A 53,035-nucleotide genomic window follows, 5' to 3' on the forward strand; every position below is an offset into this window, starting at 1 on the left:
GCCACCACCGACGGTCGCCAGATCGAACGGCAATGGCTGGTCGATGCCGCCGAGACCTACAGCCAGAACACTTACGGTGCACGGGTGTGGATCGAGCATATGCGCAGCCTGCTGCCCGATAGCCCTTTCCGTGCTTACGGCGATGTGGTCGCGCTGAAGACCGAAGAAGTCGAAATTGCCGGAGCCAAAAAGCTCGCCCTGTTTGCCCGGATTGAACCGACCGCCGACCTGATCACGATGAACAAGGCACGGCAAAAAATGTACACCAGCATCGAGATTCGTCCGAAGTTCGCCGACACCGGACGGGCCTACCTGGACGGCATCGCGGTTACCGACACCCCGGCCAGCCTGGGCACCGAGATGCTGACGTTCAGCGCTCAACACCCGGACATGAACCCACTGGCAGCCCGTAAGCGCGATCCTGGCAACCTGTTTTCCGAGGCTGTCGAGATCGAACTTGAATTCGAAGAAGTTGAGGACGAAAGCGTAAAGGTCGTAGGCCTGTTCACCCGCGTTCTCGAACTCCTCGGCAAGAGCAAGGACAAGGAAGGCAAGGACGCCGCTCTATTCACTGAACTCGGCGAGGCCGTCGAGGCCATGGCCGAGCATGTCGCCAGCCAGGGCGAAACCTTCACCGCCGAAAAGTCCGCCCGCGAAAAGTTGCAGGTCGCCCACGACAAGCTGTCCGCCGACTTCACGGCGCTGGTCGCCCAGCTCGAAAAAACCCCGGACACCACGGGACAAAAAACGCAGCACTCCGTTCGCCCGCCAGCTACGGGCGGTGACGGCGCGCTCGTCACCGACTGCTGATCCACCACACGGACAACACCCAGCCAAGGAACATCGGAGAACACCATGCGTAACGATACCCGCGTCATGTACAACGCCTACCTGCAACAACTCGCGCAACTGCATGGCGTGAGCGACGTCACCACCAAATTTACCGCCGCACCGAGCGTGGCCCAGACCCTGGAAACCCGTATCCAGGAGTCCAGCGCCTTCCTCAGTGCCATCAACGTGTTTGGCGTGTCCGAGCAGTCGGGTGAAAAAATCGGCATCGGTATCGACGGCACCATCGCCAGCACCACCGACACAACCGTCAAGGACCGCGAGCCGCGCGACCCGAGCGGACTGGACAACCGTGGGTACGTCTGCACCCAGACCAACTTCGACACCGGCATCCGTTACCAGAAGCTGGATCAGTGGGCCAAGTTCAAGGACTTCCAGGCGCGTATTCGCGACGCCATCATCAAGGCCCAAGCACTCAACCGGATCATGATCGGCTGGAACGGCACCAGTCGTGCCGCCACCTCCAACCCGACGCTCAACCAACTGTTGCAGGACGTCAACGTTGGCTGGCTGGAGAAAATGCGCCTGGAAAACCCTGCTCGTGTGATGAAGGAAGTCGTCGACGGCAGCGGAAAGATCCAGATCGGCGCCGGCAAGGACTTCGAAAACATCGACGCCCTGGTCGTGAGCATGGTCAACGAGTTCATCGAGCCCTGGTATCAGGAAGACACCGATCTGGTGGTGATCTGCGGTCGCCAGCTGTTGGCCGACAAGTACTTCCCGATCATCAACAAAACCCAGGCACCGACCGAGATTCTCGCCGCCGATATCGTCACCAGTCAAAAACGCATCGGCAACCTGCCGGCGGTGCGTGTCCCGCACTTCCCAGCCAACGGCCTGCTGGTGACCCGCCTCGACAACCTGTCGATCTACTGGCAGGAAAACACCCGCCGACGCACCGTCGTCGACAACGCCAAACGCGACCGCATCGAAAACTTCGAATCGGTAAACGAAAGCTATGTGATTGAAGACCTGGGCTGCGCTGCCATGGCCGAAAACATCACCCTGAGCTGAGGCCGTCGATCATGACCAACCCTTGCCGCCGTCACTTCCAGCGCGTCACAGCAGCCGTTGCAGCGGCTGCCGTGGCCGGTCCAGCCATGACCATGGAAGGCGCATCCGTTTATGAGCTGCACCTCGCGAAGCTCCAGCAGGACTATCTGCGCTTGAAACAGGTGCAGTCGACCGAAGGCAAGGCGGAACTGAAACGGCAATTACTGCCGGAGTATGTCCCCTATGTGGAAGGTGTTCTCGCCGAAGGCAAAGGCGCCCAGGACCAGGTGCTTACCACGTTGATGGTCTGGCGCATGGACGCCGCGGACTTTGCCGGGGCCCTGGACATTGCCGAATACGTCATCAACTACGCGCTGCTGATGCCTGACCGCTTCGAACGCACCACCGGCACCATCGTCGCGGAAGAAATCGCCGAAGTGGCCCTGAAGGCGCAAAAGGCTGGTGGCACCTTTGATCTGGGTCTGCTGCTGCGCACCGAGCAGATCGCGGGTGAAGAAGACATGCCCGACCAGGCTAAAGCCAAGCTGCATCTGGCGTTGGGTAAGGCATTCGCCGAAAAGGTTGCTGACGATGATACCTCCGAAAATCAGGTAATCGTCTTCGGCTACCTGGACTCCGCGAAGAAACATTTGGCCCGCGCTATTGAGCTGAACACCAACTGCGGCGGCAAGAAGGATCTGGAGCGCGTTGAGCGCCTCCTCAAAAAATTCGCTGCTCCCAGCAGCTAACCGAGCGTCCCCACGCACCCCGCCGGCTCGGGGCGGATCGGCCAGGCCGCTCCTCCTGAACGTGAAGCCCCGACCACCGGCGACCCATTTTTGAGTGCTGTTCCATGAGCGCATTTGTAGCCAGAGGCCCAGTCACAGGCGGCCATATCAACACTGACCCGTTCTGGCCCTCAATCGATCTTGAGCAGCTTCGCGCCACTCTGCGCATCGACAACAGCGTCACTCCTGCCCGCCTGGAAACTGCCGTAATCGCCGCAGCCATCAACCTCAACCGTGAACTGAAGTCCTGGAAGGCCACACAACAGGCTGCCGGCCACGCGACTTTGGCCGATGTGCCCGACGACAAGATCAACGAAGTATCGGTCCAGGTCCACCTGTACCGCCGTGCGATCGAGGCCGGTACCGGCGCCGAAGTCTGCGAGCGGTACCGCGACTACAGCGCGACCAATACCGGCAGTGACAAAGCCGAAGAAACCGCCCCAACCATCGAAGACTATCGCCGCGACCTGCGCTGGGCCGTCCGTGACTTCCTTGGGATCAGCCGCACCACCGTGGAGCTGATCTGATGCCCGTCGCCGTCCGTACCAATCAAAACGACACCGTCGACGCCCTCTGCTGGCGATTCTACGGTCGCACTGCCGGCGTCACCGAGGCCGTGCTGGAAGCCAACCCCGGCCTGGCCGACCACGGCCCAATCCTGCCGCAAGGCCTTGTCGTCAACATGCCCGAAGCCCAAACCACCGCGCCCCAGCGGCAGATGGTGCAGCTATGGAACTGACCCCATGCATCCAAGGAAAACCACACCATGGCTGATCCGACTTCCAGCGTTGTGACTGGCCTGCTCATTGGTTTGGGCCTGTCCACCGTAACGCCCGTTATCGACGACGGGGCGCTGTTCGGCGCCATCCTCGGCGCCTGGCTGGTTACCAGTACCAAGCACGACCTCAAAGTCTGGCAGCGGCTGGGCTCACTGTTTCTGTCGGCCGGCGTGGGTTATCTGTTCGCGCCTATGGCTTTACAGGCAATTCCGTTTATCACCAGCGGTGGCAGCGCTTTTCTCTGTGCCCTGGTGGTCATCCCGATCAGCATCAAGCTGATGGTGTGGGTGGAAAAAGCGGACATCTGGGACATATGGCGTCGCATCAGAGGGGGCACCTGACATGCCGAACATCGAATTGGCCGTGCAGTTGATCGCGGCGATCGCTTACCTGCTGAGTGCCCTGCGCCTGGCCTGCTACACCCGAGGCGATGCGCGGTACCGGCGCAGCATCTCGCTTCTGGCAAGTCTGTTTGGCGCCACGTTGTGCATCTGCGGTCTGGAGATTCTGCTGGAGCGCCAGCCCACCAGCCTCGGGCAGGCCGCTGCCATCGTGCTGCTCTGCATCCTGATTTTCCGTTCGCGCGGCAACGTCGCCGCCCTGTTGAGGCCCAGCGCATGACCACCACCCTTCGCCATGGCGACCGCTCGCAAGCGGTGCTGATGCTGCAAAAGAACCTCAACAAGCAGGGCGCCAACCTGGTGCCGGATGGACACTACGGCGACGCCACCGAAGCTGCCGTCCGCGCCTACCAGGTCAAAGTCGGACTGGTCGCCGACGGCATCGCGGGTACCAAGACCCAAACCAGCCTAGCGGGTGGCGACTGCGCCCAGCTGCTGCGCAACAACGACCTGGTGACCGCTGCCGAACGCCTCGACGTGCCGTTGGCGAGCATCTATGCGGTCAATGAGGTGGAGTCCAAGGGCAAGGGCTTTCTCGACAACAGCAAGCCGGTGATCCTGTTCGAACGGCACATCATGTACCGACAGCTCGCTATGGTTCGCCACCCAGGCGATGACCCGGCCGAACTCAAGCGTCACGCAGACCAGCTCGCCACCTCCAACCCGGCGCTGGTCAACCCGAAGGCCGGCGGATACATCGGCGGCACCTCTGAGCACCAGCGCCTGGCCCTGGCCCGCCTGATCGACGACACCGCCGCCCTGGAGTCGGCTTCCTGGGGCGCCTTCCAGATCATGGGGTTCCACTGGAAGCGCCTCGGCTACGCCAGCGTGCAGGACTTTGTGGCGGCGATGAGTGCCGGCGAATCGCAGCAGTTCGACGCCTTCACCCGCTTCATTGAAACCGACCCGGTGCTACACAAGGCGCTGAAGGCCCGCAAATGGGCCGAGTTCGCCAAGCTCTACAACGGCCCGGACTACCTGCGGAATCTCTACGACACCAAGCTTCAGCGCGCCTATGAGCGGCACGCCGGCTGCGAGTGCGGGCAAGGGGTGGCGGCATGATTGACTTCGAAGCGCTGAAAAAGCTGCGGGTGCAGGACGGCGATCTGCTGGTAGTGCCAGAGTCGACCGAACAAAGCGACATGGAGTTGTTGGCCGAAGCCATCCAGATCATGAGCGGCGCACGGACCGTAATCGTGCGCGGCCCGATCAAGCAGCTTGATACTGCCGACATGAACAAGCTCGGCTGGTACCGCGCGTGAGCACCTTGCGCCAGGCCCTGTATGGCCTCGCCCTGCTCGGCGCCCTCGCGCTGCTGATCTGGGTCCAAGAAACCCGCATCGACGTCGCTGAAGGCAAAACCGAGCAGGCACAAGATGCCGCAAAGACCGCCCGCGACGATGCCGACCGCAACCTGAAAACCGCCAACACCCTCACCGACACCCTGAAACAGGAACGCGACGCGCAGAGCAACCTGCGTGCCCAGCAGGATCAATTGCGCCAAAGTCTGGCGAAACGCGAGCGAACCATAGAGGAGCTGAAACGTGAAAACGACGAACTACGCAACTGGGCTGGCCAGCCTTTGCCTGACGCTGCTCGCCGGCTGCGCGAGCGCCCCGCCCTCACCGGCGCCAGCGCTTATCGTGACTGGCTGTCCGGCCGTGGTGCCGTGCCACCTGCCAGCGACCAGCCCCCTCAAAAACGGTGACCTACTGACAGACGAGGACCGCGCCGAAGCCGCCTGGGCGGACTGCGCGGCCCAGGTCGACATAGTCTACAAACACCAGCAGACCAACCCATGAACAAGCCCGAGAGCCTGCGTGCTCACCTTCTGGCCACCGTCGCCGATTTTAAGCACGACCCCGACCGTCTGTTGATATTCATCGACAACGGCAAGGTCCGTTGCACCGCCGCACACACCCTGTCGTTTGAATACAGCTTTGACCTGCAGATCATCCTCACCGAGTTCGCCGGTCACCCCGATAGCGTGATCCTGCCCATCCTGGGTTGGTTGAGCGTCAACCAGTCCGAGCTGCTGGAAAACTTGGATAAGGTCAAAGACGGTATCCAGTTCGAAGCCGACATCCTCGACAAGACCAAAGTGGACCTGAGTATCACCCTGCCGCTGACAGAGCGTGTGGTCGTCGGCAAAGATGATCAGGGCAACACCACCGTGAAGCACCCGAACGAACCGCAGTACGTGGCGGGCTACCTCGATCCGAACTGGAAGCCTGGGGCCCAGGGCAACACCAGTGAGTGGAGAGTGCCTGATGGCGAGTAATCTGGAAGCGCTGGAGACCTGGGCGGCGGTGCTGTTGGATCGGCTGGAGCCAGGTGAGCGCAGCAAGCTCGCCCGGAGCATTGGGCAGGAACTGCGCCGCAGTCAGCAGAAACGGGTCATGGCTCAGGAAAACCCCGACGGGAGCAAGTTTGCGCCGCGCAAACAGCGGGACCTGCGTGGGAAGCAAGGCCGTATTCAGCGAAAGCTGGCGATGTTCAAGAAGCTGCGGACCGCGTCTTTTTTGAAAGTCCGTGGCGACAGTAACGCCATTACCGTTGGCTTCACCGGGCGTATAGCCCGGATTGCTAGGGTTCACCAGTACGGCTTGAAGGACCGGGCGGAACGCGGCGCCCCCGATATACGTTACGAACAGCGGGAAGTGCTGGGGTTTACTGATACGGACTTAGATATTGTTCGAGACCAGCTTTTAAAACATCTGGTTCAAAGCTGATCAGCAAGTATCTCTTCAATCTCGATTTGGTCAGGTGATTTATATAGAGCTGAGCGTTGAACGTTACCTTCGAATCCAAGATGTTCTTGAAAAAAGAATTTGAATGCGCGAACCAATTCATCCGGGGCTCTTGGATCAAGAAGAATTCTATCGATAAAGTTGTGCGGGTCAATTGGCACGGTGAACCCTTTATGCTCCTGCAGAAGATCCACAGACTTAGCATACAGCGTTCCACGCCATTCCTTTTCGTGATCGAATGCCTGACGTTTCATATAAAGCGCATCTATGGCTCGTGAAATCTGAAAGGCCTCATTTAAATCTTGAGCTATTTTTTTTGCCTTCCAGTCCAACTCCCCCTGAGGATAATAGCTAACCTCCGCGACTCTAAACTGATAGTTTTTTAACTTAGCGGACGCCTTCAAAGCAGCTTTCAACTTTGAGTCGGTGGTGGAGACTCTGACTCCCATACCGTTATGAGAATAGATACGCCACATAGCATCGGATATTGGAGCACTGCTCCAGCACTGAGCGAAAACCGCATTAACCTTTGAATGCTTTATACGTTTCTCATATGGATCATCCCAAGAGTTTGGACTGGCGAAAAACAGTTCCTTCTTTTCAAAAATCTGAACAACCCTTGTGAAGTCCAAAATTCGATACAACCGTTGAGGCTTTTCCGTCTTTGCCATAACACTGCTCCTACTTATTTCCCGCACTGTAGCAATTCAAGGATCACCTTGTAACGTGCAGTCTTACAAAGACTGAGCGCTGCACTAGCGCGCGCGAGCAATCACCATCGGCGCCATGAACGACTTCGCCGCCCTCTCACGCATGCTGGAAAACCTCATCCGCTTCGGCGTCATCGCCGCTGTGCAGATGGAGCCCCCGCGCGTGAAGGTAAAAACCGGAACCCTCACCACCGCCTGGCTGCCATGGCTAGCCCTGCGCGCCGGTGCTGATCAGGAATGGGACCCGCCCACCGTCGCCGAACAGGTAATCCTGTTCAGCCCCTCCGGCCAGCTCGCCAACGGCGTCGTCCTGACCGGCCTATTCAGCGACCACATCCCAGCCAACGGCAACCGCGCCGGGCTGCACCGTCGCACCTACGCCGACGGTGCGGTGATCGAGTACGACAGCGTCCAACATCACCTGAGTGCCATCCTGCCCGACAGCGGCACCACTAGCCTGGTCAGCAAGGGCGGCATCAACATCATCGGCCCGATCAATCACCAGGGCGACTACAACCAAACCGGCAACCAGAACGTGGTCGGCCTGGTGACCGTCTCCGAAGACGTGGTCGCCGCCAATATCAGCCTGGTCAAGCACCTGCACGGTGGGGTGCTGGTGGGCAGTGCGAAAACGGGGAAACCAGAATGAACCGACAAACCGGCGGCGCCATCGGCACTCTGGACCACATCACCCAGTCCATGACCGACATCCTCACCACCCGCATCGGTACCCGGGTGATGCGCCGAGAGTACGGCAGCTTGCTGCCCGAGCTGGTGGACCACCCATTCAACGACGTCACCCGCTTGCGGGTGTACTCGGGCGCAGTCATGGCGCTGATGCGCTGGGAACCGCGGATCAGCCTCAGCCGCATTCAGTTCGTCGGCGCCAATCTGCAAGGCCAGTCCGTGCTGGACGTGGAAGGCAGTGTCGTCGACAGCAACGAGTCGTTCAGCCTGAGCATCCCGCTGCAACTGGGAGGCAGTGTATGAACTCCTTTGCCGCGATTGACCTCAGCCAGCTCCCGGCGCCGCAGATCGTCGAGCAGATCGATTACGAGTTGATCCTGGCCGAGCGCAAGGCCTACATGATCAGCCTGTGGCCGATCGAGGAACAAAGCGAAATTGCTGCTCGCCTCGAAATGGAATCGGAGCCATTGACCAAGCTGCTGCAAGAAAACGCCTATCGCGAAACCATCTGGCGCCAGAGGGTCAACGAGGCGTCGATTGCCAACCTGCTGGCCCTGGCGAAAGACTCCGATCTGGACCAACTGGCGGGCAACTTCAACGTCACGCGCCTGGTAGTCCAGGAAGCCAAGCCGCTGGCAAACCCGCCCGTAGCGCGGTTGATGGAGAGCGACGACAGCTTACGCGAGCGGGCACAAATGTCCTGGGAAGGGCTGAGCACCGCCGGGCCACGCAACAGCTATATCTTCCATGCCCGAGGCGCGGACGGCCGGGTTGCCGACGCTACAGCCGAAAGTCCATCCCCTGCCGTGGCGGTGGTCACCGTGCAATCATTACTGGGTGATGGCACAGCACCCGCCGATCTGCTCGCCATCGTCAAGACGTACCTGAGCGACGATGACCGCCGCCCAGTGGCAGACCGCCTGACCGTCCAGGGCGCGCAGATCATTCGCTACCAGGTCAAAGCCAAGCTGTACCTGTTAACCGGTGGTCCTGAGTCGGAGCCGATTCTGGCGGCAGCGGAGCAGCGCTTACTGGCCTATGTCAGCCAGCGTCGGCGCCTGGGAATGGAAGTGTCGGAGTCGGCTGTTCACGCCGCGCTGCATGTCGAAGGCGTGCGCAAAGTTGAACTGGAAAACTGGGTCGACATCGTCGCCACAAAAGCCCAGGCGCCCTACTGCATCGGCGTAACCGTGACCCGGGGAGCCGAGTAATGGGCGCCCAGCACCTGCTGCCCGGAAACTCCACGCCGCTTGAGCGCCAGGCTGCGCAGGCACTCGCGCAAATTCAGCGGGTACCCATCCCACTGCGACAACTGTGCAACCCGAACACCTGCCCTGTGCCGCTGCTGCCTTACCTGGCCTGGGCCTTTTCCGTCGACCGCTGGGATAGCAATTGGACGGAAGCCACCAAGCGCGCAGCCATTCGTTCATCCCGCTACATCCACGCCCACAAGGGCACCATCGGCGCCCTGCGCCGGGTGGTCGAGCCACTGGGTTACCTGATCGAGGTGATGGAGTGGTGGCAGACCGTGCCAGAGGGCGTACCCGGCACATTTGCCTTGAAGGTCGGTGTGTTGGACACCGGTATCACCGAAGAAATGTACCTGGAGCTGACCTGGCTGATCGATGACGCGCGGCCGGTCAGCCGTCACCTGATCGGCTTAGCAATCAGTTTAGAAACCACCGGCCGCGTCTATGTCGGCGCCTGTGTCACCGACGGCGATGAAATTGACGTGTACCCGCCAACGCAACGCGACATCGAGGTTAGCGGCTACGTCCGCCTGGGTGGTCGTGAACACAATATCGACACCATGGACATTTACCCATGACAGACCAAAACAGCCAGTTTTTCGCCATTCTTACCGCCGTTGGTAAAGCCAAACAGGCCAATGCCAGCGCCTTGGGCGTTCCTTGGACCTTCTCGCAGATGGGCGTCGGCGATGCTAACGGAACCGATCCGATCCCTAGCGAGCAACAAACAAAACTGATCCATGAGAACCGCCGGGCTCCGCTGAATCAGGTGAAAGTGGACCCCGCAAACGCCAACATCATCATCGCCGAACAGGTTATTCCTGAAAATGTCGGCGGCTGGTGGATTCGCGAAATCGGGCTCTACGATGCTGCGGGTGATCTGGTCGCTGTGGCGAACTGTGCGCCGAGCTTCAAACCCCTCCTGACTCAGGGCTCCGGACGGACCCAGGTCATCCGTATGAACCTGATTGTCAGCAACACCGCCAACATCGAGTTGAAAATTGACCCGAGCGTCGTGTTGGCTACTCGCGCCTATGTCGACTCCACCATCACCACGATATTTCCCCCCAACAAAGCCGTTGGCACATACACCAAGGTGCAGATCAACAGCCGGGGCATAGTGGTTGCGGGTTCAAATCCGACAACGTTGGGCGGCTACGGAATTACTGACGCACTGAGTAATACCGGCGGTGACGTCACCGGCAACATTGGCCTGATCAATGCCCGTAGCATCGCAACCGTTGCTACGGACTCAGATAGCTGGGCGGGAGGGCTCCATGCGGTATCTCGGGAATCGAGAGCTATCCTGTCGGGCTTCGGCGCCTGGGGCAAAAGGGATACTGTGCACACGGTCTACATGGGGCTAAGCAGCGCGCCTTGGGAATATGGCTACGGTATAAGGGTAAAAGCGGATGGTGTGTACATCTCGGGGCCGATAACCGGCAACGGTGCAGGCTTGAGCGGCATTCCCTGGAATGGCCTCATCAACACCCCGACAACACTTGCTGCGGCCGGGATCACAGACGCACTGTCGATTAATGGAGGTACCCTTAAAGGCAATGTCCAATTGACGGAGAACAGCAGACTCTACATTTCCCCGGGAAATTCGCCCTCATGGGGATTGGGAATGTTCGCCGGGGTTCCTGGATCGATTAAGGGGGGCGTTGGCTTTTGGGGCGGAGCTGACGGTGTGTTCAAGACTGCATTTCTGGGGCTCGGAACTGATCCATGGTCCAGCGGACCGGGTATCCGGGTCACATCGGAAGGCACCGTACAGATCACCGGCACTATCTACGGCAACGGCGCGGGCTTGAGCTCCATACCTTTTACCGGACTGACAGGCCTGCCGACTACATTATCTGGCTACGGCATCATCGCTGCGAGCCAAACGGAAGCCGAGCAGGGCTCCGACACAACCAAACCAATGACGGCGCTACGGGTCTGGCAGGCAATCGCTGCCAAAGTAGTGCAGGCGACAACAAGCATTGCTGGTATCGCTCGTATCGCCTCGCAGACAGCTGTCAACGGCGGCACTGAACCTTCGACGATAGTCACTCCATTGACGCTTGCCACACGCTTGGCCGCGTTGTGGCAAGCCGCCCAAGAAGGCGTGCTGGGCGTTGTACAACTCGCCACGCAACCGGAGGTCAATGCCGGGACCGACGACACAAAAGCCGTGACGCCCAAAAAGCTGCGCGCGGGTGTTTCATGGGTGCTTGGCGCCAATGGCTACATTGCAATGCCAACCTGGCTGGGCGGTTGGATTTTGCAATGGGGATTGGCGGTCGGGGTTGGACAGGCGACCAACAGCGGTACGTCGCAAGGCCCTGGTCGTGACGTGTCTCTTTCCGTGACGTTCCCGACCGAAATCATGTGGGTGGGTGCCTGCATGGCCTTTACGACGATGATCACTGGGGCAGCATTTGCGCCTGGAGCAGGGTACGTATCGAGGTCAGTGGTCCGCGTTCAGAACAACTACACCCAGTCAGCAGGCGACATCGCTTGGCTGGCGCTTGGCCGATAAAGAGGTACACCTATGGCAGCGTTTTACAGCCCTTCAGAGCGCGGTTTTTTCGACACTGCGCTCAATAGTAAAAAGCAGATTCCCACCGATGCGATTGCGGTCAACGAGGCGCAGCGAAGGGAGCTTGTGGCAGGGATATCGCGCGGTCTGCTCGCGCAAGTGTCCGAGGATGGTTCGCTTGAGCTGGTCGAACCGCCGATTGATCCCGCTGCCGTGGCCCTGGCTGAACGCGCTTGGCGTGATGCAGTACTGACGTCGGCGGCCTGGCTGCGTGAGCGGCACCGCGACCAGCTTGAAATTGGCGCGCCGACAACGCTCACCGCCGAGCAGTTCGAGGGGCTGTTGACATTCATGCAAGCTCTGCGCGACTGGCCGCAATCGCCGGAATTCCCGGATAGCACACATCGCCCTATCGCGCCCACCTGGCTTGATGAGCAGGCTCAGTAACAACCGTTGAACGGTGGCACGCCTTGTAGCGTGTCCACCTACAACGCCCACCACTCGCCGAACTGCCGCGCGCGCGGCAGCCTGTGCACTGTCATTCCATCACAGCGCAGGCAACCACCCATGGCCGGTTCAGACTATCTCCACGGCGTGCGGGTCATCGAACTCAACGACGGCACCCGCCCCATTCGTACCATCCCCACCGCAGTCATCGGCCTGGTTTGCACGGCTGAAGATGCAGACCCACTTATGTTCCCGCTGGACACCCCCGTCCTGCTGACCAGTGTTCAAGCCGCCATCGGCAAAGCTGGCGTCAAAGGCACCCTGGCAACCAGCCTGCAGGCCATCAGCGACCAGACCAAGCCCTACGTCATCGTGGTGCGGGTCAAGGAAGGCGCCGACGAAGCCACCACCACCAGCGCCTTGATCGGCACCACTAACGCCAACGGTCAGTACACCGGCATGAAAGCCCTGCTCGCGGCCAAGGCCCGCGTCGGCATGACGCCGCGTATCCTCGGCGTGCCAGGCCTCGACAGTTTGCCGGTGGCCACCGCCCTGGTATCGATTGCCCAAGACCTACGCGCCTTTGCCTACGTCAGCGCCTGGAACTGCAAAACCAAGGAAGAGGTGGTCGCCTACCGCGAGAACTTCGGCGCCCGTGAAGTCATGGTGATCTGGCCAGACTTCCTCAACTGGGACACCGTCACCAGCAAGACCATCACCGCCGCTGCCACGGCGCGTGCCCTGGGCCTGCGCGCGAAGATCGATCAGGAAACTGGCTGGCACAAGACGCTCTCCAACGTTGCCGTCAACGGCGTGACCGGCATCAGCGCCGACGTGTTCTGGGACCTGCAAAACCCGGCCACCGACGTCAACTACCTCAACAGCAACGAAGTCACCACCCTCATCAACGAAGGTGGCTTCCGCTTTTGGGGTAGCCGTACGTGCAGCGACGATCCGTTGTTCGCCTTCGAAAACTATACCCGTACCGCGCAGATCCTCGCCGACACCATGGCCGAGGCTCACATGTGGGCTGTCGACAAGCCCATGCACGCCTCCTTGGTGCGGGACATCCTTGAAGGCATTAACGCCAAGTTTCGCGAGCTGATCGCCCAGGGCTACCTGATCGGCGGCAACGCCTGGTACCCGGAAGATATCAACGACAAGGACACCCTCAAGGCCGGCAAGCTGACGATCGATTACGACTACACGCCTGTGCCGCCGCTGGAAGACCTCACCCTGCGCCAGCGCATCACCGACCGCTACCTGATGCAGTTCGCCAGCCAGATCAACGGCTAAACCGGGGCTCCCCGCGAGGGGAGTTGACCCGTTGCCAAATACCCGGAGAAAACCGCCATGGCTATGCCACGCAAACTCAAGAACCTCATGTTGTTCAACGACGCCAACATCTACAGGGGGGTGGTGAAGTCCATCACCCTGCCCGTGCTCGGCCGCAAGATGGAAGCCTATCGCGGCGGTGGCATGAATGGCCCGGTCAAGGCTGACCTGGGCTTTTCCGACGACGGTATCCAGTTCGAATGGAAGACAGGTGGCCTGGATCTGATCAGCTTGAAACAGTTCGGCATGGCCAACGCGTCCGGTGTGGCCTTGCGCTTTGCAGGTGCCTTTGAGCAGGACGATACGGGAGAAGTCAGCGCCGTAGAAATTGTCGTCCGTGGGCGTCATGAGTCCATTGAAATGGGCGAAGCAAAGCCAGGCGAGGACACTGAGCACACCATCAAAACAAGCTGCACCTACTACAAGTTGACCGTCGACAACGAAGAGATCATCGAAGTCGACCTGCTCAACTTCATCGAGAAGGTTGACGGTGTTGACATGCTGGAGAAACAGCGTAACGCCCTCGGCTTTTGATAGCCCCACCGCGCCATAACCGTTTGCCCATCACTAGGAGCTTTACTCATGGACACCGCAGCTACCGCACAGACTGACGTTCAACCATTGGTCGACGACAACACCGTTATCCTCGATACACCGATCCGTCGTGGCACAACCACCATCGACAGCATTAGCCTGCGCAAGCCAAACTCGGGCGAACTGCGCGGCGTTAGCTTGGCCGAGTTGCTGAACATGGACGTTGCTAGCCTCCTCAAAGTGCTGCCGCGCATCAGCACCCCGACCCTTACGGCCGTCGAGCTTGCCGGCATGGACCCTGCCGACCTGTTCATCCTCGGCAACAAGGTGTCTGGTTTTTTGTTGCAGAAGCAACTGAAGACGGATGCATCCCTCGTTGCGTAGAAGACGCCATGGCCGATCTGGCCGTGGTTTTTCACTGGGCGCCGGGTGACATGGATCAGCTGGGCCTGCAGGAACTGATGGACTGGCGCGAACGGGCGCGTATTCGGAGCAGCGTCGATGGCAAATGATTTAAAACTGCGGGTGTTGCTTGACGCCATCGACAAAGCAACCGGCCCGTTGAAGAAAATCACCGGGGGCAGCACCGAAACGGCCCGCGCACTCAAGGCCGCTCGTGACCGCCTGAAAGAACTCAACACCCAGCAGAAAGATGTGAGCGCCTGGCGCTCCCAAAAAACTGCCGCCGACGAAACCAAGCAATCCCTGGACGCCGCCCGCGAGCGAGTTAAAGCCCTCAGCCAGCAATTCGCCGCGACCGGCGCCCCGACCAGAACAATGACCAAGGACTTTCGCGCAGCTGTGCGCGAAGCCCAACGCCTAAAACAAGAACACCTACAGCAAGGCATACAGCTCCAGGGGCTGCGGTCCAAGCTTTCCGATGCAGGCATCAGCACCAAAAATCTTAGCACCCACGAACGTCAGTTACGTGAGCAGATCAGCGCCACCAACAACAGCATTGCTGAGCAGGGGCGCCGTCTGCGAGCCCTGAACGCCAATCAGGAACGCGCGGCAAAAACCCGGGCACGCCTCGACAGCACATACAGCGGGCGCAAGCAGTTCGCCGGCAACGCTGCTATGGCAGGCGCCGCCGGTATGGGCACGGGATACGCCATCGGCCATGGCCTTTACGCGCCTCTACAAGAGGGTAAACAGTTCGCGCTTGAAGAAAACCGTGTTGCCGCCCTGGGCCTGGGCAAGGAAGACACCGGCAAGGCGATTGAGTTTGCCAAGCGCATGAAAACCTACGGCACCAGCGTGACGGAAAACCTAACGTTGGTTCGGGATGCAATGACGGTGTTTGCCGACGAGCATGAAGCGGAAATGGTTGCTCCCACCTTGGCGAAAATGAAGTTTGCCAACCACGCGATGTACGGTGAGGAAGAAGGCTCTGAGAACGAACGCAAGTTCATGGATATGCTCAAGGTGATTGAGCTGCGCGGTGGCCTGGCCAGTAAAGAAGCGTTCATCAATCAAGCCGATATCGTGCAGCGCATCCTTACCGCCACCGGTGGCCGTGTTGGGCCGAATGAATGGCTGAACGTGATCAAGACCGGCGGTGTAGCGGCCAAGGGCATCAAGGACGAAGCGTTCTACTACCAGATGGAACCGCTGGTGCAGGAAATGGGTGGCCATCGTGTGGGTACAGCGATGATGAGCGCCTATTCCAACATTTACCAGGGCAAGACCACCAAACGTGCGGCGAACAATCTAGAACAACTGGGCCTGGTCGACCCGGCCAAGGTCAAGCATGACAAGGCTGGGCAAATTGCTTTCCTCGACGTCGGTGCGATCAAGGGCAGTGAGCTGTTTCGTGAGAACCAGTTCGAGTGGATGGAGAAAATCCTGCTGCCGCAGCTGGCCGCCAAAGGCATCACGGACAAGAAGCAGGTGCTGGATAGCATAGGCAGCATTTTCTCCAACCGAACCGCCTCCAACCTGTTCGCGCAGATGTACTTGCAGCGTGAGCAGATCCACAAAAATGCCAAGCTCAATGCCGGTGCCGACGGCATCGACCAGCTCTACGACAAAGGCATGAACACCGCTCAGGGTGCTGAGCTGGAACTGCTCGCACAAAAAGCCAATGCCTACCGGGAAATGAGCAACGCGATTCTGCCCACCTACGTCGAGGCGCTGAAAAGCATCACCGCAGCGATCAAGGGCGTCACCGCATGGATGAAGGAGAACCCTGCAGCCGCCGCTGCCATGACGAAAACCCTGATGGTGGTCGGCGTGCTGGCGGGTGTCTTCGGTGCGCTAGCCTTGACCCTGGCCAGCTTGATCGGACCCTTTGCCGTGGTCAGCTACGGCATGGGCTTGTTCGGCCTCAAGAGCGCCGGGGTGGTTGCCGTCGCCCAGCGGCTGTTCCCGACATTGGTTGGCCTCGCCAAAAACGCGTTCCCGATGCTAATGCAGGGCATTCGCTTGCTGGCCGTGACCATGGGCGGCGCGCTGCTGACAGCAATTCGGATGGTAGGCATTGCCCTGTGGGGCCTTGCGGCTAATCCGATCGTTCTGATCATCGCCGCCGTTGTCGCCGCAATTGCCGGCGGCGCCTACTTGATCTACCGGAACTGGGACGCAGTGAAGCTATATTTCAGCAACGCCTGGACGGAGATCAAGGCCGGATTCGATGGCGGCATCGGCGGCATCATCGCCACGCTGGTGAACTTCAGCCCGTTGGGGCTCGTGTACCAAGCCTTCGCCGGGGTACTAAGCTATCTGGGTATTGAGCTGCCGTCACGGTTCACCGAGTTCGGCAGCATGATCGTCAATGGGTTGGTGAACGGCTTGATATCCGGCATGGGCCTGGTGAAAGACACCATCGTATCGATCGGAGACTCGACCATTGGGTGGTTCAAGGAAAAGCTCGGTATACACAGCCCATCGCGGGTGTTTGCGGAGCTGGGCGGCTTCACCATGGCGGGACTGACACAGGGGCTCGAAAACGGTGAAGGGGGGCCACTCACCGCACTGAGCAAGTTCAGCAAACAGCTCACTGCCGCCGGAGCCATGACGCTTGGAACAATGAGTGGAACGGCGCTGGCAATTGATGACCGTCCCCCCATCAGCGCCATGAGCAGCCCCACGTCCGACAGCCACGATCAATACGAAATTAACATCCATCCCACTCAGGACATGGACCCCATGGCGATTGCGCGGGCTGTGCGTGCCGAGCTGGCCCGTATCGAAAGCGAGAAAAACGCCCGTACGCGCAGCAAACTGTCCGACCTGGAGTAACCCCACATGATGCTCGCCCTTGGCATGTTCGTGTTCAGCCTCTCGACCGCCGCCTATCAGGAATTGCAGCGCCAAACGGAATGGCGCCACGCCAGCAACAATCGAATCGGCGCAGTACCCGCGAGGCAGTTCCTCGGGCGCGGCGACGACGCCATCACGCTGCCTGGTGTGATCCTGCCGGAGCTGGCTGGCAGCGGCCTCAGTCTGGACGCCATTCGATTGATGGCCAACACCGGCAAGGCCTGGCCCATGGTCGAAGGCAGCGGCCGTATTTACGGCCTCTGGGTTATCGAAAGCCTGAGCGAAAACAAGACCTATTTTTTCCGTGACGGCACGCCTCGGCGCATTGAATTCAGCCTGTCCCTCAAACGTATCGACGATGATCGTATCGACCTTCTGGGCGCCGGTACCGCCGTCGGCGTGAACATCCTGCGCAGGTTGCTATGATCGACGCCGCCCTTTCCCGTGTGACCGGGTTTCTGAAAGACACGGTCGATCGCTACAAACGCGATGCGGCGTATCCGGTACCGGCTTTTCGCGTGACCGTCGACGGCAACGACATCGCCCAACTCATCAGCCCGCGGTTGATGAACCTTGAACTGACCGACAACCGCGGCATCGAAGCCGACCAGCTCAGCATCACCCTCAGCGACCACGATGGATTGCTGTCGATTCCCCCTAAGGGTGCGGTGGTGCGGTTATGGCTGGGTTGGAGTGACACTGGCCTGGTCGACAAAGGTACCTACACCGTCGACGAGATCGAACACAGTGGTGCGCCGGATATGCTGAGCATCCGCGCCCGCTCGGCAGATCTACGCAAGGCCCTCAAAACCAAACGCGAGCGCAGCTGGAGCAATACCACCCTCGGCGACGTCTTGGGCGATATCGCAATAGGCAACGGCCTCACCGCCACCATTGCCGGTGCGCTCGACGGTCTGCCCATCCTGCAGCTCGATCAGGCGAACGAATCTGACGCCAACCTGATCAGCCGCCTGGGCGAAGAGTTCGACGCGGTGGCCAGCGTCAAAGCGGGATGCCTGCTGTGCATGCCTGCCGGTGGGGGCAAGACCGCCAGCGGCCTGGACCTGCCCCACATCACCCTCACCCGCGCCGATGGCGACCAGCACCGCTACCTGTTGGCTGACCGCGACAGCTACGACGGTGTGCGTGCCTACTTCTACGACGTGAACAGCGCCAAAAAGCAGGAAGCCGTTGCCGGCGGCGGCGAAAACCTCAAAGACCTGCGCCACACCTACAGCGACAAGCAGTCTGCCCTTCGTGCTGCCCGGGCGGAATTCAACCGCCTGCGCCGTGGCAGCGCGACCCTCAGCTACACCCTGGCGGTGGGCCGTCCCGATCTGATCCCGGAGCTGACCTACACGCTGCAGGGCGTGAAGGCTGAAATCGACGAAATCATCTGGTACGGCGGCAACGTGCAACACAACCTCAGCCCGGACAACGGCTACACCATGAGCCTGGAGCTGGAAAGCAAGTTGCCGGAAGACACCGTCGATGACCTGGCGGTGGAGAACAAACTGGATTACACCGGGATCATCGCCTACTACCGTGATGACAAAACCGGGAAAGAGAAAACTATGACGGCCGGGGACCAGGCTAAGCCTCGGCGTCTGCTGTGGCTGTACGCCAACAAGAACACGGCCAAGCGGGCTGTGGATCGGGAGTGGAAGCGGCTTCAGGCGACCAAGGCTGAAACGGGAGGCCCTGCGGACGGCGGGGCCAAGGTGTAGGAAGGTTACTCGGCGAACACGGTAATGGTCGTGCCACCACCGTCACGGGCAAAGGCCTGGCATTCGATGGCCAGTCCTTTTTGCTCGACGGTCGCAATCTCGCTATCGTCTTTCAGTGCCTGTTGGCGGCATTGCTTGGACGCCTTCACCACGTCGGCAGCGGAGCGTTTTGATACCAGGCCGCCAGTACGGCCGACAAGGTCATAAAACGCTTGATCAGGGGCTGGGCCATCCCAAGTGACAGCAACGTTGGGAGCACCCAAGGCACAACTGAGCGACAGCGCGATATTTGGACCGTCACGGTACTCGGTGGTTTGTTTGCCCTCAGTTTGCTTGACCTGGGAAAGGTGGCGTTCCTGCTGGAGCGCAGCGAGAACATCGTCGCAGGGTTCTGCCAGGGCGTTTGTGGAGAGTGCAAACAGCATCAGGCCGGTGAAGGCGCCCATCAGTGCGTCAGTTTTCAAAGCATTCCCTCTATGGATCATTCCTTGAGACCGTCGGATCTTTGGTATTGCCAAAGCACATAGGCTATTTGGCAATCACTAATTCGGCAATAGCGCTAGCCTCATACTGGCAGCATCTGCCTCATTAAAAAGCCCGGCGAACCGGGCCTCCCCTCCTACTGAGCGTTCAAGAGTGCATCAATAAAGCGCAGCACGTCGTTCCGGTGTTCCTCGCTCAACTGCCTGAACACCTTCACCAAGTGAAGCTCGGCGTGTGTAAAACGCTGTTCTTCACCGCTTGCGGTTTGATTGGTCTCTGCATCGCTGTTCACCAACATGTTCTACTCCCTTTACAACACGTAACGGGCGCCCGGCACTATCGGTAGTGCCGTCGAAAACACCCGGCGAACGAGCGATTCTCAGCATGTTTTGGTGTGCCACCACCCCCGCCATTCAAAAAAGGCAACGAACGCTTTGGGCAGAGAAATAAGTCGGTGCAGTCCACAGGAACTAAGACCGAATGGCCGCCGCAGACCTAGAACGAGACAAAAGTTTAAGTAGTAGTAGAGATTGCTAAAGCGCTCGTCAGCCTCTGGACGGATGCTTTATCGCCCTCGGATAGGGATCGGTAGTTTTCTAGAATTCGAGACTCAGCACTGTCAATCCCACCTTTCGACAGCAAGGCCTTCACGCCTGTCAGCACGTACTGAACATCCACACCCGCGCTCTCAAGAGCTGCCAGGTATCGCAAATCGGGCGAATTAGCGCCCTGTTCGTACGCCTTCTGTGTCCCTCTGCTGACACCTCCCAACGCCCCGAAATCGGTCTGACTAAGGCCCAAACGGTCGCGCTCTTCTTTTAGTCGATCGCCCACCCCATCAGATATGTACATTTTTATGCGCAATCCTTATTGACTTGTATATTTTTCTATTCAAGAATGCCCTCACACAAACACGAACGAACACACATGAACACTATGCCCGCCCCTCTGACACCCGAGCAAGCCCGCGCGGCTCTTGATCGCAAGGGCGTCAGCATTGCCGAGTTCTGCCGTACATATGAGTTGAACAGAAATTTGGTCAGTGACCTGCTAAACGGCCGCAAGAAAGGTCGTCGTGGCGAAGCTCACCGCGCAGCCGTCCTGCTCGGAATCAAAGACGGCGTGATTACAAACTAGGGCCTCTGGCTCCAAGGGGATACCAGAAGATGAAACGCCCAGTTCTAGACAGCAGGAAAAACGTCGTAATGGCGGTCATCGGCGCCTACCCCGGCGGTCGTTCGTACGCCTCGGCAGACCTCGGTATGCCACTTAAGAAATTCGACAATCAAGCCTATGAAAATGCAGGCAGTCGCCCGCTGACCGACGAGCACATCCATCGCCTGGAGAAGGTCGCCGGTACCACTTTCCTGCCCGACTACATCGCCTCAATGTACGGCGGCATGTTCGTACCACTGAGCCTCCCGGAAACGCTGGACAACGTGGAGTTGTACAGCCGCTCGCTCAAAGCCTCGGCCAAACGGGGCAAGGTCGACCAGATCATGTCTGCTGCCCTGGATGACGGGGTCATCGAAAAGCGTGAAGCAGACGCGATCATCGCCGCCCTGATCACCTACATGTCGGCCCGGTACGCCGAGGTGTTCGCGACGATCCAGCTTTATAGCCAAGGAGCCGTCCAATGAGTTTTTGCCCTCAGCCCTTGCCGAGCCGTGCCTTGATCTCTTTCAACGCAGTGGCTACGTCGTCCACAGCAAAGCGGATGTCCTCGGCACTCACTACCAGTCCAGGCGCTTCCCTGTCGGTCAACATCGTCGCATCGCGACCACGCATAACTTTCGCCAGTGCTTCATGCCGCTCCTGCAAACGTTGCAGCAAGCGCTCGACTTCTCTTTTTGAGTGATTACCCATGACCTACATCCTTGAAGAAGAAAGGAAACATCTATCGGATCTGCTGGTGATCGCTCAACAGCGACTGAACACATTAAAAGAAATCGTCGCCACCACCAATCACGACTGTTCTGGCACTGATATCCGCCTGGCAATCGGTGACGCAATTACACCGCTGAACATTGCCCACGAAGCTGCGGAAGCGCTGTAAAGGACGCCGTTTATGAGCACTTACAAGCTGGTCTGCCCCCACTGCCACGCCCGCATGCGCATCCGAACCAGCGAAGGCCAGCACATTTTTCTGCGCATCGCGTACATGCAATGCACCAACGAGGCATGCGGCTTTGTGGCGCGAGCAGAGTTTCAAATGACCCACGAAATGAGCCCCAGCGGCATGCCCAATCCTGCTGTACGCCTGCCGGTGGCAGACGTGGTCATTCGCCGCCAGGCAATGCGAACCGCTGACGATCAGCCCGATCTGCTGGACCAACTGGAAATGGAGCGTGCGTGATGAACCTCGATCAACAGACTCATGACTACCGCAGCAGCATGCAACACGCTGCTTTCGCCTACCTGCAACGCCATGAGGCTGAACACCTTGTGGATTCCGATCTGTTGTTGGATCGCTGCATTCGCCACCTGACGCTCGCGTTGGAAGTGCCAGTGTTCATGGCGCCAAAGCTTGTTCACAACGCCTGGACTGAACTGCAGATGATCAAAAAGCGCCGTTGGATCGGCGTCGACTGGGCCACTGGGGCTGACGGCACCCGTGTACACCTGGTGGACGTTCTGGCGGATCAACGCTTCTCGGTTCCAGCTCGCTTTCTGCCGCAGAAAATGCTCGACCAGCGCAGCACCGTACACAAGCCACACCCTCAGTAACGCTCCCTTTTAAATACCCGCCCTGCCCCGTTCCCAATGGGTTTGGGTGAGCTTTGCCCGCAATCCGAGGTGGACCATGGAAATCGACATCGCCATCACCGCAAAACTGCCCCGTGACCAGGCAGAGGCCCTACTCCAGGACCTGCGCGTGCAGTACTCGGCACTGCTCAACGAGCACTGGTATGACGATCGGTTTCGCATGATCCCCGAGGGTTTGCGGCACGGTTCATTGCTGGTGGCTTTCCCCGGGTTGGCAGCAAGAAAAAGCCTGATGGGCGCCCTTAAACACAGTCTCGACGAAGCGAAGTAAGCCACGATGGAAATGAAAGAAAGGCTGCGCGCCGACGTCATCCAACGCATTGAGCGGGACTACCAGCTCAAGCACATGCGCGGCACCGACTATATGCGTAAGGGTGTTTGCCCTGCCTGCGGCCAGAAGACCCTCTACACCTTCTACAACTCGCCCTGGACACTGATCTGCGGACGGCCGGAAAAGTGCGACCACCGCGTCCATGTGAAGGACGTTTACGACGACTTGTTCAACGACTGGAGCAAAACCGCTCCGTCGACGCCAGACAACCCGCTTGCCACTGCGCGCGCCTATCTGGAGTTTGCGCGGGGCTTCAAATTTGAATTGATCGCCGGTTGGTTCACCCAGGACAACTACTGGGACGGCCGGCAGGACATCGGCAGCGCCACGGTACGTTTCGCCCTGGAGAAAGGTGGGTACTGGGAGCGCCTGATAGATCGGCCAGACCGCTTCGGCAAGATGAAAGCGCGCTTCCGCCCCACCGGCGAAGGCTCACCCGGCTACAAAGGCGTCTGGTGGTGCCCGCCGAGCGTGGACCTGCAGGAGGTCGACGAACTCTGGATCACAGAGGGCATCTTCGACGCTATCGCGCTGCTGCATAACGACGTGTCGGCTGTGTCGATGATGTCCAGCGCTCCCTGCCCCATCGACTCACTCAAGGCCCTGGCCAAGCTGCGCCACGACGCTGACAAGCGCTTGCCGCTGCTGGTGTGGGCACTCGACAACGAGCCTGTCGCCAAAGCAAACATGCGCCGCTGGGCGAAGGAAGCGCGCGACCTGGGCTTCACCTGCAAGGCCGCGGTGATCCCACAGCCCAATGGCAAAAAGGTTGATTGGAACGACCTGCACCTAAGGTGGAAGCCGATTGAGGGCGACGACAAGCGCGCCGAGCGGATCGAGCAGGACCTGGACGAAGCCCGTCACCATGGCGATTTGCTGCTGGCTGACTCGGCTGAAGAAAAGGGTTTCCTGATCTACCTGCGCGACGAGCGCAAGGAATTCAACTTCACCTTTCGCAAACGCCTGTACTGGTTTCGGCTGGACCTTGATAAGTACGACCGCGCTATGGCCGATCTGGAGAGTTCAGACCGCCATGAGGACCAACTGCTCAACAACGAACAAAAGCGTTACAAGGCACTGCGCCAATCCGGCTCAGTGACCAGCATCGCCAACTGCAATTTCCAGGCGCTGTACTACATGCGCAACGACCTGACCGACGAGGCCTGGTACTACTTCCGTATTGAGCGCCCGCAAGGGCCGGCCATCAAAAGCACATTCACTGCCAAGCAGCTCACTTCGGCGCCTGAGTTCGCGAATCGGCTGCTCAACGTCTCCAACGGCGCGATGTTCGAGGGTAGCGCGCAGCAGTTGAAACGGATCCTGGCGCCGCAGCTCGATTGCCTGAAAACCGTCAACACCATCGAATGGATCGGCTACAGCCGCGACCATGGCGCCTACGTCTTCAACGACCTGGCCTTTCACGGCGGCAAGGTGCAGGTGCGCAACAAGGAAGACTTCTTTGACCTCGGCAAGCTGAGCATTAAGTCACAGAGCCAGTCACCGGTGTTGCACATCAATACCGACCTCAATGACTACAACGAGGGTTGGTTCGACATCTACTGGCGATGCTTTGGCGTACAGGGCCTGGTGGTGTTGGCCTGGTGGCTGGGTGCGTTGCACGCAGAGCAAATCCGCCAGATCCACAAGTCACTGATGTTCCTGGAGCTGGTGGGTGAAGCCGGCTCAGGCAAGACCACCCTGGTGGAGCTGCTGTGGAAGTCGGTCGGGCGGACTGATTACGAAGGCTTCGACCCGTCCAAAGCAACCGCCGCAAGCCGCGCACGCAACTTCTCGCAGGTCAGCAACTTGCCGGTAGTGCTGATCGAGTCCGAGCGTGAACAGAAGGAAGGCCAGCCGGTTAAGCACTTCGACTGGGACGAACTGAAAACCGCCTACAACGGCCGCAGCGTTCGCTCCACGGGCGTGAAAAACAACGGCAACGACACCCACGAACCGCCCTTCCGCGCCGCCCTGCTGATCGCTCAGAACAACCCGGTAAACGCTTCGGAACCGATCCTGCAGCGTATCTGCCATGTGCATCTGACACGCGAGCACCACACGCCGGAAACCAAGCAGTACGCGGAGCAGCTGGAGCGCATGCCGATGGACAGCATCAGCGGCTTCCTGGTCAAGGCGCTGCAACGTGAAACCGAAACCATGCGCCTGATGGAAGAAAACACCTCCGGCTACGAGCAGGAACTGCTGGCCCAGCCTGGCGTGCGCACCGTGCGTATCGCCAAAAACCACGCCCAACTGCGCAGCCTGGTGGATGCACTGGCTGGAGTCGTGCCGCTCGGCGAGCGCCGCAAGGCTCTGGCACACGCCGAAATCAGCCGTATGGCCTTGGAGCGGCAGCAGGCAATCAACGCCGACCACCCAACCGTGCGCGAGTTCTGGGACCTGTATGAATTCCTCAATGGCATGGACGAGAAAGGCGCGCTGAACCATGCGCGCCGGGATGGCCTGATCGCCGTGAACCTCAACGAATTCGTGGAGATGGCGGCCAACAAACGCCAGCAGGTGCCCCAACTGAGCGACCTGAAACGCCTGCTCAAGACCAGCAAGTCACCCAAATTTCTGGAGTCGAACAAAGCCGTCAACTCTGCCCGCCAAACAGACGCGTTCAACGCAGGAAAAACCATTCGCTGCTGGGTATTCCAGGGCGTGTAACCACCGCAACAACAGGAGCAGCACCATGCAAAACGAACTCAAATCAGCCATTCGCTTTAACAACTTTGTCGCCTACTTCGGCGCGCGTGGGGTACTGGCTATGGCCTGGTGGATGGGGGCTGTGCATGCAGCCCGAATCCGCCAGGACCAAACCAGCTTTCCGTTCCTCCACATCGTTGGTGCAGCTGGTAGCGGAAAGACTCTGCTTTTGGACTACCTCCAAAAGTTGAACGGGCAAACGCCTTACTCCCATTCACTGGCTCATGCCACTCCGGCCGGGAGAGCGCGCACATTTGCCAGCGCAGGGCAGCGGATCGTCATTTGCGAGGACCACAGTGAGTCAGAACAGTCCATTGATTGGGATGAATTGAAACCACTTTATAGCGCGGGCGCCTTCATCCAAGCGGGAAACGATCAATTCCAGGTCGAGACGTTCAAGGGCGCTCTCTTGATTACCTCAAACCAGCCGGTGGAGTGCAGCGATGCGGTCCGCAGTCGAATGGTTACGGTCGATCTTTCAGCTGCCGACGCCCATACGCCCAGAGTCCGGCCCGAGGCTATCGGCGACCTCAACGCAGACGAGGCAAGTGCATTCGGTATCAAGGTGGCTCAGGCAGAAGACTGGATTTCCAGCACCATTAAAGTTTTTTTGCCCAGCTACCAGGGGCAGCTAATGCACAAATACGGACCAAGCCTAAACACGCGCACCGCACTCAACTGCGCGCAAATGCTCGCTCTGATCGACCTGCTTTGCTCTCTTCTCGCGATCCCGCAGGACGTCCAGCTTGATGCCAGGAAGGTGATTCACGACATCGCCTTCCTCGACACCATTCCTTATTGATCCGGCCTTCGAAAGGAGAACCCGCATGAATACGCCTGCCCAACAACCGCAACCCAACTGGTTTCAGCAGTTGCAAGAGTTCGAAGCCAAGCGCCCCGCCATCCGTAAATCCGGTATCGAGGCACTTAACCGTCTGGTCCCTGTCGCCCAGCGCGATACAGGCCAGAGCGCCGTGATCGGTCGCTTCCTGCTCGGGCTCTACAACGGCCGCGACTATCCCTTCGTGCTAACCAGCCTGCGCGGCCTCGACACCGCACTGTTCGACGACTGCCTGGCGGTGCTGCAACTGGACTACTCGCCAGAGCAAGAGGTGCACACGTACCTCCCCGACGGCGATGCCATCTGGGAAGAGCTGATAGGGACATGGGCATGAAATGGGCTCCGAAACGCAACAGGGACGGGCAGGCCCAGCAGAACTGCTGGGTGACCGACAGCGGCTACACCGTCGCATTGTGCCGGTTGCCAGAGTCGCGATACCCCATCACTCGCCCAGGGGGCGAACTGCCCTTCGCTTACGCGAAAGACCGGGACGAAGTCATAAAGATCATTGAGCAAGACCAGGCCAACCCGGCCTGAAAGATGGTGTCGAGGAGCGCCAACTCCCCGACACCTACCACTACCAAGGAGCAGCACCATGCAAGCACAGACCCAAAGCAGCGGCGCCGTAGAGGCTAGCACGAACACCTTTAAAATCGGCGATACCGTTTCCTATGTCGTCGCCAGGACCATGGAACGCAGTATCGAATTCAGTGCGCGCAAGGGCACCATCAAGGCGATTGATGGCCAGGTCGCCATTGTCGAGTCACGCCACGGCCGGAGCATTCAACCACTCAGTAAGCTCACCGCCGAAGGTCAGCCCAACGCACTGACACGCATGCTCATGGGAGGGCAGTGATCATGGCTGACTTCTTCTACAAGTCCTGCGAGCCTGCGACCGTCGATATTGTTCGGAGCTTTTACGTCATGAAGGATGCTTTCAGCGCTCTACTGACCGCGCTGGGCGAACATTTCGGCGGTAAGGTCGCACCAATGCGTGATGTCGACTCCCACTTCGCAGGCGGCGTGAAAATCAGCGGTGGTGCCGAGCTGGATGTGCACTGGTGCCGTCCTGATGACCACGGCTATCGGACACTGCGCGCTGCTGCCAAGCCTGGAAAAGGCATACCAAAGGATGATCGAGCAGCCATTCGGGCAGAGCATGAGCGTCTTGTCGCTCTATGGAAGGAGCATTGCCCAAAACGGCTGAGCAGCAGCGACTATTGGGATCGACTCGGCATTAATACCGGCAACCTGTGGTTGTGTGGCGGTATCAAGTTTGAACTTGATGGCATCGCCTACTTTCACCTGGGCTTTCAGATCAATGAGGCCGAACACCTGGCCAAGGTAGCAGCTGGGAAGCCATCCTGCGGGTGGATTGGCGGCGCGGTGGAGATCCTGGCGAGCGAATACGAGTCCGCACGCGTGGCGAAGCTGGAGCAACGGTCATGACTGTTTTCCTGCTGCTTTACCTGTGCACGGATGCGACCCGCACAGATTGCCAAGTGGTGAAGGCTGATAGCTGGAGCGGCCCTTACGCCAACGAGCAATGCTCCGATGTCGTGCCAAGCCTGACCAAGGCGCTGACTGCACCTAATCGGGAACGGCATCGATTCGTCTGTGAAATCCAAGCCGATGCCGCGCAGCCCGCTGACCATGTGTCCCGGCCGACGTTCATTCATCAATCATTTCGCCTATGACGGAGGTTCCATGAACAACGGCAAATCCTTCCCCTGGAACCTCGATCTGACTGGCGTCTGCGATCAATGCAATAGATCCCGTGCCCACGGCAACCACCAGAAGTGCAGCAAAGCACGCCAGGCCCTCAACGCCAAGCGTCGGGCAGAGGAAGCCCAATCCAGGGCCACACCGGCACCTAGAAAAAGTGCCGGACTGTTCTGGTTACTTCGCCAGCAGTGATCGGCAACACTAAAACCGCAATACATCAGGCCCGGCGACGGGCCTTTTTTCTTCCTGTTGGCAGAATCTTTCAATACATCGCGTGGGGACGCTTATGGCAGATGGCGTAGAGGCCCGTGGCAATTCGGTACGAGTCTATTTTCGTTTCAATGGCGAGCTGTGCCGGGAGCTGGTGCCCGGCGGCAATACATCGGCCAACCGGGATCATGCAAAGCGCTTGGTCACGGTGATCGAATACGAGATACAGGCCGGCACCTTCGATTACCGACGGCATTTTCCAGAATCGACCAAGCTGGCCGAGAACAGTTTCGGGCATTACCTGGACCTGTGGCTGACCATCAAGAGCAACAGCGTGGCCGCCACCTCTTTCCGTGGGTACAAGAACAAGGCAGAGGTCCATGTACGGCCACGCTGGGGTGACATTCAGATCGATCAGATTGACCACCTGGACCTGCAAGAGTGGATTCAGGGTCCGCTGTCGAAGCGGCTCAAGAACAAGACCATCCGCGACATCATCAGCAATGTGCGCCAAGTGTTTCGGCTATACCGCACTCGGAAGAAAGTCGCGCATGACCCAACCGAGGGACTATTCGTCCGCCTTCCCGATCCCGAGGCTCCGGACCCGTTTACCAGAGCGGAGATTAAGCAGATCCTCGAAACGCACACCAGCCGCACCCAGGAGCTGCTGATGGTGCAGTTCATGATTTGGGCAGGCCCACGGGTGTCGGAGACCATTGCCCTGGCCTGGGAGGATGTCGATCTGAAACAAGGGACAGTGACGTTTCGTCGATCCAAGGTGCGGGGGGCCTATCGCGTGACGAAAACCCGGCGCTCTACGCGCAAGGTGCGTCTGCTGGAGCCTGCGTGGGATGCCCTGCGCAAGCTGGACGCCATCAACCAGCTCAAGACCGTGGATACAGTGGATGTCGTCGAGCGGGACAACAAGACGATCCGCAAGCACAAGCTGCACTTCGTATTCCTGAACACCAAGAGCGGCCTGCCGCACGTCAGCGACTTTGTCGTGAGGGACAGGTTCTTCAAAGCGCACTTGAAAGCGGCCGGCGTTCGTTATCGCGGTCCTGGCCAGTGCCGACACACCTACGCCAGCCAGTTGCTCACCACCGGCGTGGCTTCGGTTGACTGGATCGCGGAACAGATGGGCCACACCAGCGCAAACATGATCCGCCAGCACTATGGCATGTGGATCAACGAGGACGGCCCGGACGTCATCGGCATGCTGCAGCACGCCCTGGGCATTCAGCCGCCAGGTGGAGAAGAAGCCCCGTAAAACGGGGTTCGAATGAAGGAACACAAAAAAAGGGCTGACCCTATAAAGGTCAACCCCCTTCGCTTGCTTGACACGCCGCTGAAACCTAGGCGGCTACCTTACTGTTTACACGAATTTCAATTTGCAGGTCGGCATTGGCCAACAGGTTAACGAGTGCATCTAGAGAATATTTGTCAATTTTCCCTTTCAGCAAATCATTCAGCCGTGGCTGAGTGATGTGCAGCCGGCGAGCGGCCTCTGTTTGCGATACATCCCAGGATTTTACAACCCGGGTAATTGCTCGCATCAGCTTAGAACGGATGCGCAGGTTTTCGGCTTCTTCTGGCGTGTCAACCAACGCATCCCAGACACTGGTAGCGCGTTCGTTTGCCATAGTTTTTTCCTCACTAGGAATTATGTATTACTTTAGTTAGTGGTACTTCAGTTCGATTCGGTTCATTAATTACACTGAGTGGGGTCACAGTTAGCAGCCTACCCCTTCACCTAAACGGTGAAGAGGTGCCTGCCACGCCCCGCCCTGCGATCATCCCAGCGAATTGAACCTGTCCTTAGCCAGGTCAATATCGCGCTTTTCCGTCTTTTGAGTGGTTTTTCGGAAGGCATGCAACACATAGATCGCATCCGCCCGGTTCGCCACATAAAACACGCGAAAAGCCCCGTCTTCGCACTTAATCCGGATCTCTTGCACACCCGGGCCAACAGACTTCATTGGCTTCCAGTCGTCCGGCTCATCGCCTTCTTGCAGACCTTCCAACTGGTAGCCTGCTCGTTGCATTGCTGATTTAGGGAAGTCCCGAAGGTCTTCCAAACTACTACCTACCCACACGATACCCTTCGATTTTTGCCGCTTCATTTGACCTCCTCGGTCGCCTCAGATGATTTGGGAAATATGCGTATGCCATTTGAAAACCCCTATAAGTAAGATTGAACTGGGTGCGCCGCTTCCGGAAATATGGATTTATGCGACTGGTTCACTCCAGTACGACAATACTATATCGAGTTCGATATAAAAGCAAGCACTCGCTATCTACGATGTTTCCCGTGTTATCACTGAGGGTCTTCGATCGGGTGAAAGCCGGCATTCTATGGTTAAGCTAGGAAAGACGCGCCAGAGGAGAATACGGGTTCAAGCTTGCGATCAGTCGCAATGTGATAAGACGCTGTCCGAACAACCAGAGATTGCGCACTGCAGCAGGACTCTGAAGGGATAGGACGGAGAGCCCTATTCCCATGGATGTTCCCATATGGGCCTTTTTTGACCCTCTAAAAACACAAAACCCCTGAAAACTTTAACGTTTTCAGGGGTTTAGTCGTTTCAAATTTGGCGGTGAAGGAGAGATTCGAACTCTCGATACAATTTCTTGTATACACACTTTCCAGGCGTGCTCCTTAAGCCACTCGGACACTTCACCGTATCTCGTCAAACTGATTCAGTCTGTCGAGGCGCGCTAATGTAGTCGAAAGCTTTTCCGATGGCAAAGGTTTTTTTCAGAATTTTCATGCGCTTAGGCGGTTATGCCGTTCCAGCCCTCTGCGGCGCCATGCACACCAAGGCGATCCTGCCATTCTCGGGCACTCTCGGCGCTTGTCTATAGTAGCTGCTGCGCCTTGCCGAAGGCCGCCTGCGGGTGGGCATGGGGGAAAAGTCTGACTGGGTAGTCAGTCATGGCGCTTTACCAGGGCGGGCGCGGTGGGTAACGTCTGCCGTCTGTCCTTCTATTACAAGCATTACAAGGAATCACGTCATGAGTGAGTTGATTGCCTACCACCTCGAAGACGGTATCGCGACCCTGACCCTGAGCAACGGCAAGGTGAATGCCATTTCGCCGGCAGTGGTCAGTGCGTTTAATCAAGCGCTGGATCAGGCCGAGAAGGATCGGGCGGTGGTGATCATCACGGGCACGCCGGGGATTTTGTCCGGTGGCTATGATTTGAAGGTGATGACCGCCGGCCCTAAAGAAGCGGTGAGCCTGGTGACGTCGGGTTCGACCCTCGCCCGCCGCCTGTTGTCGCACCCGTTCCCGGTGATCGTGGCGTGCCCCGGGCACGCGGTGGCCAAGGGGGCATTCCTGCTGTTGTCGGCGGATTACCGGATCGGTGTAGACGGACCGTTCAGCATTGGTCTGAATGAAGTGATGATCGGCATGACCATGCACCACGCCGGGATCGAGCTGGCGCGGGATCGTCTGCGCAAGTCGGCCTTCCACCGATCGGTGATCAATGCCGAGATGTTTAACCCGCAGGACGCGTTGAGCGCCGGGTTCCTGGATAAGGTGGTCGCGCCGGAAGAGTTGCAGGCCGCAGCGCTGGAAGCCGCTCGCCAACTGAAGAAGATCAATATGAACGCCCACAAGCACACCAAGCTGAAGGTGCGTAAGGCGCTGCTGGAAGCCCTGGATGACGCGATCATTCAGGATCAGGGGCACTTGGGTTAATCAAACCTACGCCTGCTGAATCGAAGCCCGACCTTGAGTCGGGCTTTTTCTTACAAAGAATTCCGGTTTGCCTACAACCGCTCTAGACAGTGTCTGTCACAGCATGTTGAAACATGCGCTTAAACATCGCCTATCTTCTGACTCTATAGGGGCAATTGCCGAATACAGTGCACATCCGTACACTGCGCGACCTTTTGTCCCGATGGGCTGTGTCGATGCTTTTTTTGTTACGCATGTTGTTGATGGGCCTGCATTTTATGATTGCGGGCGTACTGGGCGTGCTGCTGGGGATCTGTCGGCCGTTCAATCCGGACAACAGCCGTTACTGCGCGCGCCTGTATGCGGTGCCGGCGATGTGGCTATTGCGCCTGCGAGTGAAGGCCGATGTCGACTCGCTGCGTAACAAGCCCAGCAGTTGCGTGATCATCGCCAACCATCAATCCAACTACGACCTGTTTGTGTTCGGCACCGTGGTGCCGTACCGCACGGTGTGTATCGGCAAGAAGAGCCTGAAGTGGGTGCCGTTGTTCGGACAGTTGTTCTGGCTGGCGGGCAATGTGTTGATCGACCGGGGCAATGCGCACAAGGCGCGGCGTTCGATGCTGACCACCACCCACACCTTGGCGCATGCCGACACCTCGATCTGGGTGTTCCCGGAAGGCACGCGCAACTTCGGTGAAACCCTGCTGCCGTTCAAGAAAGGCGCGTTCCAGATGGCGATCGCCGCAGGCGTGCCGATTGTGCAGGTGTGTGTCAGCACCTATGTGAAGCAGATGAAGCTCAATCGCTGGAACAGTGGCGATATTCTGATTCGCTCGTTGCCGCCGATTCCTACGAAGGGGCTGACGATGGATGACATGCCGCTGTTAATGCAGACCTGTCGCGAGCAAATGCGCGACTGCATCGAGGCGATGGACCGCGAGCTGCAAACCACACCTGCAATCACGGCTGAACCCCGCCGAATTTGCTGACTCTGATTGGGCAGGGCAGCTAAGCTGCCTGACAGTTGTCATCTGCCATTCAAGAAGAAGCGATCAGCACTATGGGTAGAGTTGTTGCGGCCGCCGTCTATAGCGCCGGAAAGAAAGTCACTGATATCACCCTCGACGAAGGCGCCGCGTGGGCCGCCAAGCCTGACCACTTTGTGTGGATCGGCCTGGAGGAGCCCAGCGCGCTGGAACTGGCCAACCTGCAGCGCCAGTTCAACCTGCACGAACTGGCCATCGAAGACGCCCTGGAAAAACACAGCCGGCCCAAGCTTGAAACCTTCGGCGACGCGCTGTTTATCGTGACCTACTCACCGGTGCGCGATAACGGCAAGCTGGAGTTTATCGAAACCCATATCTTTGCCGGCAACGGCTACATCATCACCGCCCGCAACGGCCACTCGGCATCCTACGGCTATGTGCGCCAGCGCTGTGAGGCGCGGCCGCTGTTGCTGGAGCATGGGGAAGATTTCGTACTCTATGCGCTGCTGGATTTTGTTACCGAGAACTACCAGCCGGTGAGCGAGGCGATTCATGCCGAGGTCGATGAACTGGAGCGCAACGTGTTGTGCAACTCCCTGAGTGAAGCGGATATCCAGAAGCTCCACGGCCTGCGCCGCGATGTGCTGCGACTGAAGCGCTATGTGGCACCGATGGTGGAGATCAGTCAGGAATTGCAGAAACTGAGCTTCCCGTTTATCGACAAGAACATGCGTCCGTACTTTCGCGATGTGCAGATTCACGTCACCCGGCAGATGGAAGACCTGACCACCTTGCGGGATATCGCCAGCCAGACCATCGAGATTGGGGTGTTGCTGGAAGCCTCGCGCCAAAGCGTGGTGCAACGCAAGTTTGCCGCGTGGGCAGCGATTCTGGCGTTCCCGACGGCGGTGGCCGGGATTTACGGGATGAACTTCCAGAACATGCCGGAGCTGCAATGGCACTATGGGTATTTCGCGGTGCTGGGGTTTATTGCGGTGGGGTGTACAAGTTTGTGGGCCAGCTTCAAGCGTTCAGGCTGGCTGTAACAAACCCAGCTCAATTTGCTGAAGATCAAAAGTGTGGGAGCTGGCTTGCCTGCGATGCAGGCACCTCGGTTTGTCAGTTACACCAAGGTGATGCTATCGCAGGCAAGCCAGCTCCTACATTAATCTGCTTTGCCTTGAAGACCGTGCTTCTTGCCCTGGACGGTTTCAGGCCGCTCCTGCTTTTGGTTTGTGCGCCACAAACCGCATCATCCATTCCGCCACGGTAACGCCGTGATGGTCTCGCTCCAGGCTGGCCACACCGTTGGTGTAGACCTTCTCCCCCAGCGTTGTCTGAAGAATCTCCAGCAACTCGCGGGAATAGTCGTGGATAAATTCCGGGTGGCCCTGGAAGCACAGCACCTGGTCTTCAATATGATACGCCGCAAACGGGCAGAACTCGCTGGAGGCGATCACGGTGGCGTTTTCCGGCAAGGTGGTGACCTGATCCTGGTGGCTGATCAACAGCGTCAGTTCTTCCACCACCGGGCTCATCCACGGTGCCTTGGCGTTCAGTTTGTAGTCATGGATGCCCATGCCCCAGCCCTTGGTCGCCCGCTCGGTCTTGCCACCCAACAGCAGCGCCAGCAACTGGTGGCCGAAGCAGATGCCGATCAGCTTGTCGCCGCGGGCATGGCGGTCCAGCAGGTAGGTCTTGAGGGTCTGGATCCACGGATCGGTGCCAAAGGAGTCGGCCTTGCTGCCCGTCACCAGGTACGCGTCGAACACTTCTTCATCCGCCGGGTATTCACCCTGCACCACGTTATAGATGACGAACTCGGCGGCAATCGGCTGTTTGGAGAACAGGCGCTTGAACATCTGCCCGTACCCTTGGTACTGATCGATCAGCCCAGGACGCAGGATATCGGTTTCCAGGATGCACACGCGTAACGACATAAAAAATACCTGACACGGCGATGGGAATAATGAACACCCCCAGAGCCTGCCTTGAAATACCCTTTCAAGGCAAGCCCCGCACATGCCCAAAAGCGTCAGAAGGTCGCGTTCTGTGCAGCTTTCTCCAACAGCAGCGCCGGCGGCGTGAAGCGCTCACCATATTGCTCGGCCAGGTAGCGGGCGCGGGCGACGAAATCGTTCAGGCCGTACTGGTTGATGAATTGCAGCGCCCCGCCGCTCCAGGCGGCGAAGCCGATACCGAAGATCGAGCCGACGTTGGCATCCGCCGTCGACATCAGCACGCCCTCCTCCACACAGCGCACGGTTTCGATGGCCTGGATGAACAGCAAACGGTCGCGCACGTCTTGCGGCGAGATCTGTTGGCCGGGCTTTTCGAAGCGGCTTTTCAGCTCCGGCCACAGGTGTTTCTGCCCGCCCGCCGGGTACTCGTAGAAACCGCCACCCGCCGCCTTGCCCGGGCGCTTGTATTCAATGAGCAACAGGTCGATCACGGCAAACGCCGGGTGCTGCGGTAACGGCTTGCCCTCGGCCTGTAGGTCCTTGGCCGTCTGTTGACGGATATGGCTCATCAGGCTGAGGGAAACTTCGTCAGAGACCGCCAGCGGCCCCACCGGCATCCCGGCCTTGCGCGCCTCGGTCTCGATCATCGGTGCGGCCACGCCTTCGCCGAGCATGGCGATACCTTCATTGGTGAAGGTGCCGAACACCCTTGAAGTGAAGAAGCCGCGGCTGTCGTTGACCACGATCGGGGTTTTCTTGATTTGCAGTACGAAGTCGAATCCCCGCGCCAGGGTTTCGTCGCTGGTGCGGGCGCCCTTGATGATTTCCACCAGGGGCATTTTGTCCACCGGGCTGAAGAAATGCAGGCCGATAAACTTGCCCTGGTCTGGAACGGCGGTGGCTAACCCGCTGATGGGCAAGGTGGAGGTGTTGGAGGCGATCACCGCTTCGGCACCCACCACGCTTTGCGCGGCCGCCGAGACCTTGGCCTTGAGTTCCCGATCCTCGAAGACGGCTTCGATGATCAGGTCGCAGCCGGCAAGATCGGCGTCGGATTCGGTAGGAACAATCCGCGCGAGGATGGTTTCCCGCTGTTCGGCGGTCAATTGCCCACGCCCGACCTTCTTGTCCAGCAACGTGGCCGAGTGGGCCTTGCCCTTCTCTGCCGCCGCCTGGCTGACGTCCTTGAGCACCACCTCAATGCCCGCCGAAGCGCTGACGTAGGCAATGCCCGCGCCCATCATCCCGGCGCCGAGCACGCCGACCTTGCGTGTCACATACGGCGCAAAGCCCTGGGGCCGCGAACTGCCGGCATTGATTTCATTGAGCTGGAACCAGAAGGTGCCAATCATGTTTTTCGCCACTTGCCCGGTGACCAGCTCGGTGAAGTAGCGGGTCTCGATCAAGTGCGCGGTGTCGAAATCCACCTGGGCACCTTCCACGGCGGCGCAGAGGATTTTCTCCGGGGCCGGGAAGCAGCCGTTGGTTTTGGCGCGCAGGATCGATGGCGCAATGGCAAGCATTTGCGCGACTTTCGGGTTGGACGGCGTACCACCCGGGATCTGATAGCCCTTGATGTCCCAGCGCTGTTTCGCCTCGGGGTTGGCCAGAATCCACGCCCGGGACTTGGCCAGCAGCTCGTCACGGTCTGCCGCCAGCTCATCAATCAACCCGGCTTGCAGCGCCTGCTGCGGCGTAATCTTTTTGCCTTCCAGCAAGTAGGGCAAGGCTTTTTCCAGGCCCAGCATCCGCACCATGCGCACCACACCGCCGCCACCCGGCAAAAGCCCGAGGGTGACTTCCGGCAGGCCAATCTGTACCGACTTGTGGTCCAGCGCCACACGGTGCTGGCACGCCAGGCAGATCTCCCAGCCACCGCCCAGCGCTGCGCCGTTGATCGCGGCCACTACCGGTTTGCCGAGGGTTTCCAGGGTGCGCAGTTGCGCCTTCAGCACCAGCACGCTGTCGTAGAAATCCTTGGCGTGGGGCTTGTCGACCTTGATCAGTTCATTAAGGTCGCCGCCGGCAAAGAAGGTCTTCTTCGCCGAGGTGATGATCACGCCCGCAATCGAATCCTTCTCGGCGTCCAGGCGGGCGACGGTGGCCGCCATGGCCTCGCGGTACACCCCGTTCATGGTGTTGGCGCTCTGGCCGGGCATGTCGATGGTCAGCACCACAATCTGGTCCTGGCCCTTTTCGTAACGAATGGCATCGGTCATGACTGATTCCTTAGGCTCAGAGGCGTTCGATGATAGTGGCGATACCCATGCCGCCGCCGACACACAGGGTGGCCAGGCCATAACGCTGCTGGCGCACCTCCAGCTCATCGAGCAAGGTGCCGAGAATCGCGCAGCCCGTGGCGCCCAGCGGGTGGCCCATGGCGATGGAGCCACCGTTGACGTTGACCCGGGCGGCGTCGATGCCCATGTCCTTGATGAACTTGAGCACCACCGACGCAAACGCTTCGTTGACCTCGAACAGGTCGATGTCTTCAACCCGCAAACCCGCCTTGGCCAGTGCCTTGCGGGTTGCCGGTGCCGGGCCGGTCAACATGATGGTGGGGTCGGTACTGGTGACAGCGGTGGCGACGATCCGCGCCCGGGGTTGCAGGCCGAGTTCGCGACCTTTTGCTTCAGAACCGATCAGCATCAGCGCCGCGCCATCGACGATCCCGGAACTGTTGCCCGGTGTGTGCACGTGATTGATGCGTTCGACGTGGCTGTAGACCCGCAACGCCGTGGCGTCGAAGCCCATCTGGCCCATCATTTCGAAGCTGGGCTTGAGTTTGCCCAGGCCTTCGAGGGTGGAGTCGGCACGGATGAATTCGTCCTGATCCAGCAGCACAATGCCATTTTGGTCCTGCACGGCGATCAGCGACTTATTGAAGGAACCGTCTGATCTGGCCCGCGCCGCTTTCTGCTGTGAGTGCAGGGCAAAGGCGTCGACGTCCTGGCGGGTGAAGCCTTCCAGGGTGGCGATCAGGTCGGCACCGATGCCTTGCGGGGTGAAGTGGCTGTGCATATTGGTTTGCGGGTCGAGCACCCAGGCGCCGCCGTCACTGCCCATGGGCACTCGGGACATGGACTCGACGCCGCCCACCACCACGAGGTCTTCAAAGCCGGAGCGCACTTTCATCGCGCCGAGGTTCACGGCTTCCAGGCCCGAGGCGCAAAACCGGTTGATCTGCACCCCGGCGACGCTGATATCCCAGTCCGCCACCAACGCGGCGGTCTTGGCGATGTCGGCGCCCTGGTCGCCAATCGGTGTGACACAGCCCAGGACGATGTCATCCACTTGCCGGGTGTCGAGGTCGGTGCGCTGTTGCAGTGCCGTCAGCAAACCGGCCACCAGGTTCACCGGCTTGACGCTGTGCAGGGCGCCATCCGCCTTGCCTTTGCCCCGGGGCGTGCGTATCGCATCAAAGATCAAAGCTTGGGTCATGACGTCCTCGAATCACTATGCAACGAATCGTGTCCTTACCTTAGGCGCCAGGGCGCCGGATTCAATGACCGAACCGCTCATTGACCTTGACGCTCACGCTCAGACGAACGGTAGGAGGCTACGGGAATCGGCTGATTAATCGTTTTAGCTGTCTAGCCGTAGGGCTGGCGTCTGGCTGGCAATTGGCCTCATGCCTTTTTAATAAGTTTTATTAAGTTGATGAGATGAAATGGATCTAAGCCATGTAGAACGAGGGCTCTAAGGTTGAATCTGTAAGAGAAGTTAAAGGTTGCTGCCGGGTTTTGCTGGAGCACCTGTAGGAACTGTAGGAACTGTAGGAACTGTAGGAACTGTAAGAAAAGAGTCATGTAGCACCGTCATAGTTGAATCGACCGGCACGCATTTGACGCTCAGGAATAACAACAAAAGGCAGTCAGCCATGTTCAAGCATTCGAAAGTACGTCAGGCGGGACTTATTCTGTTCGCCACCACCCTGATTCTGATCTTGCCCAACCTCACCAAGGTCATTGGGTGACCTCTCACACTCCACGCCAGGATCGCAGCCTTTGGCAGCGCCTTTCGGGATATTGCGTATAGCGATCCCGTCAGGAGCTGCCGTTTTGCGCGCCGATATTTTGTGATTTTGCGGTATCGTGAGTTCCACCGCCTTTTCCGATATGTGGCCCTTTCTTGAAACAGATCATCGTCCTCCTGATCCTGCTGCTGGCCTTGCCGGCGCACGCCGCGAAATTGACCGTCGAGCTGGATCACGCCAGCAAAACCTGGGAAACCACCGAACTGCTCAAGCGTCCGGATGTGCAGACGGTGCAGATCGTTGATGACGTTTCCTACAAGCGCAACATGACGTATCGCGCAGTGCCGCTGGCAGCACTGTTGCCGGGCATCACGCCGGAAAATCATCTGCAGGCGGTGGCCCTCGACGGCTTTGCCGCGGAACTGACGGCGGCACCGCTGCTATCAAAAAGCGGCGCGCGGGCCTGGCTGGCGGTGGAAGATCCGGCGCATCCGTGGCCGCCACTGGCAGACGGCAAGCCCAGTGCCGGGCCGTTTTATCTGGTGTGGACCGATCCACAAGCCGGGCATATCAGCCCTGAGCAATGGCCGTTTCAGATTTCCGGGATCAAGCAGTTGAAGACGGTGGCGGAGCGCTTCCCGGCGTTGTTGCCGGATCCGAAACTGGCGGCGAATGACCCGGTGAATCAGGGGTTCGCACTGTTCCAGAAGAACTGCCTGGCATGTCATCGCCTGAACGGGGCCGGCGATGCGCAGGTGGGGCCGGACCTGAATATTCCTTACAACCCCACTGAATATTTTGCCGGGGATTTCCTCAAGCGCTACATCCGCGATCCGCAAAGCATGCGGCACTGGCCACAGGCGAAGATGCCGGCGTTTGCCACCAGCGTGTTGCCGGATGCGGACCTGGATCTGCTGGTGGGGTATTTGAAGCATATGGCAGGCAGAAAGCAGCCTTAAGGCTCGGGTAAATCTGTGGCGAGGGAGCTTGCTCCCGCTGGGCTGCGCAGCAGCCCCAATCAGGCAATCACATTTCTCCAGACAGAACTCGGGGGCATGCTTTGGGGCCGCTTCGCAGCCCAGCGGGAGCAAGCTCCCTCGCCACAAAAAGCTTTCCTGGCACGGAGAGCTTTCCTGCTACACAGAGCTCCCTCTCTCCCTGGATCCTACTGCTGCTGCACCGAAATCACCGGTGTCGGTGCTACAAATACCTTGGCATGCATCTGCTCATGCCCTCCCCCACGACGCATGCCTCGTACCGGGCATGCGTCCAGGTAATCCAGACCCACCGCCAGCTTCAAATGCCGCTCCGGCCGCGCCAGTTGATTGGTCACGTCAAAACTGTACCAGGCGTCATCCAGCCACGCTTCAGCCCAGGCATGGCTGGCCAGGTGCTCGCAGTCTTCGCTGTACAAATACCCCGACACATAACGCGCCGGAATCCCCAGGCTGCGGGCACAGGCGAGGAAGGCGTGGGTGTGGTCCTGGCACACCCCGGCACGCCCGGCAAACGCCTTGGCCGCACAGGTGTCGACTTCGGTAGAACCCGGCGAATAGGTCATGTACTGGTTCAGCGCGTGCATCAGGTCGATCAATGCGCTGCGGTCGCGGCGTTGATGGCAATGCTTTTCGGCAAAGCTGCGCAGGGCCTCGTCCGGCTCGGTCAACCGGGTGCAGCGCAGGAACGGGAAGGCCGACTGGCTTTCATGTTCGGCTTCGCGCAATTCGTCGATATCCACCTGGCCACGGGCGCCAATGATGATGGCTTCATGGGGCTCGTCCAGGGTCAACACATGCAGGATATTGCCGAACGGGTCCAGTTGCGCCCGTACCGGCCGGGGCAAGTCCAACTGCCAACTGAGGACATGCTGGCGCTCGCTGTCGTGGGGCGTGAGCCGCAGGTACTGGATGCTGGCACGCACCTGGTCTTCGTAGTGGTAGGTGGTTTCGTGGCTGATGGAAAGTCTCATGCCGCCTCCAGGTAGGAACTGTAAATAGCATCGCCCAGCTCGCGCACGAGCGGGATGAAGTCGGTCAGCCAAGCGTGCAGGCCTTCCTCGAGAATTTCGTCGATGGCGGTATAGCGCAGGCGTGCGTCCATTTCCGCTGCCAGGCGTTGGGCCGGGCGACCGTTGATGCCGGGCAGGCTGCCAAGGATCTGGTCGATCTCTTCACTGCAGGCCCGCAGCGACCGCGGCACGTCGGCGCGCAGCAGCAACAGCTCGGCGACTTGCCGGGCGCCCGGGGCATCACGGTAGATTTCGGTGTAGGCCTCGAACGACGACAACGCCCGCAACAACGCACTCCATTGATAGTAGGCATGGGCGGTACCATCGGTGACCGCTTCGGCCTGGTCGCCGGCCATTTCATAGCGGGCGTCGAGCAAGCGCAGGGTGTTGTCGGCGCGCTCGATAAAGGTGCCCAGGCGAATAAAACGAAAGGCGTCGTTACGCATGATGGTGCCGTAGGTGGCACCGCGGAACAGGTGGGAACGTTCCTTGACCCACTCGCAGAACCGGCTCATGCCGTAGCGGCTCAGGCCTTGCTGGGCGATGTCGCGAATCTCCAGCCAGGTGGCGTTGATGTTTTCCCACATGTCGGCGGTGATTCGCCCACGCACGGCATGGGCACTGGCGCGTGCAGCGCCGAGGCAGCTGTAGATGCTGGCCGGGTTGGCAGCATCCAGGGCGAAGAAGTGCAGCAGCCGCTCGGCGTGCAGTTCACCGTGGCGCTCGCGGTAATCGTCGAGGGTGCCGGTGATCAGCAGCGGCATCGCCAGTTCATGCAGGCCATCGCCGCGCCCGTCCTGGGGCATCAGCGACAGCGAATAACTGACATCGAGCATCCGCGCGAGGTTTTCCGCGCGCTCCAGGTAGCGTGACATCCAATACAAATCCGAGGCAGTTCTACTCAACATATTTCAATCCTCGACCACCCAGGTGTCTTTGGTGCCGCCGCCCTGGGACGAGTTGACCACCAGCGAGCCTTCCCGCAGCGCCACACGAGTCAGGCCGCCGGGGACCACACGGGTTTCCTTGCCTTGCAGCACAAACGGGCGCAGGTCGATATGCCGTGGGGCGATGCCGTTTTCGACGAAGGTCGGGCACGTCGACAGGCACAGCGTTGGCTGCGCGATGTAGGCGTGGGGCTTGGCCTTGATGCGTGCACGGAAGGCTTCGATTTCCGCTGCCGAGGCGGCCGGGCCGACCAACATGCCATAGCCACCGGAGCCCTGGGTTTCCTTCACCACCAGTTGCGGAAGGTTGGCCAGTACGTGGGACAGTTCACTGGGATTACGGCACTGGAACGTCGGAACATTCTTCAGGATCGGTTCTTCATCCAGGTAAAAACGGATCATCTCGGTGACGAAGGGGTACACCGACTTGTCATCCGCCACCCCGGTGCCGATGGCATTGGCCAACACCACGTTGCCCGAGCGGTACGCCGCCAGCAGGCCCGGCACGCCGAGCATGGAGTCCGGGTTGAAGGCCAGCGGGTCGAGGAACGCGTCGTCGAGGCGACGGTAGATCACATCCACCGCCTTGGGGCCGTCGGTGGTGCGCATGAACACGCGGTCATCGCGTACAAACAGATCGGCGCCTTCCACCAGTTCCACGCCCATTTCCCGGGCCAGGAATGCATGCTCGAAGAACGCACTGTTGAAACGCCCAGGCGTCAGCACCACCACACTGGGATTATCCAGCGGGCTGGAGCTTTTCAGGGTGTCGAGCAACAGGTTGGGATAGTGGTCGATGGGCGCAATGCGCTGGGCTGCGAACAGTTCGGGGAACAGGCGCATCATCATCTTGCGGTCTTCGAGCATGTAGCTCACGCCGCTGGGGGTGCGCAGATTGTCTTCGAGGACGTAGTAAGTGCCGTCGCCATCGCGTACGAGGTCGACACCTGAGATGTGGGAATAGATATCCCGGTGCAGGTCCAGGCCCTGCATCGCCAACTGGTATTGCTCGTTGGCCAGCACTTGCTCGGCGGGGATGATCCCGGCCTTGATAATGCGTTGTTCGTGGTAGAGGTCGGCGAGAAACATGTTCAGCGCCTTGACCCGCTGGATGCAGCCGCGCTCGACGATCCGCCATTCACTGGCCGGGATGCTGCGGGGGATCGTGTCGAAGGGGATCAGGCGCTCGGTACCTTGCTCATCGCCATACAAGGTGAAGGTGATACCGGCCCGGTGAAACAGCAAATCGGCTTCGCGCCGGCGCTGGGCCAGCAGTTCGGCCGGCGTGTCGGCCAACCAGCGGGCAAATTCGCGGTAATGGGGGCGCACCTGCCCTGCCCCGTCGTACATCTCATCATAATAAGTGCGGATCATGCCGTACTCCTTGTCACCCGGACGCCAGAACCATCGCAAGGCCCGTGCCAGCGGCATAAACACTTAAGTATCAATCAGTTGGATATAGACGCAGGTCTCATCGCACCGTCCCGGTGCAGCAAATGCCCGCTGTCATGGGCGGCGCCTCATTGCAATGCAGGCCATGACTATCACCAGCATAGTCAGAGTTGATTTCACTGCCCGGCAAACCCCGCGGATAATCACCTCCATCAGCTGAACAGGACGCGTCCTACAGCTCCATCCATTGCGCATTACCGCTTGTACCGAATCGCTCTCCTCCTTTGCGATCTTCCCTTTGGCCACCCTGCTCGGGTGGCTTTTTTTTGCGCAGGATTTTTCCCGCGCCAGAAACAAAAACGGCCGACCCAAAGGTCAGCCGATACGCTGTGTTGTTGCTCATGTCGCTACATGGGTAACCCACGCACCTCCTGCTTCACGCCCCATCCCTCGATGATTCCGCCCAAGGGCTCGACCACCGCCTCAAAGTCCTGCTCGAAGTCTCCTATGCCGTCGTAGGTGGCGAACATGATTTTGCTCAATTCCAGGTACCAGGCGCCGTCATCCCGCGCGCTGACCTGGGCATTCAGGGATTCCCCACGAAACCGACCCGCAGCCCGCCGCGCACGTTCCTCATCCGGGAAAATGGCGTAGAACTCGATGGGGTGGAAACGCGAGAAGTCAAAGCCGCCCTCTTTCATGCGGCGCAACACGTTGGTGCTGATGTCTTCTTGATAGGCTGTGCTCATGAAACGTCCTCCTCAAACCGATGGATAGACTTTCCGTGCTTCCCAAGGCCCGCGCTGCAAGGGCGCGGGTGTTACGGCAGTGACGTCGCCGCTGGGAGACAAGCATGTAGCTGACAAGACCAGACCTTAGCGATTCATTCGCTGATCTCCATTGCAGAGTAGCGCGAAGCTATCACCTCCACCAGAGTCTGTTTAAAGGCGTACAGGGAATGTTCAGGCGGCGGGGTCGACCTTGAGGTCTTTGATGCTGTTTTGATCTTTCAGAATCTTGACCGTGGGTTCGGCGATACGCCCCTCCAGATCGTTGAGATCCAGTTCCTCCAGCACCGGTGATACGCGGGCGCGAACCAGGCGCGCAGCTTCTTCAAGCGTGGGTTTTTGCTCGCACTCGAATTGCTCGACTACCGACTCACCATGATCATTGGTGAAGGAAACGTTCCACTTTGGCATCAGAGCCTCCTCGATAAAACCCATGGGTGGGCTTACATCTATCTGGACCTTGAGGGCCTGGAAATCGTTCCACTCAAGGCAGGAGGCACCTGATCAACTGCAGTTATTTTTCAGCGTGTTCTTTCAGGGCTTTCAAGGTGTTGAACGGTGCGTCCACCACGAACTTGTTGGCCAACCAAGACGGCACGCTGCCACCTGGCTCGGTGTGCACCTGGTAGGTCACTTCGGTCAGGTTGTCGCCTTTAGGCACCAGCTTCCAGTAACCATCGACCTGGGCTACGCGCACATAGCCTTTGACTTCTGGCTGGTAGGTCGGCACTTCCAACAGCTTGCGGGTGACGGTGCCGTCGGCAGCCTTGGTGGTGGTGATTTCCAGGATCGAGTCACGATCGGTCACCGGGAACGGTGCCTTGAACTGGGTGTAGGTCCAGCTCTTGTCGCCTTCCTGCTTGAGCAGTTTCTGCGACTTGCATTCGTGGATCCAGGAACAGGCCCCCGCCACGTCTTCCTGCAGCGCCTGGATCTTGGCCAGCGGCGCCTTGATGGTCGTCACACCGCGATAAGCCTTGTACTTGGAACCGGCAATTTCACTCAAAGACACTTTGATGCCGTCTTCATCCTTGGCCGTCTGCCAGTCTTCAGCATGCGCTGCGGCAGCGAACAACGCGCTAAAACCGCACAACACAGCAATTCGTTTCAGTGAACCCATGGTCTTATTCCTTATTGTTGAAGTTCAGTACTTTGAACAGCCCACTAAGCCGCCGTCATCTGTTCCCACCAGCCGATCAACCTGATCGCTTCTGCCTGGCTACTGCCGCAGACCTCGATATCCGCCTGGAACGAACTACATACTGCCGGCCGCTCAGGCTGGCCAAACAACTGGCACAGTTGTTCGACCGAAAGATGCAGGCAGCGTTCGCCCGCCGGTTTGCCGGCAGGCATTCCCGGCAACGGAGAACTGATGGATGGGGCAATGCAGCAAGCGCCACAGCCTTCACGGCATTTCATGACGAACAGATCCTCGACAACTCAAGTGTTGATGGCCACGTAAGACTACGCCCTTAAACAGACGTTTTAAATTGGCTTAACAGGGGTTTTTCACCGAAAACAAAAGTGACTGACCAGTCTGCGACAGAAGGTCAGGGGTGCGCGTCACGTTTACTCGTCGGGTTTATTGCTTGAACTGGAAATCCAGCGCTGCGCCTTCTACTTCGCGGCGTTCTTCGTTGCGCAGTTGCAGCTGCATTTCATTGCTGAGCAGGCGCCCGTTGATCTGGAATGCACTGTTGTCAGTGGGCTTTTCGGCAAACATCGGCGGCAGCAGCGGCACGTTCTTCGGCTGCGGCATGGTGCCGAGGGGTTGCAGGTGGCGAACCATGTTCGACGGCAGGCTCAAATCCAGCTCTGCAGGCGGCAGCGGCGTCTTGGCAACTTCGTGGGCCGACTTTGACTTGCTGGCGATAGGCGCACGTTTTTTAACCGGCGTTGCTTTCTTTGCGGGGGCTTTCTTCGCGACCGGTGCCTTCTTGGCCGCAGCGGCTTTTTTCGCCGGCACCGTTTGCTGGGAGCTGGCAGCAGGCACCGCTTCACTAGCGGGAGCCGCCAGGACAGCGCCAGCGTTACACAGGCTTAACACGCAGATCAGCAGGGCAGCAGGAAAGGTATAAGTCATATCGCCAGCAGCATTAACGGCAGAAGGCCATATGCTCGCTTGTTGAGGACGGTATGACAAGCATGGTAATTAGCCAGCTACCCGTCGTGTCCCCTTTCCATGCCTCAAAAACCCGCCGCAGTCTCCTGGCATAACTGGCTTGCCAGCATCCCGAGGGTCATCAAGGCGCGCTCCGCCTCGCGGTTCCACGGGGTGCCGCAGTTCAGGCGAATACAGTGGTTGAACTGTTCCGTATTACTGAAGATCAGCCCCGGTGCAATGCTGATGCCCTGCTGCAAGGCGCGCACGTGCAGTTCCTGGGTATTGACTCGTCCAGGCAAACTGACCCACAGGATAAAACCGCCGGTCGGGCGGGTCATCTGGGTGCCTTCGGGAAAATACTGCTGCACGGCCAGCTGGAACGCGCTGAGGTTCTTGCGGTACTCCTGGCGGATATAGCGCAGGTGGCGGTCGTAACCGCCATTCTCCAGGTACGCCGCCGTGCCCATCTGGGTCACGCTGCAGGCCGAATGGGTGCTGAACATTTGCAGGCGCTGGATTTCCTGCTGGTACTTGCCGGCAATCATCCAGCCAATGCGAATGCCCGGTGACAGGGTCTTGGAGAAACTCGAGCAATAGATGACCCGGTCCAGACGGTCGTAGGCTTTCAGGGCCTTGGTGCGGCCCAGTTCGAACATCAGTTCGCCATAGATATCGTCCTCGACCACCTGGATATCGAAATCCGAGGCCAGGCGCAGCAACTGTTTCTGCCGCTCTTCGGGCATGGTGCCGCCCAGGGGATTGCTCAGGCGCGTGGTCAGCACCAGGGCCTTGATCGACCATTGGTTGGCTGCCAGTTGCAGGGCTTCCAGGCTCATGCCGGTGGCCGGGTCGCTGGGGATTTCGATGACCTTCAGGCCCAGCAGATCGGCCAGTTGCAGCAAGCCGTAATAGGTCGGTGATTCGGCGGCGATCAGGTCGCCGGGACGGGTGAGCACCCGCAGCGACATCTGCAATGCATCGACACACCCATGGGTGATCACCACTTCGGAGGGGTCGACCACCACCCCGGCATCGCGCATACGGATCGCCACCTGGCGCCGCAGCGGCTCGAAACCCGGGCTGAACATGTAGCTGAACGCCCGCGGGCTCTGGAAACGCGTGACCTTGGCCAGTTGCTGATGCAGCGCGCGCACGGGCAGGTAGTCGACACTCGGCACGGCGGCGCCCAGCGGGAACACGCCTTCGCGACGGGACTCCACCAACACCTGTTGAATGATGCTGCTGCGGGTGACCAACCCTGGACGCTCGACCCGGGCGATGTCCGGCGTGGGCGCAGTAAGCGCCGGCGTCTGGTGCACGTAATACCCGGACTGCGGCCGCGCGCGAATCAAACCCTGGTCTTCCAGGTTCGCGTAGGCCTGCAACACGGTGGCGTGGCTGACGTTGAGCTGGGAGCTCATTTTGCGTACCGAAGGCACGCGCTCGCCCGGTTGATAGACACCGCGGCGGATATCCTCAGCCAGCTGCTGGGCGATACGTTGGTAGAGCAACAGATTGGTCATGACGCAGCACTCGATTTCACGGGTATTTTATTTTTGTGTGAAACATACCGGCACAGTTTAGAAGTGTACGGGGACAGTTGCCACAATAGTCGAGCGCGGGCGGCAGTGATAGAAAAAACTGTAAGGGTTGCGAACTGAATCGCGGGCATAAAAAACCCGATCATTGATCGGGCTTATGTGGGAGCTGTCGAGCTTCAGCGAGGCTGCGATGCAGGCGCTGCGGTCTCGCAGGTGCACCGAGGCGATCCTGTCGCAGCCTCGCTGGGGCTCGACAGCTCCTACAGGAATCACCCCTCCATCTTGAACAACAGGTTCAGCGAGCAGCGCCCAGCTGGCCTTTCTCGTCGGAGAACACAATTTCTACCCGACGGTTCTGCGCCCTGCCCCGCTCAGACGCGTTGGCTTCGACCGGATACTGATCGCCGTAGCCTTCGACCTGAATGCGTTTTTCGTCGATCCCCAGGTCGCTCAGTACATCCGCAACCGCTTGAGCGCGGTCCCGGGACAGTTTGATATTTTCCTGTTCGCCGCCGGTATTGTCGGTGTAACCCTCGATGCGCACCACGCGCTTGGGGTTCAGCTGCAGGAACTGCACCACTTTGAGCACGGTGCGGTTGGCCGAGTTTTGCAGCTCTGCATCACCCGTATCGAACAGCACGTCACCCAGGGTCATCACCAGCCCGCGATCAGGCTGGACGGTGGTCAGGCTGGATATCTGCGCCTCAATCCATTTGCCCTGTTGCTGAACGCTGGAGAGCTTGGCTTCACGCAGGGCCAGTTGCAGGCGCTGGCGTTCCAGCTCCAGCTTGACCCCACGCTCCTGATTGAGTGCCTGCTCGGTGTGTTCCCGGGCAATCGCGCTGTAGCGCTGGCTCAGGTAGGCGTAATGCGCCACATCGGCGCCGCTGCCCCAGAAGCTGGAGAAACGGTCGGCACGGGCCAGGGACTCACCGGCGCGAATCACGTCCTTGGGTGCGATACGCAGCACATTCGTATCTTCCTTGACCTTCTGGAAGTCAGTGCTGGCCTGTTGCAAGGCGAGGTTACTGTCGGGATGGGTCGCACAACCACCCAGCGCACTGCCCAGCAACACCACACAGCTCAACCCACACATCAACGGGCTCATTGGGCGTCTCCCAACTGCAACTGCTTGCGCAGGCGGGTGATACGGGTGTTGAGCACGTTCAGTTGCTCCTGGCTTTTGCGGGTCAGCACCCGCGCTTCCGCCAGGCGGGCGTCCAGCTCGGCTTCTTCAGCCTGCATGCGGGCGTCCTTGTAGGATTCATCGGCCATGTCGGCACGGGCCTGGGTGAACTTGTCTTCCGCCAGCTTCAGCTCGGGCGAATCGCTGGCAACGGCGCCCACGGCGCTGGCTTGTTCCAGGGCTTGCTGGGTCAGGCGCATCTGTTCATTCGGCGCAGGATCGGCTGCACATCCCGCCAGAGCTACAACGGCGAGGGCCGCGAAAAGAGGTCGAATAGTCACTGAAAATCCCTACTTTGTTGGGGTGCCGACGGGTTGCTGCAACTGCGCTTTCCAGCGCTCAAGATTGCTCTGCAGCGCGGTTTCCGCCAGACCGGACGCGGGCAATTCTGTCATCTTTTTGGCGAGCTGTCCGCGCAACCACGGATCGTTGCAGGCGGAGTTGTGGGAAATGGCCAGGTACAGGCCCGGCTGGTCGATGGGGATTTCCCGCGCCACCAGGTCGTTGCTCATGCCCAACGTCTGGGCCATGGCCATGCCGGAATAACGTCCGGCGAGCACGTAGTCCACTTCTCCCAATAGCAGTTTCTGGAACGCCGGGGTCAGGCTGGGCAGGCGCTGCAGGGTCAGTTGCTCACCGGCGAAGGTTTCAAAGTCGCGGCTCAGGCGCGCCCTTTCCGACACCGCGCCCTTGTGGCCCTGCAGGTCGCTGGCCTGGCTGTAGGCCAGGGAGGAATCCTTGCGGGTCCAGACCAGATAATCGGTTTGCACCAATGCCGGGTGGATGTAGTCGAGGGAGTCCAGGGCGTCGAGGGTCAATGGCGCGTCGGCGAGGATGTCCATGCGCCCGCTGCGCACTTCTTCCAGCGCCAGGGAACGTTTGCCGCCGTACAGCAGGTCGATTTTCACCCCGAGGTCCTTGGCCACTTGCTGCAGCATGTCGGCGGTGGCGCCGATCAAGTGCGTGGGGTCCTGGGGATCACGCCACAGATAAGGCGGGGCGTCCGGGCTGCCGGTGATCACCAGGCGATCACATTTGCCCGCCGCCAGCGACACCGTCGGCAGCAGTGACAGGGCCAGCAGTACAGTCCAGGGACGCAATTCCATGGCAGGGTTCTCCAGTTGAAAAATTACCGGGCAAAAAAAAGCCCGGTCAAAAGACCGGGCTCTTTATAAGTGAAGCGGCTGGATTAGACCAGCTTCTCCAACTCGGGTACGGCTTCGAACAAGTCCGCCACCAGGCCGTAATCAGCCACCTGGAAGATCGGTGCTTCTTCGTCCTTGTTGATCGCAACGATCACCTTGGAGTCTTTCATACCGGCCAAGTGCTGGATCGCGCCGGAGATACCGACGGCGATGTACAGCTGTGGCGCAACGATCTTGCCGGTCTGGCCGACCTGCATGTCGTTCGGTACAAAACCTGCGTCGACGGCAGCGCGGGAAGCGCCGACCGCAGCGCCCAGCTTGTCGGCCAGGGCGTACAGGTGCTTGAAGTTGTCGCCGTTCTGCATGCCGCGGCCGCCGGAAACGACGATCTTGGCAGCGGTCAGCTCCGGACGATCGGACTTGGCCAGCTCTTCGCCAACGAAGCTGGAAGTGCCAGCGTCGTGGGCAGCAGCCACAGCTTCAACCGCAGCCGAACCACCTTCAGCAGCCACCGGGTCGAAACCGGTGGCACGCACGGTGATGACTTTTACCGACGCAGTGGACTGCACGGTAGCGATGGCGTTACCGGCATAGATCGGACGCTTGAAGGTGTCGGCGCTTTCTACCGAAACGATCTCGGAGATCTGGTCAACGTCCAGTTGCGCAGCAACGCGCGGCAGGATGTTTTTGCCATTGGAGGTGGCGGCAGCCAGGATGTGGCTGTAGCCAGCGCCCAGCTCTGCAACCAGCGGCGCAACGTTTTCCGGCAATTGGTGAGCGTAGGCTGCGTTATCGGCAACCAGTACTTTGCTCACGCCAGCGATTTTGGCAGCGGCTTCAGCCACGGCGCCAACGTTTTGGCCGGCGACCAGCACGTGGATATCACCACCGATTTTGGCGGCGGCGGCGACAGTGTTCAGGGTGGCCGGGGCCACGACCTTGTTGTCGTGTTCTGCGATTACCAAGATAGTCATGGTTAGATTACCTTCGCTTCGTTTTTCAGTTTCTCGACCAGTTCAGCCACCGACTTGACCTTGATGCCCGCGCTGCGTGCAGCCGGCGCTTCGACTTTTACGGTCTTGTTGGTGGAGGCGGTGGAAACGCCCAAAGCATCCGGAGTCAGCACTTCGAGAGGCTTCTTCTTGGCTTTCATGATGTTTGGCAGGGACGCGTAGCGCGGCTCGTTCAAACGCAGGTCGGTGGTGACGATGGCCGGCAGTTTCAGGGAAACTGTCTGCGCGCCGCCGTCGATTTCGCGGGTCACGGCAACCTTGTCGCCGCTCACTTCGACTTTCGAGGCGAAGGTGCCCTGGCCGTAACCGGTCAGTGCAGCCAGCATCTGGCCAGTCTGGTTGTTGTCGCTGTCGATGGCTTGTTTGCCGAGGATCACCAGCGATGGCTGTTCCTTGTCGACAACGGCTTTCAACAACTTGGCAACGGCCAGGGAAGTCAGCTCTTCAGCGGATTCGACGAGGATGGCGCGATCGGCACCCAGCGCCAGGGCGGTACGCAGCTGCTCTTGAGCAGTGGTCGGACCGATGGAAACGACGACGATTTCAGTCGCAACGCCTTTCTCTTTCAGGCGTACGGCTTCTTCCACGGCGATTTCGCAGAAAGGGTTCATCGACATCTTGACGTTAGCGAGGTCGACGCCGGAATTGTCCGCCTTGACGCGAACTTTCACGTTGTAATCGACAACGCGTTTGACAGCTACAAGAACCTTCATGGATTCCTCGTTACTCTCCGGTGAAAAGAAAGTCGCCTAGGCGAACCTGGCGGTTTGATGCTCATCGGCACACAAGGGCACCTCCAAAAACACCGGCAATCGTCGGCGGGGGACCTTGCTCACGGGAGTGATGACCGTTCGTCAGCGGTGACTGAGAGGTCATTCATTATCGTGGCGTGTAAACTGCGCGCCATCGTGGCTCGCGCGTCACCCTTATTTGCCTTCAGCCTGTCTTTCGAGGTGGCCTTGAAACCCACAGTCTGCCTACGGGATGCGCAAAACCGACCGTATATTGACCGGAACGCCTATTCCGGTCAATACGCCAAAATGGTCAGTTATAAGCCGCGTTGCTTTGATTTACCTAGCTTGCGGGCAATTCAAACAAACGTTTGTATTGGACGCTGAGAGTGGTGTAGATATAATGCGCCACCTAGAGAGAAAGGTGGGTCGTCCCCTGCCCCTTGCATGAGATTGATGCAGGCATTGTGGGACGGATTACCGAACCTCCACCCATTAGAAAAAAAAGCCGTTGAGCCTTGAGTAGGAGATAGCCTGTGGAACGCGAATACATGGAATTCGACGTGGTCATCGTCGGCGCTGGCCCGGCAGGCCTGTCTGCCGCCTGCCGATTGAAGCAGAAGGCCGCCGAAGCCGGTAAGGAAATCAGCGTCTGCGTGGTCGAAAAAGGCTCCGAAGTCGGCGCTCATATCCTGTCCGGTGCCGTGTTTGAACCCCGTGCCCTGAACGAACTGTTCCCGGACTGGAAAGAACTCGGTGCACCGCTCAACACCCCTGTTGTGCGTGATGACATCTATGTACTGCGCTCCAGCGAAGCTTCCACCAAGGTGCCTGACTTCTTTGTGCCCAAGACCATGCACAACGAAGGCAACTACATTATTTCCCTGGGCAACCTGTGCCGCTGGCTCGCCCAGCAGGCCGAAAACCTGGGTGTGGAAGTGTACCCGGGCTTCGCCGCCCAGGAAGCGCTGTTCGACGAAAACGGCGTGGTGCGCGGGATCATCACCGGTGACCTGGGCGTCGACCGTGAAGGCAACCCGAAAGAAGGCGTCTACACCCCGGGCATGGAACTGCGTGGCAAGTACACGCTGTTCGCCGAGGGTTGCCGTGGCCACATCGGCAAGCAACTGATCCAGCGCTTCAAACTGGACAGCGACGCCGACGCCCAGCACTACGGCATCGGCCTGAAGGAAATCTGGGAAATCGACCCGGCCAAACACCAGCCAGGCCTGGTGGTGCACACCGCCGGCTGGCCGCTGGACATCATGAGCGCCGAGAACACCGGCGGTTCGTTCCTCTATCACCTGGAAAACAACCAGGTGGTCGTCGGCCTGATCGTCGACCTGTCCTACAGCAACACCTTCCTGTCGCCGTTCGACGAATTCCAGCGCCTCAAGCATCACCCGGTGCTGGCCCAGTACCTGGAAGGCGGCAAGCGCATCAGCTACGGCGCCCGTGCCATCTGCAAAG

General features: G+C 59.2%; 68 protein-coding genes, 1 tRNA gene and 1 pseudogene (2 of these 70 running past the window's edge). 45 read left to right on the plus strand and 25 right to left on the minus strand.

Annotation, left to right across the window (positions count from 1 at the left end; genetic code table 11):
• The 13 genes and pseudogenes from HX805_RS08955 to HX805_RS09010 form a co-directional block, all read left to right on the plus strand.
• A protein-coding gene (locus HX805_RS08955) for a GPO family capsid scaffolding protein (RefSeq protein ID WP_177116774.1) crosses the window boundary here: on the plus strand, positions 1 to 810 show its 3' portion. 69 nt of this gene lie to the left of the window's left edge; 810 of the gene's 879 nt are visible here — the last part of the coding sequence; its start codon lies beyond the left edge, outside the window; its stop codon occupies positions 808 to 810.
• 45 nt (positions 811 to 855) lie between these two features.
• Complete coding sequence (locus tag HX805_RS08960; RefSeq protein ID WP_177116775.1) at positions 856 to 1,863, plus strand: phage major capsid protein, P2 family; 1,008 nt, start codon at positions 856 to 858, stop codon at positions 1,861 to 1,863.
• 11 nt (positions 1,864 to 1,874) lie between these two features.
• A complete protein-coding gene (gene gpM, locus HX805_RS08965; protein WP_177116776.1) occupies positions 1,875 to 2,591 on the plus strand; it encodes a phage terminase small subunit in 717 nt (238 codons plus the stop codon).
• Positions 2,592 to 2,695: 104 nt separating this feature from the next.
• Positions 2,696 to 3,157 (plus strand): head completion/stabilization protein, encoded by a 462-nt coding sequence (locus tag HX805_RS08970; protein ID WP_177116777.1) that lies wholly within the window; start codon positions 2,696 to 2,698, stop codon positions 3,155 to 3,157.
• Positions 3,157 to 3,369, plus strand: coding sequence for a tail protein X (locus HX805_RS08975; RefSeq protein ID WP_065945722.1), 213 nt, complete (start codon positions 3,157 to 3,159; stop codon positions 3,367 to 3,369). The genes HX805_RS08970 and HX805_RS08975 overlap by 1 nt, the downstream gene beginning before the upstream one ends.
• 27 nt (positions 3,370 to 3,396) lie before the next feature.
• Positions 3,397 to 3,750, plus strand: a complete 354-nt coding sequence (locus HX805_RS08980) for a putative holin (RefSeq protein ID WP_177116778.1) — start codon at positions 3,397 to 3,399, stop codon at positions 3,748 to 3,750.
• A gap of 1 nt (position 3,751) precedes the next feature.
• Positions 3,752 to 4,030, plus strand: a complete 279-nt coding sequence (locus HX805_RS08985) for a phage holin family protein (RefSeq protein WP_046035110.1) — start codon at positions 3,752 to 3,754, stop codon at positions 4,028 to 4,030.
• The gene (locus HX805_RS08990; protein WP_177116779.1) at positions 4,027 to 4,872 is read left to right on the plus strand and encodes an N-acetylmuramidase family protein; all 846 of its coding nucleotides are present in this window, start codon (positions 4,027 to 4,029) and stop codon (positions 4,870 to 4,872) included. Before HX805_RS08985 ends, HX805_RS08990 begins: the two co-directional genes overlap by 4 nt.
• Positions 4,869 to 5,072: a hypothetical protein gene (locus HX805_RS08995; RefSeq protein WP_177116780.1), complete on the plus strand. Its 204-nt coding sequence runs from the start codon at positions 4,869 to 4,871 to the stop codon at positions 5,070 to 5,072. The genes HX805_RS08990 and HX805_RS08995 overlap by 4 nt, the downstream gene beginning before the upstream one ends.
• A pseudogene (gene lysB, locus HX805_RS09000) lies at positions 5,069 to 5,431 on the plus strand (Rz-like lysis system protein LysB); the annotation flags it as partial. The gene HX805_RS08995 and the pseudogene lysB, both read left to right, overlap by 4 nt.
• The gene (gene lysC / locus HX805_RS32220; RefSeq protein ID WP_371317072.1) at positions 5,355 to 5,612 is read left to right on the plus strand and encodes an Rz1-like lysis system protein LysC; all 258 of its coding nucleotides are present in this window, start codon (positions 5,355 to 5,357) and stop codon (positions 5,610 to 5,612) included. The pseudogene lysB and the gene lysC, both read left to right, overlap by 77 nt.
• A complete protein-coding gene (locus HX805_RS09005) occupies positions 5,609 to 6,091 on the plus strand; it encodes a phage tail protein (protein ID WP_177116782.1) in 483 nt (160 codons plus the stop codon). The genes lysC and HX805_RS09005 overlap by 4 nt, the downstream gene beginning before the upstream one ends.
• The gene (locus tag HX805_RS09010) at positions 6,081 to 6,542 is read left to right on the plus strand and encodes a phage virion morphogenesis protein (RefSeq protein WP_177116783.1); all 462 of its coding nucleotides are present in this window, start codon (positions 6,081 to 6,083) and stop codon (positions 6,540 to 6,542) included. Before HX805_RS09005 ends, HX805_RS09010 begins: the two co-directional genes overlap by 11 nt.
• Here HX805_RS09010 and HX805_RS09015 read toward each other — a convergent pair.
• Positions 6,533 to 7,231, minus strand: a complete 699-nt coding sequence (locus HX805_RS09015; RefSeq protein ID WP_177116784.1) for a DUF2971 domain-containing protein — start codon at positions 7,229 to 7,231, stop codon at positions 6,533 to 6,535. The genes HX805_RS09010 and HX805_RS09015 overlap by 10 nt on opposite strands.
• A gap of 115 nt (positions 7,232 to 7,346) precedes the next feature.
• Between HX805_RS09015 and HX805_RS09020 the strand changes: the two genes are divergently transcribed.
• The 13 genes from HX805_RS09020 (at position 7,347) to HX805_RS09080 (ending at position 19,035) form a co-directional block, all read left to right on the plus strand.
• Entirely contained in the window at positions 7,347 to 7,919 is a 573-nt protein-coding gene (locus HX805_RS09020; RefSeq protein WP_177116785.1) for a phage baseplate assembly protein V, read from the plus strand.
• Positions 7,916 to 8,260, plus strand: a complete 345-nt coding sequence (locus tag HX805_RS09025) for a GPW/gp25 family protein (RefSeq protein ID WP_123478822.1) — start codon at positions 7,916 to 7,918, stop codon at positions 8,258 to 8,260. Before HX805_RS09020 ends, HX805_RS09025 begins: the two co-directional genes overlap by 4 nt.
• Positions 8,257 to 9,168, plus strand: coding sequence for a baseplate J/gp47 family protein (locus tag HX805_RS09030; protein ID WP_177116786.1), 912 nt, complete (start codon positions 8,257 to 8,259; stop codon positions 9,166 to 9,168). Before HX805_RS09025 ends, HX805_RS09030 begins: the two co-directional genes overlap by 4 nt.
• A complete protein-coding gene (locus HX805_RS09035; RefSeq protein ID WP_177116787.1) occupies positions 9,168 to 9,785 on the plus strand; it encodes a phage tail protein I in 618 nt (205 codons plus the stop codon). Before HX805_RS09030 ends, HX805_RS09035 begins: the two co-directional genes overlap by 1 nt.
• Complete coding sequence (locus tag HX805_RS32305; protein WP_256348093.1) at positions 9,782 to 11,731, plus strand: phage tail protein; 1,950 nt, start codon at positions 9,782 to 9,784, stop codon at positions 11,729 to 11,731. Before HX805_RS09035 ends, HX805_RS32305 begins: the two co-directional genes overlap by 4 nt.
• Before the next feature lie 12 nt (positions 11,732 to 11,743).
• The gene (locus HX805_RS09045) at positions 11,744 to 12,178 is read left to right on the plus strand and encodes a phage tail assembly chaperone (protein ID WP_177116788.1); all 435 of its coding nucleotides are present in this window, start codon (positions 11,744 to 11,746) and stop codon (positions 12,176 to 12,178) included.
• Between the two features lie 120 nt (positions 12,179 to 12,298).
• Positions 12,299 to 13,474, plus strand: a complete 1,176-nt coding sequence (locus HX805_RS09050; RefSeq protein ID WP_177116789.1) for a phage tail sheath protein — start codon at positions 12,299 to 12,301, stop codon at positions 13,472 to 13,474.
• A 57-nt stretch (positions 13,475 to 13,531) separates the two neighbouring features.
• Positions 13,532 to 14,047: a phage major tail tube protein gene (locus tag HX805_RS09055; protein WP_102604829.1), complete on the plus strand. Its 516-nt coding sequence runs from the start codon at positions 13,532 to 13,534 to the stop codon at positions 14,045 to 14,047.
• Positions 14,048 to 14,095: 48 nt separating this feature from the next.
• Complete coding sequence (locus tag HX805_RS09060; RefSeq protein ID WP_177116790.1) at positions 14,096 to 14,431, plus strand: phage tail assembly protein; 336 nt, start codon at positions 14,096 to 14,098, stop codon at positions 14,429 to 14,431.
• Between the two features lie 8 nt (positions 14,432 to 14,439).
• Positions 14,440 to 14,559: a GpE family phage tail protein gene (locus tag HX805_RS09065; protein ID WP_102604828.1), complete on the plus strand. Its 120-nt coding sequence runs from the start codon at positions 14,440 to 14,442 to the stop codon at positions 14,557 to 14,559.
• A 13-nt stretch (positions 14,560 to 14,572) separates the two neighbouring features.
• Positions 14,573 to 17,287: a phage tail tape measure protein gene (locus HX805_RS32310; protein ID WP_371317073.1), complete on the plus strand. Its 2,715-nt coding sequence runs from the start codon at positions 14,573 to 14,575 to the stop codon at positions 17,285 to 17,287.
• Between the two features lie 6 nt (positions 17,288 to 17,293).
• A complete protein-coding gene (locus HX805_RS09075; RefSeq protein WP_177116792.1) occupies positions 17,294 to 17,734 on the plus strand; it encodes a phage tail protein in 441 nt (146 codons plus the stop codon).
• Positions 17,731 to 19,035, plus strand: coding sequence for a phage late control D family protein (locus HX805_RS09080; protein WP_177116793.1), 1,305 nt, complete (start codon positions 17,731 to 17,733; stop codon positions 19,033 to 19,035). The genes HX805_RS09075 and HX805_RS09080 overlap by 4 nt, the downstream gene beginning before the upstream one ends.
• A 5-nt stretch (positions 19,036 to 19,040) precedes the next feature.
• Here HX805_RS09080 and HX805_RS09085 read toward each other — a convergent pair whose 3' ends face one another.
• From HX805_RS09085 to HX805_RS09095, 3 genes are all read right to left on the minus strand, one after another.
• Positions 19,041 to 19,499, minus strand: a complete 459-nt coding sequence (locus tag HX805_RS09085) for a hypothetical protein (protein ID WP_177116794.1) — start codon at positions 19,497 to 19,499, stop codon at positions 19,041 to 19,043.
• A 155-nt stretch (positions 19,500 to 19,654) separates the two neighbouring features.
• Positions 19,655 to 19,816 (minus strand): hypothetical protein, encoded by a 162-nt coding sequence (locus tag HX805_RS09090; RefSeq protein ID WP_157255539.1) that lies wholly within the window; start codon positions 19,814 to 19,816, stop codon positions 19,655 to 19,657.
• A gap of 215 nt (positions 19,817 to 20,031) precedes the next feature.
• Positions 20,032 to 20,370 (minus strand): helix-turn-helix domain-containing protein, encoded by a 339-nt coding sequence (locus tag HX805_RS09095; protein ID WP_177116795.1) that lies wholly within the window; start codon positions 20,368 to 20,370, stop codon positions 20,032 to 20,034.
• An 84-nt stretch (positions 20,371 to 20,454) separates the two neighbouring features.
• Here HX805_RS09095 and HX805_RS09100 point away from each other — a divergent pair, with 84 nt between their 5' ends.
• Together HX805_RS09100 and HX805_RS09105 are read left to right on the plus strand one after the other, a co-directional pair.
• Positions 20,455 to 20,655, plus strand: a complete 201-nt coding sequence (locus HX805_RS09100) for a DNA-binding protein (RefSeq protein ID WP_057709827.1) — start codon at positions 20,455 to 20,457, stop codon at positions 20,653 to 20,655.
• Between the two features lie 29 nt (positions 20,656 to 20,684).
• Positions 20,685 to 21,158, plus strand: a complete 474-nt coding sequence (locus tag HX805_RS09105; RefSeq protein WP_177116796.1) for a YmfL family putative regulatory protein — start codon at positions 20,685 to 20,687, stop codon at positions 21,156 to 21,158.
• 10 nt (positions 21,159 to 21,168) lie between these two features.
• Here the strand turns inward: HX805_RS09105 and HX805_RS09110 are convergent, their stop codons facing one another.
• Positions 21,169 to 21,384: a hypothetical protein gene (locus HX805_RS09110; protein WP_169838486.1), complete on the minus strand. Its 216-nt coding sequence runs from the start codon at positions 21,382 to 21,384 to the stop codon at positions 21,169 to 21,171.
• Here HX805_RS09110 and HX805_RS09115 point away from each other — a divergent pair.
• The 12 genes from HX805_RS09115 (at position 21,383) to HX805_RS09170 (ending at position 29,370) form a co-directional block, all read left to right on the plus strand.
• Positions 21,383 to 21,574: a hypothetical protein gene (locus HX805_RS09115; RefSeq protein WP_169921912.1), complete on the plus strand. Its 192-nt coding sequence runs from the start codon at positions 21,383 to 21,385 to the stop codon at positions 21,572 to 21,574. The two genes, HX805_RS09110 and HX805_RS09115, sit on opposite strands and share 2 nt — an antisense overlap.
• Positions 21,575 to 21,586: 12 nt before the next feature.
• Positions 21,587 to 21,874: an ogr/Delta-like zinc finger family protein gene (locus tag HX805_RS09120; RefSeq protein ID WP_177116797.1), complete on the plus strand. Its 288-nt coding sequence runs from the start codon at positions 21,587 to 21,589 to the stop codon at positions 21,872 to 21,874.
• On the plus strand, positions 21,874 to 22,245 hold the full coding sequence (locus tag HX805_RS09125; RefSeq protein WP_177116798.1) for a hypothetical protein: 372 nt from the start codon (positions 21,874 to 21,876) through the stop codon (positions 22,243 to 22,245). The genes HX805_RS09120 and HX805_RS09125 overlap by 1 nt, the downstream gene beginning before the upstream one ends.
• A gap of 76 nt (positions 22,246 to 22,321) precedes the next feature.
• Positions 22,322 to 22,555 (plus strand): hypothetical protein, encoded by a 234-nt coding sequence (locus HX805_RS09130; protein ID WP_177026863.1) that lies wholly within the window; start codon positions 22,322 to 22,324, stop codon positions 22,553 to 22,555.
• Between the two features lie 12 nt (positions 22,556 to 22,567).
• On the plus strand, positions 22,568 to 25,285 hold the full coding sequence (locus tag HX805_RS09135) for a toprim domain-containing protein (protein WP_177116799.1): 2,718 nt from the start codon (positions 22,568 to 22,570) through the stop codon (positions 25,283 to 25,285).
• A 25-nt stretch (positions 25,286 to 25,310) separates the two neighbouring features.
• On the plus strand, positions 25,311 to 26,126 hold the full coding sequence (locus tag HX805_RS09140) for a hypothetical protein (RefSeq protein WP_177116800.1): 816 nt from the start codon (positions 25,311 to 25,313) through the stop codon (positions 26,124 to 26,126).
• Positions 26,127 to 26,151: 25 nt separating this feature from the next.
• Entirely contained in the window at positions 26,152 to 26,499 is a 348-nt protein-coding gene (locus HX805_RS09145; protein ID WP_177116801.1) for a hypothetical protein, read from the plus strand.
• The gene (locus tag HX805_RS09150) at positions 26,496 to 26,702 is read left to right on the plus strand and encodes a hypothetical protein (RefSeq protein ID WP_177116802.1); all 207 of its coding nucleotides are present in this window, start codon (positions 26,496 to 26,498) and stop codon (positions 26,700 to 26,702) included. The genes HX805_RS09145 and HX805_RS09150 overlap by 4 nt, the downstream gene beginning before the upstream one ends.
• A 58-nt stretch (positions 26,703 to 26,760) precedes the next feature.
• Positions 26,761 to 27,021 carry a hypothetical protein gene (locus HX805_RS09155; RefSeq protein WP_177116803.1) on the plus strand — a complete coding sequence of 87 codons (261 nt, stop codon included), beginning with the start codon at positions 26,761 to 26,763 and terminating at the stop codon, positions 27,019 to 27,021.
• Positions 27,022 to 27,023: 2 nt separating this feature from the next.
• Complete coding sequence (locus HX805_RS09160; protein WP_177116804.1) at positions 27,024 to 27,614, plus strand: hypothetical protein; 591 nt, start codon at positions 27,024 to 27,026, stop codon at positions 27,612 to 27,614.
• A complete protein-coding gene (locus tag HX805_RS09165; protein WP_177116805.1) occupies positions 27,611 to 27,862 on the plus strand; it encodes a hypothetical protein in 252 nt (83 codons plus the stop codon). The genes HX805_RS09160 and HX805_RS09165 overlap by 4 nt, the downstream gene beginning before the upstream one ends.
• Positions 27,863 to 28,176: 314 nt before the next feature.
• A complete protein-coding gene (locus tag HX805_RS09170; protein ID WP_177116806.1) occupies positions 28,177 to 29,370 on the plus strand; it encodes an Arm DNA-binding domain-containing protein in 1,194 nt (397 codons plus the stop codon).
• An 85-nt stretch (positions 29,371 to 29,455) separates the two neighbouring features.
• Here the strand turns inward: HX805_RS09170 and HX805_RS09175 are convergent, their stop codons facing one another.
• The 3 genes from HX805_RS09175 to HX805_RS09185 all read right to left on the minus strand — a co-directional run bounded on the left by HX805_RS09175 (position 29,456) and on the right by HX805_RS09185 (position 30,782).
• On the minus strand, positions 29,456 to 29,743 hold the full coding sequence (locus HX805_RS09175; protein ID WP_177116807.1) for a helix-turn-helix domain-containing protein: 288 nt from the start codon (positions 29,741 to 29,743) through the stop codon (positions 29,456 to 29,458).
• Between the two features lie 150 nt (positions 29,744 to 29,893).
• Entirely contained in the window at positions 29,894 to 30,223 is a 330-nt protein-coding gene (locus HX805_RS09180; RefSeq protein ID WP_177116808.1) for a type II toxin-antitoxin system RelE/ParE family toxin, read from the minus strand.
• 469 nt (positions 30,224 to 30,692) lie between these two features.
• Positions 30,693 to 30,782, minus strand: a tRNA-Ser gene (locus HX805_RS09185).
• Between the two features lie 333 nt (positions 30,783 to 31,115).
• Between HX805_RS09185 and HX805_RS09190 the strand changes: the two genes are divergently transcribed.
• From HX805_RS09190 to HX805_RS09200, 3 genes are all read left to right on the plus strand, one after another.
• Entirely contained in the window at positions 31,116 to 31,805 is a 690-nt protein-coding gene (locus tag HX805_RS09190) for a crotonase/enoyl-CoA hydratase family protein (protein ID WP_004371187.1), read from the plus strand.
• Between the two features lie 215 nt (positions 31,806 to 32,020).
• Positions 32,021 to 32,776: a 1-acyl-sn-glycerol-3-phosphate acyltransferase gene (locus HX805_RS09195; protein WP_177027707.1), complete on the plus strand. Its 756-nt coding sequence runs from the start codon at positions 32,021 to 32,023 to the stop codon at positions 32,774 to 32,776.
• A gap of 71 nt (positions 32,777 to 32,847) precedes the next feature.
• Complete coding sequence (locus HX805_RS09200; protein WP_004371189.1) at positions 32,848 to 33,819, plus strand: magnesium and cobalt transport protein CorA; 972 nt, start codon at positions 32,848 to 32,850, stop codon at positions 33,817 to 33,819.
• A gap of 165 nt (positions 33,820 to 33,984) precedes the next feature.
• On the opposite strand, the gene HX805_RS09205 is transcribed toward HX805_RS09200, so the two are convergent.
• The 3 genes from HX805_RS09205 to HX805_RS09215 all read right to left on the minus strand — a co-directional run bounded on the left by HX805_RS09205 (position 33,985) and on the right by HX805_RS09215 (position 38,175).
• Complete coding sequence (locus HX805_RS09205; RefSeq protein WP_087692757.1) at positions 33,985 to 34,713, minus strand: amidotransferase; 729 nt, start codon at positions 34,711 to 34,713, stop codon at positions 33,985 to 33,987.
• Positions 34,714 to 34,808: 95 nt separating this feature from the next.
• Positions 34,809 to 36,953: a 3-hydroxyacyl-CoA dehydrogenase NAD-binding domain-containing protein gene (locus tag HX805_RS09210; protein ID WP_177081035.1), complete on the minus strand. Its 2,145-nt coding sequence runs from the start codon at positions 36,951 to 36,953 to the stop codon at positions 34,809 to 34,811.
• 16 nt (positions 36,954 to 36,969) lie between these two features.
• Entirely contained in the window at positions 36,970 to 38,175 is a 1,206-nt protein-coding gene (locus HX805_RS09215; protein WP_008434901.1) for an acetyl-CoA C-acetyltransferase, read from the minus strand.
• 690 nt (positions 38,176 to 38,865) lie between these two features.
• Between HX805_RS09215 and HX805_RS09220 the strand changes: the two genes are divergently transcribed.
• On the plus strand, positions 38,866 to 39,669 hold the full coding sequence (locus HX805_RS09220) for a cytochrome c (RefSeq protein ID WP_177041404.1): 804 nt from the start codon (positions 38,866 to 38,868) through the stop codon (positions 39,667 to 39,669).
• A 206-nt stretch (positions 39,670 to 39,875) separates the two neighbouring features.
• Here the strand turns inward: HX805_RS09220 and HX805_RS09225 are convergent, their stop codons facing one another.
• From HX805_RS09225 to HX805_RS09290, 14 genes are all read right to left on the minus strand, one after another.
• Positions 39,876 to 40,679, minus strand: coding sequence for a transglutaminase family protein (locus HX805_RS09225; RefSeq protein ID WP_004371203.1), 804 nt, complete (start codon positions 40,677 to 40,679; stop codon positions 39,876 to 39,878).
• Positions 40,676 to 41,626, minus strand: a complete 951-nt coding sequence (locus tag HX805_RS09230; protein ID WP_004371204.1) for an alpha-E domain-containing protein — start codon at positions 41,624 to 41,626, stop codon at positions 40,676 to 40,678. Before HX805_RS09230 ends, HX805_RS09225 begins: the two co-directional genes overlap by 4 nt.
• A gap of 3 nt (positions 41,627 to 41,629) precedes the next feature.
• Entirely contained in the window at positions 41,630 to 43,039 is a 1,410-nt protein-coding gene (locus HX805_RS09235; protein ID WP_004371206.1) for a circularly permuted type 2 ATP-grasp protein, read from the minus strand.
• A 425-nt stretch (positions 43,040 to 43,464) separates the two neighbouring features.
• Positions 43,465 to 43,806, minus strand: coding sequence for a ribonuclease E inhibitor RraB (locus tag HX805_RS09240; RefSeq protein ID WP_003193463.1), 342 nt, complete (start codon positions 43,804 to 43,806; stop codon positions 43,465 to 43,467).
• A 213-nt stretch (positions 43,807 to 44,019) separates the two neighbouring features.
• Positions 44,020 to 44,280 carry a hypothetical protein gene (locus tag HX805_RS09245; RefSeq protein WP_004371213.1) on the minus strand — a complete coding sequence of 87 codons (261 nt, stop codon included), beginning with the start codon at positions 44,278 to 44,280 and terminating at the stop codon, positions 44,020 to 44,022.
• A gap of 79 nt (positions 44,281 to 44,359) precedes the next feature.
• On the minus strand, positions 44,360 to 44,965 hold the full coding sequence (locus HX805_RS09250; RefSeq protein WP_177116809.1) for an START domain-containing protein: 606 nt from the start codon (positions 44,963 to 44,965) through the stop codon (positions 44,360 to 44,362).
• 44 nt (positions 44,966 to 45,009) lie between these two features.
• Complete coding sequence (locus HX805_RS09255) at positions 45,010 to 45,264, minus strand: YkgJ family cysteine cluster protein (RefSeq protein WP_004371217.1); 255 nt, start codon at positions 45,262 to 45,264, stop codon at positions 45,010 to 45,012.
• 163 nt (positions 45,265 to 45,427) lie between these two features.
• Positions 45,428 to 45,928, minus strand: a complete 501-nt coding sequence (locus tag HX805_RS09260) for a translation initiation factor 2 (RefSeq protein WP_102369692.1) — start codon at positions 45,926 to 45,928, stop codon at positions 45,428 to 45,430.
• A gap of 104 nt (positions 45,929 to 46,032) precedes the next feature.
• On the minus strand, positions 46,033 to 47,472 hold the full coding sequence (locus tag HX805_RS09265) for a PLP-dependent aminotransferase family protein (RefSeq protein ID WP_008434911.1): 1,440 nt from the start codon (positions 47,470 to 47,472) through the stop codon (positions 46,033 to 46,035).
• A gap of 313 nt (positions 47,473 to 47,785) precedes the next feature.
• Positions 47,786 to 48,598 carry an OmpA family protein gene (locus tag HX805_RS09270; protein WP_177116810.1) on the minus strand — a complete coding sequence of 271 codons (813 nt, stop codon included), beginning with the start codon at positions 48,596 to 48,598 and terminating at the stop codon, positions 47,786 to 47,788.
• Positions 48,595 to 48,957: a DUF4398 domain-containing protein gene (locus tag HX805_RS09275; RefSeq protein ID WP_008434912.1), complete on the minus strand. Its 363-nt coding sequence runs from the start codon at positions 48,955 to 48,957 to the stop codon at positions 48,595 to 48,597. The genes HX805_RS09270 and HX805_RS09275 overlap by 4 nt, the downstream gene beginning before the upstream one ends.
• 9 nt (positions 48,958 to 48,966) lie before the next feature.
• On the minus strand, positions 48,967 to 49,782 hold the full coding sequence (locus tag HX805_RS09280) for an ABC transporter substrate-binding protein (RefSeq protein ID WP_102369693.1): 816 nt from the start codon (positions 49,780 to 49,782) through the stop codon (positions 48,967 to 48,969).
• Positions 49,783 to 49,865: 83 nt separating this feature from the next.
• Complete coding sequence (locus HX805_RS09285; protein ID WP_004371223.1) at positions 49,866 to 50,795, minus strand: electron transfer flavoprotein subunit alpha/FixB family protein; 930 nt, start codon at positions 50,793 to 50,795, stop codon at positions 49,866 to 49,868.
• Between the two features lie 2 nt (positions 50,796 to 50,797).
• Positions 50,798 to 51,547 carry an electron transfer flavoprotein subunit beta/FixA family protein gene (locus HX805_RS09290; protein ID WP_004371224.1) on the minus strand — a complete coding sequence of 250 codons (750 nt, stop codon included), beginning with the start codon at positions 51,545 to 51,547 and terminating at the stop codon, positions 50,798 to 50,800.
• A gap of 554 nt (positions 51,548 to 52,101) precedes the next feature.
• Here HX805_RS09290 and HX805_RS09295 point away from each other — a divergent pair.
• A protein-coding gene (locus tag HX805_RS09295) for an electron transfer flavoprotein-ubiquinone oxidoreductase (protein WP_177116811.1) crosses the window boundary here: on the plus strand, positions 52,102 to 53,035 show its 5' portion. 731 nt of this gene lie beyond the right edge of the window; the window shows 934 of its 1,665 coding nt (coding positions 1-934); it begins with the start codon at positions 52,102 to 52,104; its stop codon lies beyond the right edge, outside the window.

The sequence above is a fragment of the Pseudomonas sp. G5001 genome (genome assembly GCF_013385475.1).
GTDB lineage: Bacteria > Pseudomonadota > Gammaproteobacteria > Pseudomonadales > Pseudomonadaceae > Aquipseudomonas.

What these genes read in the sequence shown, in the direction of transcription:
- HX805_RS09025 (WP_123478822.1), top strand. Translation starts at nt 7,916, where the DNA reads ATGAACCGACAAACCGGCGGCGCCATCGGCACTCTGGACCACATCACC.
- HX805_RS09095 (WP_177116795.1), bottom strand. Translation starts at nt 20,370, where the DNA reads ATGTACATATCTGATGGGGTGGGCGATCGACTAAAAGAAGAGCGCGAC.
- HX805_RS09020 (WP_177116785.1), top strand. Translation starts at nt 7,347, where the DNA reads ATGAACGACTTCGCCGCCCTCTCACGCATGCTGGAAAACCTCATCCGC.
- HX805_RS08980 (WP_177116778.1), top strand. Translation starts at nt 3,397, where the DNA reads ATGGCTGATCCGACTTCCAGCGTTGTGACTGGCCTGCTCATTGGTTTG.
- HX805_RS09065 (WP_102604828.1), top strand. Translation starts at nt 14,440, where the DNA reads ATGGCCGATCTGGCCGTGGTTTTTCACTGGGCGCCGGGTGACATGGAT.
- HX805_RS09005 (WP_177116782.1), top strand. Translation starts at nt 5,609, where the DNA reads ATGAACAAGCCCGAGAGCCTGCGTGCTCACCTTCTGGCCACCGTCGCC.
- HX805_RS09150 (WP_177116802.1), top strand. Translation starts at nt 26,496, where the DNA reads ATGAAATGGGCTCCGAAACGCAACAGGGACGGGCAGGCCCAGCAGAAC.
- HX805_RS09035 (WP_177116787.1), top strand. Translation starts at nt 9,168, where the DNA reads ATGGGCGCCCAGCACCTGCTGCCCGGAAACTCCACGCCGCTTGAGCGC.
- HX805_RS08995 (WP_177116780.1), top strand. Translation starts at nt 4,869, where the DNA reads ATGATTGACTTCGAAGCGCTGAAAAAGCTGCGGGTGCAGGACGGCGAT.
- HX805_RS09165 (WP_177116805.1), top strand. Translation starts at nt 27,611, where the DNA reads ATGACTGTTTTCCTGCTGCTTTACCTGTGCACGGATGCGACCCGCACA.
- HX805_RS09255 (WP_004371217.1), bottom strand. Translation starts at nt 45,264, where the DNA reads ATGAAATGCCGTGAAGGCTGTGGCGCTTGCTGCATTGCCCCATCCATC.
- HX805_RS09195 (WP_177027707.1), top strand. Translation starts at nt 32,021, where the DNA reads ATGCTTTTTTTGTTACGCATGTTGTTGATGGGCCTGCATTTTATGATT.
- HX805_RS09110 (WP_169838486.1), bottom strand. Translation starts at nt 21,384, where the DNA reads ATGGGTAATCACTCAAAAAGAGAAGTCGAGCGCTTGCTGCAACGTTTG.
- HX805_RS09235 (WP_004371206.1), bottom strand. Translation starts at nt 43,039, where the DNA reads ATGATCCGCACTTATTATGATGAGATGTACGACGGGGCAGGGCAGGTG.
- HX805_RS09190 (WP_004371187.1), top strand. Translation starts at nt 31,116, where the DNA reads ATGAGTGAGTTGATTGCCTACCACCTCGAAGACGGTATCGCGACCCTG.
- HX805_RS09075 (WP_177116792.1), top strand. Translation starts at nt 17,294, where the DNA reads ATGATGCTCGCCCTTGGCATGTTCGTGTTCAGCCTCTCGACCGCCGCC.
- HX805_RS09130 (WP_177026863.1), top strand. Translation starts at nt 22,322, where the DNA reads ATGGAAATCGACATCGCCATCACCGCAAAACTGCCCCGTGACCAGGCA.
- HX805_RS08960 (WP_177116775.1), top strand. Translation starts at nt 856, where the DNA reads ATGCGTAACGATACCCGCGTCATGTACAACGCCTACCTGCAACAACTC.
- HX805_RS09240 (WP_003193463.1), bottom strand. Translation starts at nt 43,806, where the DNA reads ATGAGCACAGCCTATCAAGAAGACATCAGCACCAACGTGTTGCGCCGC.
- HX805_RS09050 (WP_177116789.1), top strand. Translation starts at nt 12,299, where the DNA reads ATGGCCGGTTCAGACTATCTCCACGGCGTGCGGGTCATCGAACTCAAC.
- HX805_RS09200 (WP_004371189.1), top strand. Translation starts at nt 32,848, where the DNA reads ATGGGTAGAGTTGTTGCGGCCGCCGTCTATAGCGCCGGAAAGAAAGTC.
- HX805_RS09135 (WP_177116799.1), top strand. Translation starts at nt 22,568, where the DNA reads ATGAAAGAAAGGCTGCGCGCCGACGTCATCCAACGCATTGAGCGGGAC.
- HX805_RS09045 (WP_177116788.1), top strand. Translation starts at nt 11,744, where the DNA reads ATGGCAGCGTTTTACAGCCCTTCAGAGCGCGGTTTTTTCGACACTGCG.
- HX805_RS09100 (WP_057709827.1), top strand. Translation starts at nt 20,455, where the DNA reads ATGCCCGCCCCTCTGACACCCGAGCAAGCCCGCGCGGCTCTTGATCGC.
- HX805_RS09140 (WP_177116800.1), top strand. Translation starts at nt 25,311, where the DNA reads ATGCAAAACGAACTCAAATCAGCCATTCGCTTTAACAACTTTGTCGCC.
- HX805_RS09080 (WP_177116793.1), top strand. Translation starts at nt 17,731, where the DNA reads ATGATCGACGCCGCCCTTTCCCGTGTGACCGGGTTTCTGAAAGACACG.
- HX805_RS09245 (WP_004371213.1), bottom strand. Translation starts at nt 44,280, where the DNA reads ATGGGTTTTATCGAGGAGGCTCTGATGCCAAAGTGGAACGTTTCCTTC.
- HX805_RS09115 (WP_169921912.1), top strand. Translation starts at nt 21,383, where the DNA reads ATGACCTACATCCTTGAAGAAGAAAGGAAACATCTATCGGATCTGCTG.
- HX805_RS08970 (WP_177116777.1), top strand. Translation starts at nt 2,696, where the DNA reads ATGAGCGCATTTGTAGCCAGAGGCCCAGTCACAGGCGGCCATATCAAC.
- HX805_RS09030 (WP_177116786.1), top strand. Translation starts at nt 8,257, where the DNA reads ATGAACTCCTTTGCCGCGATTGACCTCAGCCAGCTCCCGGCGCCGCAG.
- HX805_RS09015 (WP_177116784.1), bottom strand. Translation starts at nt 7,231, where the DNA reads ATGGCAAAGACGGAAAAGCCTCAACGGTTGTATCGAATTTTGGACTTC.
- HX805_RS09120 (WP_177116797.1), top strand. Translation starts at nt 21,587, where the DNA reads ATGAGCACTTACAAGCTGGTCTGCCCCCACTGCCACGCCCGCATGCGC.
- HX805_RS09155 (WP_177116803.1), top strand. Translation starts at nt 26,761, where the DNA reads ATGCAAGCACAGACCCAAAGCAGCGGCGCCGTAGAGGCTAGCACGAAC.
- HX805_RS09290 (WP_004371224.1), bottom strand. Translation starts at nt 51,547, where the DNA reads ATGAAGGTTCTTGTAGCTGTCAAACGCGTTGTCGATTACAACGTGAAA.
- HX805_RS09170 (WP_177116806.1), top strand. Translation starts at nt 28,177, where the DNA reads ATGGCAGATGGCGTAGAGGCCCGTGGCAATTCGGTACGAGTCTATTTT.
- HX805_RS09230 (WP_004371204.1), bottom strand. Translation starts at nt 41,626, where the DNA reads ATGTTGAGTAGAACTGCCTCGGATTTGTATTGGATGTCACGCTACCTG.
- HX805_RS08990 (WP_177116779.1), top strand. Translation starts at nt 4,027, where the DNA reads ATGACCACCACCCTTCGCCATGGCGACCGCTCGCAAGCGGTGCTGATG.
- HX805_RS09260 (WP_102369692.1), bottom strand. Translation starts at nt 45,928, where the DNA reads ATGACTTATACCTTTCCTGCTGCCCTGCTGATCTGCGTGTTAAGCCTG.
- HX805_RS32305 (WP_256348093.1), top strand. Translation starts at nt 9,782, where the DNA reads ATGACAGACCAAAACAGCCAGTTTTTCGCCATTCTTACCGCCGTTGGT.
- HX805_RS09105 (WP_177116796.1), top strand. Translation starts at nt 20,685, where the DNA reads ATGAAACGCCCAGTTCTAGACAGCAGGAAAAACGTCGTAATGGCGGTC.
- HX805_RS09160 (WP_177116804.1), top strand. Translation starts at nt 27,024, where the DNA reads ATGGCTGACTTCTTCTACAAGTCCTGCGAGCCTGCGACCGTCGATATT.
- HX805_RS09265 (WP_008434911.1), bottom strand. Translation starts at nt 47,472, where the DNA reads ATGACCAATCTGTTGCTCTACCAACGTATCGCCCAGCAGCTGGCTGAG.
- HX805_RS09250 (WP_177116809.1), bottom strand. Translation starts at nt 44,965, where the DNA reads ATGGGTTCACTGAAACGAATTGCTGTGTTGTGCGGTTTTAGCGCGTTG.
- gpM (WP_177116776.1), top strand. Translation starts at nt 1,875, where the DNA reads ATGACCAACCCTTGCCGCCGTCACTTCCAGCGCGTCACAGCAGCCGTT.
- HX805_RS09010 (WP_177116783.1), top strand. Translation starts at nt 6,081, where the DNA reads ATGGCGAGTAATCTGGAAGCGCTGGAGACCTGGGCGGCGGTGCTGTTG.
- HX805_RS09145 (WP_177116801.1), top strand. Translation starts at nt 26,152, where the DNA reads ATGAATACGCCTGCCCAACAACCGCAACCCAACTGGTTTCAGCAGTTG.
- HX805_RS09210 (WP_177081035.1), bottom strand. Translation starts at nt 36,953, where the DNA reads ATGACCGATGCCATTCGTTACGAAAAGGGCCAGGACCAGATTGTGGTG.
- HX805_RS09215 (WP_008434901.1), bottom strand. Translation starts at nt 38,175, where the DNA reads ATGACCCAAGCTTTGATCTTTGATGCGATACGCACGCCCCGGGGCAAA.
- HX805_RS09205 (WP_087692757.1), bottom strand. Translation starts at nt 34,713, where the DNA reads ATGTCGTTACGCGTGTGCATCCTGGAAACCGATATCCTGCGTCCTGGG.
- HX805_RS09180 (WP_177116808.1), bottom strand. Translation starts at nt 30,223, where the DNA reads ATGAAGCGGCAAAAATCGAAGGGTATCGTGTGGGTAGGTAGTAGTTTG.
- HX805_RS09270 (WP_177116810.1), bottom strand. Translation starts at nt 48,598, where the DNA reads ATGAGCCCGTTGATGTGTGGGTTGAGCTGTGTGGTGTTGCTGGGCAGT.
- HX805_RS09280 (WP_102369693.1), bottom strand. Translation starts at nt 49,782, where the DNA reads ATGGAATTGCGTCCCTGGACTGTACTGCTGGCCCTGTCACTGCTGCCG.
- HX805_RS09090 (WP_157255539.1), bottom strand. Translation starts at nt 19,816, where the DNA reads ATGTTGGTGAACAGCGATGCAGAGACCAATCAAACCGCAAGCGGTGAA.
- HX805_RS09060 (WP_177116790.1), top strand. Translation starts at nt 14,096, where the DNA reads ATGGACACCGCAGCTACCGCACAGACTGACGTTCAACCATTGGTCGAC.
- HX805_RS09175 (WP_177116807.1), bottom strand. Translation starts at nt 29,743, where the DNA reads ATGGCAAACGAACGCGCTACCAGTGTCTGGGATGCGTTGGTTGACACG.
- HX805_RS09285 (WP_004371223.1), bottom strand. Translation starts at nt 50,795, where the DNA reads ATGACTATCTTGGTAATCGCAGAACACGACAACAAGGTCGTGGCCCCG.
- HX805_RS09055 (WP_102604829.1), top strand. Translation starts at nt 13,532, where the DNA reads ATGGCTATGCCACGCAAACTCAAGAACCTCATGTTGTTCAACGACGCC.
- HX805_RS08985 (WP_046035110.1), top strand. Translation starts at nt 3,752, where the DNA reads ATGCCGAACATCGAATTGGCCGTGCAGTTGATCGCGGCGATCGCTTAC.
- HX805_RS09125 (WP_177116798.1), top strand. Translation starts at nt 21,874, where the DNA reads ATGAACCTCGATCAACAGACTCATGACTACCGCAGCAGCATGCAACAC.
- HX805_RS08975 (WP_065945722.1), top strand. Translation starts at nt 3,157, where the DNA reads ATGCCCGTCGCCGTCCGTACCAATCAAAACGACACCGTCGACGCCCTC.
- HX805_RS09225 (WP_004371203.1), bottom strand. Translation starts at nt 40,679, where the DNA reads ATGAGACTTTCCATCAGCCACGAAACCACCTACCACTACGAAGACCAG.